52 protein-coding genes and 1 tRNA gene (1 of these 53 running past the window's edge) are annotated in these 56,807 nt (G+C 66.6%); 16 read left to right on the top strand and 37 right to left on the bottom strand.

All coding sequences use genetic code 11. The annotated features are described in order from the left end of the window. The 3 genes from AC1DKQ_RS13080 to AC1DKQ_RS13070 all read left to right on the top strand — a co-directional run. Window positions 1-953, top strand: the 3' portion of a protein-coding gene (locus AC1DKQ_RS13080) for a nicotinate phosphoribosyltransferase (RefSeq protein ID WP_476885630.1). It extends 376 nt beyond the left edge of the window; the window shows 953 of its 1,329 coding nt (coding positions 377-1,329); its start codon lies beyond the left edge, outside the window; it ends in the stop codon at window positions 951-953. After that, entirely contained in the window at window positions 954-1,640 is a 687-nt protein-coding gene (locus AC1DKQ_RS13075) for an isochorismatase family protein (RefSeq protein WP_476885629.1), read from the top strand. It abuts the gene before it with no gap. A 137-nt stretch (window positions 1,641-1,777) separates the two neighbouring features. Beyond that, entirely contained in the window at window positions 1,778-2,125 is a 348-nt protein-coding gene (locus tag AC1DKQ_RS13070) for a hypothetical protein (RefSeq protein ID WP_476885628.1), read from the top strand. Between the two features lie 104 nt (window positions 2,126-2,229). Here the strand turns inward: AC1DKQ_RS13070 and AC1DKQ_RS13065 are convergent, their stop codons facing one another. The 8 genes from AC1DKQ_RS13065 to AC1DKQ_RS13030 form a co-directional block, all read right to left on the bottom strand. After that, on the bottom strand, window positions 2,230-4,017 hold the full coding sequence (locus AC1DKQ_RS13065) for a DEAD/DEAH box helicase (protein WP_476919205.1): 1,788 nt from the start codon (window positions 4,015-4,017) through the stop codon (window positions 2,230-2,232). A 258-nt stretch (window positions 4,018-4,275) separates the two neighbouring features. Then, entirely contained in the window at window positions 4,276-4,593 is a 318-nt protein-coding gene (locus AC1DKQ_RS13060; RefSeq protein WP_377985578.1) for a DUF3039 domain-containing protein, read from the bottom strand. Between the two features lie 60 nt (window positions 4,594-4,653). Continuing rightward, entirely contained in the window at window positions 4,654-5,436 is a 783-nt protein-coding gene (gene nagB, locus AC1DKQ_RS13055; RefSeq protein ID WP_476919204.1) for a glucosamine-6-phosphate deaminase, read from the bottom strand. 59 nt (window positions 5,437-5,495) lie between these two features. Beyond that, window positions 5,496-7,067 (bottom strand): transporter, encoded by a 1,572-nt coding sequence (locus tag AC1DKQ_RS13050; RefSeq protein WP_476919203.1) that lies wholly within the window; start codon window positions 7,065-7,067, stop codon window positions 5,496-5,498. Continuing rightward, entirely contained in the window at window positions 7,049-7,843 is a 795-nt protein-coding gene (locus AC1DKQ_RS13045) for an ABC transporter ATP-binding protein (RefSeq protein ID WP_476919202.1), read from the bottom strand. The genes AC1DKQ_RS13050 and AC1DKQ_RS13045 overlap by 19 nt, the downstream gene beginning before the upstream one ends. Before the next feature lie 90 nt (window positions 7,844-7,933). Beyond that, window positions 7,934-9,034: an NADH:flavin oxidoreductase/NADH oxidase gene (locus tag AC1DKQ_RS13040; protein ID WP_476919201.1), complete on the bottom strand. Its 1,101-nt coding sequence runs from the start codon at window positions 9,032-9,034 to the stop codon at window positions 7,934-7,936. Further along, a complete protein-coding gene (locus AC1DKQ_RS13035) occupies window positions 9,034-10,044 on the bottom strand; it encodes a co-chaperone YbbN (RefSeq protein ID WP_476919200.1) in 1,011 nt (336 codons plus the stop codon). The genes AC1DKQ_RS13040 and AC1DKQ_RS13035 overlap by 1 nt, the downstream gene beginning before the upstream one ends. Before the next feature lie 56 nt (window positions 10,045-10,100). Then, window positions 10,101-12,083: a hypothetical protein gene (locus AC1DKQ_RS13030; RefSeq protein WP_476919199.1), complete on the bottom strand. Its 1,983-nt coding sequence runs from the start codon at window positions 12,081-12,083 to the stop codon at window positions 10,101-10,103. A 310-nt stretch (window positions 12,084-12,393) separates the two neighbouring features. Between AC1DKQ_RS13030 and AC1DKQ_RS13025 the strand changes: the two genes are divergently transcribed. Next, complete coding sequence (locus AC1DKQ_RS13025; RefSeq protein ID WP_476919255.1) at window positions 12,394-13,578, top strand: AI-2E family transporter; 1,185 nt, start codon at window positions 12,394-12,396, stop codon at window positions 13,576-13,578. 3 nt (window positions 13,579-13,581) lie between these two features. Here AC1DKQ_RS13025 and AC1DKQ_RS13020 read toward each other — a convergent pair whose 3' ends face one another. Together AC1DKQ_RS13020 and AC1DKQ_RS13015 are read right to left on the bottom strand one after the other, a co-directional pair. Beyond that, entirely contained in the window at window positions 13,582-14,406 is an 825-nt protein-coding gene (locus AC1DKQ_RS13020; protein ID WP_476885617.1) for an alpha/beta hydrolase, read from the bottom strand. Between the two features lie 10 nt (window positions 14,407-14,416). After that, complete coding sequence (locus AC1DKQ_RS13015) at window positions 14,417-14,788, bottom strand: ATP/GTP-binding protein (protein ID WP_476885616.1); 372 nt, start codon at window positions 14,786-14,788, stop codon at window positions 14,417-14,419. A gap of 146 nt (window positions 14,789-14,934) precedes the next feature. Between AC1DKQ_RS13015 and nucS the strand changes: the two genes are divergently transcribed. Next, window positions 14,935-15,630: an endonuclease NucS gene (nucS, locus tag AC1DKQ_RS13010; RefSeq protein ID WP_476885615.1), complete on the top strand. Its 696-nt coding sequence runs from the start codon at window positions 14,935-14,937 to the stop codon at window positions 15,628-15,630. Between the two features lie 289 nt (window positions 15,631-15,919). Beyond that, window positions 15,920-16,123: a cold-shock protein gene (locus tag AC1DKQ_RS13005; protein WP_011692441.1), complete on the top strand. Its 204-nt coding sequence runs from the start codon at window positions 15,920-15,922 to the stop codon at window positions 16,121-16,123. Between the two features lie 248 nt (window positions 16,124-16,371). On the opposite strand, the gene AC1DKQ_RS13000 is transcribed toward AC1DKQ_RS13005, so the two are convergent. From AC1DKQ_RS13000 to AC1DKQ_RS12935, 14 genes are all read right to left on the bottom strand, one after another. Continuing rightward, window positions 16,372-19,023, bottom strand: a complete 2,652-nt coding sequence (locus AC1DKQ_RS13000; RefSeq protein WP_476919254.1) for a phosphatidylglycerol lysyltransferase domain-containing protein — start codon at window positions 19,021-19,023, stop codon at window positions 16,372-16,374. A gap of 83 nt (window positions 19,024-19,106) precedes the next feature. Beyond that, entirely contained in the window at window positions 19,107-20,495 is a 1,389-nt protein-coding gene (locus AC1DKQ_RS12995; RefSeq protein ID WP_476919198.1) for an alpha/beta hydrolase, read from the bottom strand. A gap of 5 nt (window positions 20,496-20,500) precedes the next feature. Then, window positions 20,501-20,932: a DUF2550 domain-containing protein gene (locus AC1DKQ_RS12990; protein ID WP_476885613.1), complete on the bottom strand. Its 432-nt coding sequence runs from the start codon at window positions 20,930-20,932 to the stop codon at window positions 20,501-20,503. A gap of 10 nt (window positions 20,933-20,942) precedes the next feature. After that, on the bottom strand, window positions 20,943-21,227 hold the full coding sequence (locus tag AC1DKQ_RS12985; protein ID WP_090581408.1) for a F0F1 ATP synthase subunit epsilon: 285 nt from the start codon (window positions 21,225-21,227) through the stop codon (window positions 20,943-20,945). Between the two features lies 1 nt (window position 21,228). After that, window positions 21,229-22,683, bottom strand: coding sequence for a F0F1 ATP synthase subunit beta (gene atpD / locus AC1DKQ_RS12980; RefSeq protein ID WP_476885612.1), 1,455 nt, complete (start codon window positions 22,681-22,683; stop codon window positions 21,229-21,231). 81 nt (window positions 22,684-22,764) lie between these two features. Then, window positions 22,765-23,658 carry a F0F1 ATP synthase subunit gamma gene (locus AC1DKQ_RS12975; RefSeq protein ID WP_476885611.1) on the bottom strand — a complete coding sequence of 298 codons (894 nt, stop codon included), beginning with the start codon at window positions 23,656-23,658 and terminating at the stop codon, window positions 22,765-22,767. Window positions 23,659-23,734: 76 nt separating this feature from the next. Then, complete coding sequence (gene atpA / locus AC1DKQ_RS12970; protein ID WP_370125021.1) at window positions 23,735-25,372, bottom strand: F0F1 ATP synthase subunit alpha; 1,638 nt, start codon at window positions 25,370-25,372, stop codon at window positions 23,735-23,737. Between the two features lie 87 nt (window positions 25,373-25,459). Continuing rightward, the gene (locus AC1DKQ_RS12965) at window positions 25,460-26,284 is read right to left on the bottom strand and encodes a F0F1 ATP synthase subunit delta (protein ID WP_476885610.1); all 825 of its coding nucleotides are present in this window, start codon (window positions 26,282-26,284) and stop codon (window positions 25,460-25,462) included. After that, complete coding sequence (locus tag AC1DKQ_RS12960) at window positions 26,284-26,835, bottom strand: F0F1 ATP synthase subunit B (protein WP_120954420.1); 552 nt, start codon at window positions 26,833-26,835, stop codon at window positions 26,284-26,286. The genes AC1DKQ_RS12965 and AC1DKQ_RS12960 overlap by 1 nt, the downstream gene beginning before the upstream one ends. Before the next feature lie 49 nt (window positions 26,836-26,884). After that, on the bottom strand, window positions 26,885-27,103 hold the full coding sequence (gene atpE, locus AC1DKQ_RS12955) for an ATP synthase F0 subunit C (RefSeq protein WP_091559519.1): 219 nt from the start codon (window positions 27,101-27,103) through the stop codon (window positions 26,885-26,887). A 125-nt stretch (window positions 27,104-27,228) separates the two neighbouring features. After that, entirely contained in the window at window positions 27,229-28,029 is an 801-nt protein-coding gene (gene atpB / locus AC1DKQ_RS12950) for a F0F1 ATP synthase subunit A (RefSeq protein WP_476885608.1), read from the bottom strand. 91 nt (window positions 28,030-28,120) lie between these two features. Further along, window positions 28,121-28,459, bottom strand: a complete 339-nt coding sequence (locus AC1DKQ_RS12945) for a hypothetical protein (RefSeq protein ID WP_476885607.1) — start codon at window positions 28,457-28,459, stop codon at window positions 28,121-28,123. Next, window positions 28,452-28,937: a hypothetical protein gene (locus AC1DKQ_RS12940; protein WP_476919197.1), complete on the bottom strand. Its 486-nt coding sequence runs from the start codon at window positions 28,935-28,937 to the stop codon at window positions 28,452-28,454. The genes AC1DKQ_RS12945 and AC1DKQ_RS12940 overlap by 8 nt, the downstream gene beginning before the upstream one ends. A gap of 141 nt (window positions 28,938-29,078) precedes the next feature. Next, complete coding sequence (locus tag AC1DKQ_RS12935) at window positions 29,079-30,203, bottom strand: MraY family glycosyltransferase (RefSeq protein WP_476919196.1); 1,125 nt, start codon at window positions 30,201-30,203, stop codon at window positions 29,079-29,081. A gap of 305 nt (window positions 30,204-30,508) precedes the next feature. Between AC1DKQ_RS12935 and AC1DKQ_RS12930 the strand changes: the two genes are divergently transcribed. Continuing rightward, complete coding sequence (locus tag AC1DKQ_RS12930; protein WP_476919195.1) at window positions 30,509-31,405, top strand: glycosyltransferase; 897 nt, start codon at window positions 30,509-30,511, stop codon at window positions 31,403-31,405. 48 nt (window positions 31,406-31,453) lie between these two features. On the opposite strand, the gene AC1DKQ_RS12925 is transcribed toward AC1DKQ_RS12930, so the two are convergent. The 10 genes from AC1DKQ_RS12925 to argS form a co-directional block, all read right to left on the bottom strand. Next, a complete protein-coding gene (locus tag AC1DKQ_RS12925) occupies window positions 31,454-32,221 on the bottom strand; it encodes a WecB/TagA/CpsF family glycosyltransferase (protein ID WP_476919194.1) in 768 nt (255 codons plus the stop codon). Then, window positions 32,218-32,982 (bottom strand): L-threonylcarbamoyladenylate synthase, encoded by a 765-nt coding sequence (locus AC1DKQ_RS12920; RefSeq protein ID WP_476919193.1) that lies wholly within the window; start codon window positions 32,980-32,982, stop codon window positions 32,218-32,220. Before AC1DKQ_RS12920 ends, AC1DKQ_RS12925 begins: the two co-directional genes overlap by 4 nt. Further along, window positions 32,979-33,929 (bottom strand): peptide chain release factor N(5)-glutamine methyltransferase, encoded by a 951-nt coding sequence (gene prmC, locus AC1DKQ_RS12915; protein WP_476919192.1) that lies wholly within the window; start codon window positions 33,927-33,929, stop codon window positions 32,979-32,981. The genes AC1DKQ_RS12920 and prmC overlap by 4 nt, the downstream gene beginning before the upstream one ends. A 16-nt stretch (window positions 33,930-33,945) precedes the next feature. Continuing rightward, window positions 33,946-35,019: a peptide chain release factor 1 gene (gene prfA, locus AC1DKQ_RS12910; RefSeq protein WP_476919191.1), complete on the bottom strand. Its 1,074-nt coding sequence runs from the start codon at window positions 35,017-35,019 to the stop codon at window positions 33,946-33,948. A 192-nt stretch (window positions 35,020-35,211) separates the two neighbouring features. Continuing rightward, window positions 35,212-37,386 carry a transcription termination factor Rho gene (rho, locus tag AC1DKQ_RS12905; protein WP_476919190.1) on the bottom strand — a complete coding sequence of 725 codons (2,175 nt, stop codon included), beginning with the start codon at window positions 37,384-37,386 and terminating at the stop codon, window positions 35,212-35,214. A 319-nt stretch (window positions 37,387-37,705) separates the two neighbouring features. Next, complete coding sequence (thrB, locus tag AC1DKQ_RS12900) at window positions 37,706-38,692, bottom strand: homoserine kinase (protein WP_476919189.1); 987 nt, start codon at window positions 38,690-38,692, stop codon at window positions 37,706-37,708. A gap of 2 nt (window positions 38,693-38,694) precedes the next feature. Next, entirely contained in the window at window positions 38,695-39,801 is a 1,107-nt protein-coding gene (gene thrC, locus AC1DKQ_RS12895) for a threonine synthase (RefSeq protein ID WP_476919188.1), read from the bottom strand. Beyond that, complete coding sequence (locus tag AC1DKQ_RS12890; protein WP_476885598.1) at window positions 39,802-41,118, bottom strand: homoserine dehydrogenase; 1,317 nt, start codon at window positions 41,116-41,118, stop codon at window positions 39,802-39,804. It abuts the gene before it with no gap. Further along, a complete protein-coding gene (gene lysA, locus AC1DKQ_RS12885; protein ID WP_476919187.1) occupies window positions 41,119-42,606 on the bottom strand; it encodes a diaminopimelate decarboxylase in 1,488 nt (495 codons plus the stop codon). It abuts the gene before it with no gap. A 5-nt stretch (window positions 42,607-42,611) separates the two neighbouring features. Next, window positions 42,612-44,261 carry an arginine--tRNA ligase gene (argS, locus tag AC1DKQ_RS12880; protein ID WP_476919186.1) on the bottom strand — a complete coding sequence of 550 codons (1,650 nt, stop codon included), beginning with the start codon at window positions 44,259-44,261 and terminating at the stop codon, window positions 42,612-42,614. A 197-nt stretch (window positions 44,262-44,458) separates the two neighbouring features. Here argS and AC1DKQ_RS12875 point away from each other — a divergent pair, with 197 nt between their 5' ends. The 6 genes from AC1DKQ_RS12875 to AC1DKQ_RS12850 all read left to right on the top strand — a co-directional run bounded on the left by AC1DKQ_RS12875 (window position 44,459) and on the right by AC1DKQ_RS12850 (window position 49,240). Further along, entirely contained in the window at window positions 44,459-44,902 is a 444-nt protein-coding gene (locus AC1DKQ_RS12875; protein ID WP_476885595.1) for an FMN-binding protein, read from the top strand. A gap of 21 nt (window positions 44,903-44,923) precedes the next feature. Then, complete coding sequence (locus AC1DKQ_RS12870) at window positions 44,924-45,796, top strand: FAD:protein FMN transferase (protein ID WP_476885594.1); 873 nt, start codon at window positions 44,924-44,926, stop codon at window positions 45,794-45,796. Next, on the top strand, window positions 45,793-47,400 hold the full coding sequence (locus AC1DKQ_RS12865) for an FAD-dependent oxidoreductase (protein WP_476919185.1): 1,608 nt from the start codon (window positions 45,793-45,795) through the stop codon (window positions 47,398-47,400). The genes AC1DKQ_RS12870 and AC1DKQ_RS12865 overlap by 4 nt, the downstream gene beginning before the upstream one ends. A gap of 148 nt (window positions 47,401-47,548) precedes the next feature. After that, a tRNA-Arg gene (locus AC1DKQ_RS12860) sits at window positions 47,549-47,621 on the top strand. A gap of 192 nt (window positions 47,622-47,813) precedes the next feature. Continuing rightward, a complete protein-coding gene (locus AC1DKQ_RS12855) occupies window positions 47,814-48,887 on the top strand; it encodes a M4 family metallopeptidase (protein WP_476919184.1) in 1,074 nt (357 codons plus the stop codon). 59 nt (window positions 48,888-48,946) lie between these two features. Further along, a complete protein-coding gene (locus AC1DKQ_RS12850) occupies window positions 48,947-49,240 on the top strand; it encodes a protealysin inhibitor emfourin (RefSeq protein ID WP_476885591.1) in 294 nt (97 codons plus the stop codon). 36 nt (window positions 49,241-49,276) lie between these two features. On the opposite strand, the gene AC1DKQ_RS12845 is transcribed toward AC1DKQ_RS12850, so the two are convergent. Continuing rightward, on the bottom strand, window positions 49,277-50,242 hold the full coding sequence (locus AC1DKQ_RS12845) for a GlxA family transcriptional regulator (protein ID WP_476885590.1): 966 nt from the start codon (window positions 50,240-50,242) through the stop codon (window positions 49,277-49,279). A 92-nt stretch (window positions 50,243-50,334) separates the two neighbouring features. Between AC1DKQ_RS12845 and AC1DKQ_RS12840 the strand changes: the two genes are divergently transcribed. After that, complete coding sequence (locus AC1DKQ_RS12840) at window positions 50,335-50,502, top strand: hypothetical protein (RefSeq protein WP_377985543.1); 168 nt, start codon at window positions 50,335-50,337, stop codon at window positions 50,500-50,502. 192 nt (window positions 50,503-50,694) lie between these two features. Next, complete coding sequence (gene hrpA, locus AC1DKQ_RS12835; protein ID WP_476919183.1) at window positions 50,695-54,735, top strand: ATP-dependent RNA helicase HrpA; 4,041 nt, start codon at window positions 50,695-50,697, stop codon at window positions 54,733-54,735. 55 nt (window positions 54,736-54,790) lie between these two features. On the opposite strand, the gene AC1DKQ_RS12830 is transcribed toward hrpA, so the two are convergent. Together AC1DKQ_RS12830 and AC1DKQ_RS12825 are read right to left on the bottom strand one after the other, a co-directional pair. After that, window positions 54,791-55,219 carry an HIT family protein gene (locus AC1DKQ_RS12830; RefSeq protein ID WP_476919182.1) on the bottom strand — a complete coding sequence of 143 codons (429 nt, stop codon included), beginning with the start codon at window positions 55,217-55,219 and terminating at the stop codon, window positions 54,791-54,793. Beyond that, complete coding sequence (locus AC1DKQ_RS12825) at window positions 55,216-56,406, bottom strand: NAD(P)-dependent alcohol dehydrogenase (RefSeq protein ID WP_476919181.1); 1,191 nt, start codon at window positions 56,404-56,406, stop codon at window positions 55,216-55,218. The genes AC1DKQ_RS12830 and AC1DKQ_RS12825 overlap by 4 nt, the downstream gene beginning before the upstream one ends. Before the next feature lie 195 nt (window positions 56,407-56,601). Here AC1DKQ_RS12825 and AC1DKQ_RS12820 point away from each other — a divergent pair. After that, window positions 56,602-56,807, top strand: a 206-nt coding sequence (locus tag AC1DKQ_RS12820; protein ID WP_476919180.1) for a hypothetical protein, incomplete at its 3' end; no start/stop codon positions are given.

Raw genomic sequence — 56,807 nt, 5'->3', positions numbered from 1 at the left:
CCTGCATCCTTGAGACGTACCTGCTCTCCGTGCTCAATCACGACTGCGCGATCGCCTCGGCCGCCTCCAGGATGATCTCCGCGGCCGGAACCCGCCCGTGCATCGAGATGGGGTCGCGCCGGACGCACGAGGAATCGGCGGCCGCCGCTGCCCGGGCCGCGGTCATCGCCGGGTTCGACAGCACCTCCAATCTGGAGGCCGGATTGCGCTACGGGCTGAAGACGGTGGGCACGGCCGCCCATTCCTTCACCCTCCTCCATGACAGTGAGCGTGAGGCCTTCGAGGCCCAGATTGCCGCCTTCGGACCGGACACCTCGCTCCTGGTGGATACGTACGACGTCGAAACGGCCGTCCGCACCGCCGTCGACCTCGCCGGCGACAAGCTGGGCGCTGTCCGGCTGGACTCCGGTGACCTCGTGGCCCAGGCCCAGTGGGTGCGGCAACTGCTCGACGAACTCGGGAATGACCGCACCAAGATCGTGGTGACCTCTGACCTCGACGAATTCGCCATCGCGGCGCTGGCGTCCGCCCCGGTGGACTCCTACGGCGTGGGCACCTCGCTCGTGACCGGTTCGGGGGCACCGACGGCGAGCATGGTCTACAAGCTCGTCAGCCGCACCGACGACACCGGAGACTTCATCTCGGTCGCCAAGGCCGCCAAGAACAAAGCCAGCAAGGGCGGCCGGAAGTATGCCCTGCGCAAGCTCAACGAGCGCGGAACCGCCACAGCGGAAATCGTCGGCGTCGGCCACCACCCGGAGGATGACGGCAATGACCGGCCGCTGCTGAAGCAGTTCGTCAAGAACGGCGAGCTCCTGCCCGGGTGGACCGGCCCCGAGGGGGTCCAGCGCGCAAGCCGGCGCCACGCGGAGACCATGCGGGAGCTTCCCGCGGTGGTCAACCGGCTGCAGCGCGGCGAGGCGGCCATCCCCACCATCTACGAGGAGGACTAAATGTCCCGCGCCCTGATCATCGTTGACGTCCAAAACGATTTCTGTGAGGGAGGTGCCCTGCCGGTCGACGGCGGGGCGAACCTCGCCGGGGAAATCAGCGAATATGTTGACGCACACCACGGCCAGTTTGACCACGTCCTGGCCACGCAGGACTGGCACATCGATCCCGGTGCGCATTTCTCGGAGGAACCCGATTTCGTGGACAGCTGGCCGCCGCATTGCGTGGCGGGCACCCGCGGGGCCGAACTGCATCCCGACCTTGACCCCGAACACATCCAGGCGTACTTCCGCAAAGGCCAGTTTGCCGCGGCGTACTCCGGCTTCGAAGGCCTCCTGGCCCCGGAGGACGACGTCCCCACCGGGGACCGCAAACCGGGCGCCATGCCCGTTCCCGGCACCGACACCGATTCCGGCACCGATTCCGACGAAGCCGGGAGTCTTTTCGCTGCCAGTGATTCCGCCGCTGGCGAGGACGCGATCGGACTGGATGACTGGCTGCAGAGCCACGACGTGGAGGACATCGTCGTCGTCGGGATCGCCACGGACTACTGCGTCAAGGCGACCGCCCTGGATGCCGTCCAGGCCGGCTACTCCGTCACAGTGCTGCGCGGTTTGACGGTCGGAATCGCCGACGACCTGGACGACGCCGTGGCCGAAATGGAGCTCGGCGGCGTCGATGTCCTCTGAGCGCCAACACCCCTGCCCGGGGAGCCGGGCGGGCTTAACGGCTGGCGGGAAAAGGCCGCCGCCGCAGTAGACTCGAAATCCTTGCCCTATCGCCAGTCTTGCCATATCGACAGACCCGTAGAACCCCGGAGTACACCATGAAGAAGACCCTGACCGTTCTGATTGCCGCCGGAGCGCTGCTCGGCGCGGCCGGCTGCTCGGCCTCGCCGCAGCTGACCAACGAAGAAACCTGTGCCCGGGTCAAGACCGTGGTCTCCGCCCAGACGGCCACGTCGGACAAGGCCGGCATGACCAGGGTCGCCAACCAGCTGCGGCCCATCAAGGCGGCAGCATCCGAAGACCTGCGGGATCCGCTGCAGTCCATCATCGAATACTTTGACGAGGCGGCCAAGCCCGCCCCGGACGCCGCCAAGCTCGAGGACATGAAGGCCGACTACACCGCGGCAGGCCAGAAGTACGGCCAGGTCTGCGGCACGGGGAAGTAAACAACAGCCCAGTAGCCGAATCGCGAATCAGCGCAAATAAAAAGTGGAGGGACCAGGCCATCGGCCTGGTCCCTCCACTGTTGCCCCCTGCTGAATTCCTCCGGCTACTTCCGGCCGATGAACCAGTCCTGGAGCTTCCGCAGGCGGGTCTGCAGCTGTTCCTCATTGGCCTGCGCGACGGCCGGGCCGCCGCAGACGGTGCGCAGTTTGGTGTGGACGACGCCGTGCGGGGTCCCTGTGCGGGCCGACCAGGCCGCGACGTTCTTCGCCAGCTCCGTGCGCAGGTCCATCAGCATCCGATGGTCCGGCACGGCCGGGGCGGCAGCGGGGACGGCCTCCGCCTGCGGGGAGCGCTTGTTCTTCCGGTTCAACTGATCGTGCTGGCGCTGGCGCAACAAAGTGCCGACCTGGTCGGCGTCCAGCAGGCCGGGGATTCCGAGGAAGTCGAGCTCATCCTCCGAGCCCACCTCGCCGCCGGTGCCGAACTCGCCGCCGTCGAAGAGCACGCGGTCAAAGGACGCCTGGGAGTCGAGGGCCTCGAACTTGCCCTTCATCAGGGAGTCGGAGGCTTTCTCCTCGCGGTTCGCATCGTCCATGAGCGAGTCTTCAGGATTGAAGAGGCCGTCGCTGTCTTCCTTCTCCGGACGGTCCAGGGCGTGGTCGCGTTCGGCCTCCATCGAGTTGGCCAGCGCCATCAGCTGCGGCACCGAGGGCAGGAAGACCGACGCCGTCTCGCCGCGCTTGCGGGCACGCACGAAACGCCCCACGGCCTGGGCGAAGAACAGCGGGGTGGAAGTCGAGGTGGCATAGACGCCGACCGACAGCCGCGGCACGTCCACGCCCTCGGAGACCATCCGGACGGCCACCATCCAGCGCTTCTCGCTGGCGGTGAATTCCTCGATCTTGCTCGAGGCCTTGGCGTCATCGGAGAGGATGACGGTGGGCGATTCGCCGGTGATCTTCTTCAGCTGCCCGGCATAGGCGCGGGCGTCCTCATGGTCGGTGGCAATGACCAGGCCGCCGGCATCCGGGACGCTGCGCCGGACTTCGCTGAGGCGTTTGTCCGCGCCGGCGAGGACGGCGGGGATCCATTCGCCGGCCGGGTTCAGCGCCGTGCGCCAGGCCTGCGAGGTGATGTCCTTCGTGACGGCCGACTCTCCGAGCGAGGCCGCCATCTCGTCCCCGGCGCTGGTGCGCCAGCGCATTTGGCCGGAGTACGCCATGAACATGACCGGGCGGACCACATGGTCGCGCAGCGCCTTGCCGTAGCCGTAGGTGTAATCGGCCTTGGAGCGCCGGATCCCGTCGCGGTCCTCGGCATACTCCACGAACGGAATGGGCGAGGTGTCGGAGCGGAACGGGGTACCGGTCAGGGACAGCCGGCGGGTCGCGGGGTCGAAGGCCTCGCGGAGGCCGTCGCCCCAGGACAGCGCCTCGCCGCCGTGGTGGATTTCGTCGAGGATCACCAGCGTGCGGGCGGCCTCGGTCTTGGCCCGGTGCAGCATGGGCTTGCTCGCCACCTGGGCGTAGGTCACGGCGACGCCGATGAACCCGCGGCCGTGCTGGCCGTCGGCGTTCTTGAAGTTCGGGTCGATCGCGATGCCCACTTTGGCGGCGGCGTCGGCCCACTGGCGCTTCAGGTGGTCGGTGGGCGCCACGATGGTCACGCGGTTGACCACACCGGAATCGATGAGCATGGACGCCACGCGGAGGGCGAACGTGGTTTTACCTGCGCCGGGGGTTGCGACCGCAAGGAAATCCTTGGGGTGGATGCTGAAGTAGCTGTCCAGCGCCTCCTGCTGCCAGGCGCGCAGCTTGGGGGCGGTGCCCCAGGCAGCCCGCTCGGGATAGGCGGGGGGAAGCGTGGGTCCGCCGAAAAGTGTCTCTGTCATTGAGGCGCCCTCCAACCGAGCATGGCTGCAGCCGGCGGAGAAACCCAAATAAGCACAAAAACACCAATCTATTTCGGATGGACCCGTCGGAACCCCGCACAGGGCGGGCCCGGACAGCATGGACCGGCAAGCAGGGAACAGGGCAAGCAGGAGAACAGGGAACAAGAACTGTGGCGCAGCGGCGCGCCGGCATAGAGAATCGCCGCCAGGGACGGCTCACGGAGCCCCGGTTGTTCCGTTAGCTCCCGTTACATGACGTTACTTGTCGCCGGAGCCCTTGCCGCCGTCGTTCCCGGGGCGCAGGCCCTCGTAGACTTCCTTGCATTCAGGGCAGACGGGGAACTTCTGCGGATCCCGGCCCGGGGTCCAGACCTTGCCGCAGAGCGCGATGACCGGGTCACCGGTCAGCGCGGATTCCATGATCTTTTCCTTGCGCACGTAGTGCGAGAAGCGCTCCCGGTCACCGGGCTCAACTTCCTGGCGCAGTTCCTCGCGCTCGATCGTGGCCGTAGACGTACCGGCTCCGGAGAGCTCGCGCATCGGATCGTTTTCGAGAGGATCGGTCATGCTAGTCATGACACCCATCTTAGCCGTTGGAAGTCCCCTGCCGGACCTGCGCGATGCCGGGGCCGGAGCTTAAAGCCCCTGCCAGGCAGGTTTGTGGTCGTAGCTGTGGCGGTAGTAGTCAGCCAGCCGCAGCGACGATGCCGCCGCCTCGTCCAGGAGGATGGTGGCGTGCGGGTGCAGCTGGAGCACGGAGGCCGCGCAGATGGCGGCGACGGGGCCCTCGGCAAGATCCCGGACGGCTTGGGCCTTTTGCGCACCGGTCGCGGCCAGGATGACGTGGCGGGCATCCAGGATGGTGCCCAAGCCCTGGGTCAGGACATGGTGCGGCACGGCAGCCAGGCTGTCGAAAAACCGTGCGTTGTCCCGGCGTGTCTGCTCGATCAGGGTCTTGATCCGGGTCCGGGACGCCAGCGACGAGCCCGGTTCGTTGAACCCGATGTGGCCGTCCGTGCCGACGCCGAGGAGCTGCAGGTCCACTCCCCCCGCGTCGCGGATGGCTTCTTCATAGTCCTGGCAGGCTGCCGGGATGTCCGCCGCGGCGCCGTCGGGCACGTGGACGTTGGCCGGGCTGATGTTCACGCGTACGGTGAATTCGCGCGCGACCACCTCGCGGTAGGACCCCGGGTGCCCGGCGGGCAGTCCCACGTACTCATCCAGGGCAAAGGCGCGTACCTGGCTGAAATCCAGGCCGTCGCGCTGGTGCCGCAGGGCCAGCTCGGCGTATATCGGCAACGGCGAGGAACCGGTCGCCAGGCCCAGCACGGCGTCGGGCTTGCGGCGAAGAAGGGCCTCCACCGCATCCGCTGCAAGCGACGCGACCTGCTTGCCGCCGGGAAGGATGACAACTTCCATGATCCTGCCTTTACTGGCCTACCTGGTGTTTGAGTCTGCGCACTCCCAGCATGCACCCGTCAGCGGTTGACGGCCAGTTGCGCCAGCAGCTCCGGGCCCCGCCGGTCCAGCCACGCACCGCCGGCCCGGACGCCGGTGGCGAAAAGCGCGAGGCCCAGCACGGGTCCGAGGACCAAGGTGATCCAGCCCGGCACGGCGCTGCCGGTGATGAACTGCGCGGCCACGAGAGCCACCTCAGGCGCCACGAGGACCATGAGCACGGCCATGCCGCCGAACTGAACGGCGAGGGTCTGGGCCACGTTGCCTGGCGGTTTCTTGAATGGGCTGTCGCCCGGCAGCGGGACACTCACGGTGTAGCGCGCCGAGATCACCGAGGCCAGGCCCAGGCCGGTGAAGAGGACGCCGAGGGAGAGGCCGAGGATCGCGGGCAGCTTGTCCCAGTCGCCGGTGAAGAAGAAGGGTCCGACGCTGAAGATGAGCACCACGGGCAGTGCGAAGCTCAGGCACGCCAGTGCCCGGCCCAGCCGGTCATCGGCCCCGCGCACACCGGTGGCCACGTGCAGGGCGAACGCGGTGCTGTCGTAGGAGACGTCCGTGGAGATCGACCAGGCTAACAGGAAGGCCGTCAGCGGCCCCACAAACTGGAACGGACCATGGAACCCGCTCTGGCTGCCCTGGAAGAGCATCAGCACGGGCAGGAGCGGAACCACCACCAGAGCCCCGGCGTAGCGGGGATCACGCAGCCAGTAGTACAGGGACCTCGCGACGACGGCGGCGGCCGGCGTCGCCGGGAGGAGCCTGAACAGGCCCGCGCCGCCGGTGCGCCGCTTGGATGTCCCGGCGTAGGGCGGGGTCACCAGGGCACGCTGCAGCAGGACCTTCCATGCCAGGGCCAGGCCCGCCAGTGTGGCCACGGCGATGAGGAATTTCACACCAGCAGCCGCGTAGTTTCCGGCGGCGAGCTCGCCGCCAAGCGCGAAGGCCGCCCCGGCCGGCGTCCAGGACAGCGTCCGGGCCAGAACGGTCAGGAAATCGCCCGAACCCGCGATCCCCCTCGCGATGCCCGCCACGATGGGGCCCGTGAGCACGAGCGGGATGAGGAAGGCGACGGAGCTGATGTCCTTGAAGCGCCGGGAGCTGGCCAGTCCGGCCGTGGCCGTGGTCACCACCTTGGAGAGCACGACACAGCTCAGAACGCCCAGCACGGCACCCACCAAAGCGCCAGCCGCGGCCGGCAGGCTGCGGGACCAGGTGCCTACCGTGGCGAGTGCAACCAGCGAGGTTGCGATGCCCGGAATGCCGATCAGGCCGCCCAGCGCCAGCCCTGTCAGCAGCTGCGGCATAGGCACGGCGAAGGTGGTGAAGCGGGCAGGGTCCAGAGTCATGTCCGCGGCGGAGACCGCGACGGGGATGATGGCCCAGCCCAGGAGCGCCGTTGCGCCGCCCAGGACCACCACGGTCTGGGCGAGTTCGATCTCCTGGCCGCGCAGGACGATCAGCCCGGCCACCAAAACACCCACGATTCCCAATGCATACAGGGCGCCGATCCCGAGGCCCACCAGCTGCCAGGGGCTGCGCCGGACACTGTTGCGCAGCAGGGTCAGCTTGAGCCTCAGAAGGTGCGCAACCATTCCAGCCCTTCCGTGTGGTTCCGGCCGCCCACAAGCTGCACGAAGCGGTCCTCGAGGCTGACCCCGGCGCGGACTTCCTCCACAGTGCCGGCGGCGAGGACACGGCCGCCGGCGACGACGGCGACGTGGTCGCACATGCGCTGGACCAGGTCCATGACGTGGCTGGAGACGATAACCGTTCCGCCCGAGGCAACATAGCGGTCCAGGATGTCGCGGATGTTCGCCGCGGAGATGGGATCCACCGATTCGAACGGCTCGTCGAGGACCAGGAGACGTGGGGCGTGGATCAGCGCCGAGGCCAGCGCGATCTTCTTCGTCATGCCGGCGGAGTAGTCCACCACCAGCGTGCCGGCGTCGTTGCCCAGGTCCAGCGCCGCGAGCAGTTCCGCCACCCGTGACGCCACCATCGCCCGGTCCATCCCACGCAGCAGGCCGGCGTAGGTCACCAGCTGCTCACCGCTCAGGCGGTCGAACAGCCGGACGCCGTCGGGCAGTATTCCCATCAGCTTCTTGGCCTCCAGCGGATGCTGCCAGACGTCGACGCCGTGGACCAGCGCGGTCCCGAAATCGGGGCGCAACAGGCCCGTCGCCATGGACAGCGTGGTGGTCTTGCCGGCGCCGTTGGGGCCCACCACCCCGTAAAAGGATCCGGCCGGAACGTCCAGGCTGATGCCGTCGACGGCGATCTTGCCGCCGAAGCGCTTGGCGAGGCCAAGCAGGGACAGGGCAGGAACCGGCGAGGACGGGCCGGGCGGGACCGGGGGCTGGAATGTCATGACGCCAGACTAACGCTCCGCCGGCGCGAAAAGGATCGTCCGCAAGGCGTAGGTTTTCACCCGGGGGAACCGGCCCCGCGACCTGGCGTTTTAGAACATGTGCCGGGGTATGGCGCGTTCGTACTGCGGCGGCCACGCAATGTCATGGCCGAGCTCGAACGCGGCCCGCAGCCACCAGTGCGGGTCCCGCAGGGCGGCCCGGGCTATGAAGACGCCGTCGGCCTGCCCGGTGGCCACCGCGTGCTCGGCCTGCCCGGCCGAGGTAAGGAGTCCCACAGTGCCGGTCCTGACTCCGGCTTCGCGCCGGATCCGGGCGGAGAACCCGGTCTGGTAGCCGGGGCCCACTGGAATCTGCTGGTGGGCAACGGCCCCGCCGCTGGAAACGTCCACCAGGTCCACGCCGCGCTCCGCGGCGGCACTGGCCATCCGGACCGAAGCCTCGGCCTCGATTCCGCCCGGCGCCCAGTCCGAGGCCGAGATCCGCAGCAACAGGGGCATGGAGTCCGGGATGACGGCGCGGACTGCGTCCACCACAGCAAGCGTCAGCCTGTTCCGGCCTGCCTCGTCCCCGCCCCAGCGATCCGTGCGGTCGTTGACCAGCGGGCTCTGGAACTGGTGCAGGAGGTAGCCGTGGGCGCCATGGATTTCGATCGTGTCGAAACCGACGTCGACGGCCCGCACGGCGGCCGCCGCGAAGTCGGCGATCACGCCGTCGATCTGCTCTTCAGTCAAGGCCGACGGCGGCGCGTAGCCGTCGAACGCGCTGGTGCCGGGGCCCACGGTGTCCCAGCCGCCGTCGGACGCCGGCACGCTGCCCTTCTTGCCCGAGAACGGCCAGTAGGAGGACGCCTTCCGGCCGGCGTGCGCCAGCTGGGTGCCGATCTTGGTCTCCGCGGTGCCGTGCCGGTGAACGAAGGAGGTGATGCGTTCCCAGGCCGCGGCCTGGTGGTCGTTGTAGAGGCCGGCGTCCCGGGGGCTGATTCTGCCCGCGGAGTTCACTGAGTTGGCCTCGGTGAGGATGAGGGCAGCGCCCCCGGCGGCAAAGGAGCCCAGGTGCATGAGGTGCCAGTCGGTGGGCACGCCCTCGCCCGTCCCGGGCTCGCAGCTGTACTGGCACATCGGCGATACCCAGCCGCGGTGCTGCAGCCGCAGGGACCTCAGGTCCAGCGGCGCGAAGAGTGCCGATCCCATTAGAACAGCACCCGGGCCAGTCCCTGGCGGGCCTTGGCGACCCGCGGGTCACCGGTGCCGACGACGTCGAAAAGTTCCAGCAGCCGGACCCGGGCGGTCTCACGTTCGGGGCCGAAATTCCGGCCAATGAACGTCACGATCCTGCCGAGGCCGTCCTCGATGTGGCCGCCGGCGATGTCCAGGTCCGCAACTCCAAGCTGGGCCTCCAGGTTGTCCGGCTGGTCGGCTGCGAGCCGGCGAAGGTCATCTGCCTCCGGCCCCGAGAAGGCCTGCAGGCGCGCCATGAGTTCCACCTGGGCCAGACCGGCCTTCGCCTCTGCGTCGGCGGGCATCTCGTTCAGGGCCTGCCGGTAGGCGGCAGCGGCGGCCTCGTAGTCGCCGGTCTCGATCGCGTCGAACGCTGCCTGATGCAGCGGCGGCAGCGGCGGAGCCTCAGGTTCCCCGCTGCCGGGTCCGCCGGCGCCAATCTGTCCGGTCACGCCGTTGGCGGCCGCGACCTTGAGGAGTTCGTCGAACAGGCTGCGTACCTGCTGTTCGTCCGCGCTGCCCTGGAAGAGCGGAACGGGCTGGCCCTTGACGACGGCGACGGCGGTCGGCACGGCCTGGACCTGGAAGGCCTGGGCAAGTTCCGGGAAGACGTCGATGTCGGCGGCCCCCAGGACCAGCCGGCCGTCATAGCTCTCGACGATGCCTTCGAGGACCTCCACCAACTGGCCGGAGCCGGGCGAGTAGGAGGCCCAGAGGGCGATCACCACGGGCACCTGGGCCGAGAGCTCCACGAGCTCCTGGAAGTTGCCTTCGGTCACGTCCACGCGCAGCGGCCGGCCGGAGTGGCCGGCGGCACCGGCTAACGGTGCGGGGGCTGCGGCAGAACCGGTCGGACCGGTGGCCGCCGGACCCGGCGCTGCCGGTGCCGGCCGCTGTTTCAAGGCGGAGAGATCGACGGCGCCGCGCAGGTTCAGCGGGCTGGCGGCAACTGGCGGGACCGGGCGGGAAGCTGGCGTAGTCATAGCTCCACTCTAGCCATTGAAGTCCCGCCCGGCGCCACCGTCCCCGCCGGTGAAGGCTACTTGAAGGCAGCCCCGACCAGGCCGCGGGTGGCGGCCACGAGCTTCATTGGATCCTTGGAACCGGCCGGCGGAACATAGACCGCCACGGACTCGGCGAAGTTCAGCACCATGCCGGTGCTGGTCTCCTTTCCGCCGGCCAGGGCCGCAGCGTCGTCGCCGATCGTGAGCTTGTCCCCGGCAGCCTTCGGGGTGCCGTCGAAGGAGAAGTTCAGGCGGCCCAGCACCAGTGCCCCGCCGTCGGCGGTGCGGAACACGACTGTGTTCTCGGGGGCCACCTTGTGCGTGAAGGCGAAGGCGCCGTTGACACCTGACTTGACGACGTCGGCCTGGTAGGCGAGTGTGTCCGCGATGTACGGGGAGGACTGGCCCTCGACGAGCTTGTCCTTGAAGGCGGAGGTGGCCGTGGTCAGGCGGTCACCCAGTCCGGCGAGGGCTTCGTCGCCGCTGTACAGCAGTCCGCTCTTGTCCGCGGACGCCATGGTCTCCGTGCCGGCCCGCCCGATCGCCGGGAAGGTGGCGCCGGGCTGCAGCGGTGTGCTGCTGACCAGCTTGTAGTTTTCCCGCGGGGAGGCCTGGGTCAGGGTCAGCAGCTGCGGTACGACGTTGCCGTCGCCCTGGGTGACGGCCATGACGGAGCGGGGCCAGCTGCGCTTGTTGGTTACAACAGTGGTCAGCAGCTTCGTGGAACGGACAGGCATGCGGGCCTCGTAAGAGCCGACCTGCGAGCGGATCTTGTAGTTCTGGGTGCGCACCTCGAGCTCGGACTTGGCCACGCGCGGCGCCAGCTTGGCGGCGTCCTTGGCGGCGTCCCCGGCATCGACGGCACCCGCAACCTGTTCCAGGACGCGGCGGAACTGGGCGTCCAGCAGCACCGGCGCATCGCCGGCCTGGTCCTGGTCCGCAGTGGAACTGCCCGGGGTCGCGTTGCTGGAGGCCGGCGCAGGGGTCGCCGGGGCACTGGACACTGGGGCACTGGACACCGGAGCACTGGGCGACGGCGCGGGTGTCTGGCTGGCCTGGGCGGCCACTGATGTTCCGGCGACGGCGGTGGCCGTCAGCAGGGCCACCACGATGCCGGAACGGCGCGCCGTGCCGATGCCCTTCTTCTGCACTGCTGTTGGTCTCCCCGGCTTCTGCACTGCTGTTGATTTCTCCGGCGCTGTTTTCTCCGGTGTGGCCGGCTGGGGTGCTGTTTCGGGTGCTGCAGTGCCGGGTACGGCAGGCTGCTGCGTGCTTGCCGTCGAACCCTGTCCCGCGCGTCGTGCCGCGGCCTTGGCCTGCGCGCGGCGGGCGAATGCGCTGCCGCCCCCGTCGTCGCCGCTGCCGCCGTCGCCGTTGCCGCCGTCGTCTGTCCCATTGCCGGACCGGTTGCCTGACTTCGGCTTCAGGACCAGCAGCGCCCCGCCCGCGATGATCAGCAGGGCGCCGAGCACCATGAACGGAATGGCCCAGGGCGTGGACGTGTCGTTCGGGAACGTGATCGTGATGGAGCTGGGGGCGGGCTTGGTGCCGTCCGTCGCCAGGAGGAGGGACCAGTCGCCGTCGGCCGGCGCGTTCCACGAGTAGTTCATTTCACCGCTGGCGTTCTCGGTGCTGACCCAAAGGTCGGATCCGGCGGGCGAGGGCGCGGTGGCATCGCCGTCGGTATGCGTCAGCTGCAACGCCTTGCCGTCCTCCGAGACGCCGGTGACAGTGTTGTGTGCCGTCTTGCCCACCCACGCGTCGACGTCGTCCGGCCGCCCGGCGGCCAGCAGGAAGGCACCGTCGCCCTTGACTTGGATGTTCACGGTCCCAGGGTGCAGCGTCCTCAGCTTCTCGTCGAAGACGGTCAGCGGCGCGGCAGTACCGGTCGGCGCCGTGGCCGTAATCGTCTCCGGGGGAGCCCAGAACGTCTTCTGGCCAATTCCGGCCAGCAGGGTCAGGAGGCCGAGCAGCACCAGGGCGACTGCAGTCTTGAAACGCAAAATACTACCAATCATCAGCGGACAGTTAGCTTCAATAGTAACCATTTTGTTACCCGCGAGTCAGATCGGCGGCCCGGCGCACCCCCGCCCGCGGCTCTCTGGCCGGGTCCCCGCCCTTGAGCTGACAAGCCTGCTGATAGTGTTTGCGGTGATCATCACACCCGCGCCACACCAGTGGCGCCGCACGGAAATAAGGGCATTCAACGCAGTGACTGAACATACGGATTCGTCCGCCGCCGGACAAGAAGAAGCCCAGGAATCCGGCAGCCAGGAACGCGGCCCCGAAGAAACCGCCGCCCCCCGGCCCGCAACCTCCCGTCCCCGGATCGCCGTCGCGAATGTCCTTGTGTCCGCGGCCCGCCGCCTGCGTCAGCCCCTGCCCGGAGCGCAGCCGCGAATCCGCTTCGAGATGCCGCCGGAGCATGAGGCCGAGCCCGGCTCCGAGGCGCCCTTCGGCAGCCCCGGTCCACGGATGTCCGCCCAGCACCCCCTTTACATGGGCTTCATGGGCACGGTCGGCGTCGGCATCGCCCTCCTGGTCTACTGGATCGGTTCGAACACGACGCAGCTGCTCTTGTGGATCGTCACGGCACTCTTCATCACCTTGGGGCTGGACCCCGTGGTGCGCTGGCTCGAACACCGGAATGTCCCCCGCGCCGCCGGCATCCTCCTGTCCGTCTCCACCCTGGCGGTTGCCGTCGCCGCATTTTTCGCCACCCTGATCCCCACGATCGTGCAGCAGGTGACGCAAATCGTGCAGCAGGCGCCCAAATGGGTCCAGGAGTTCATCGACTCGGAGTTCTTCCGGAGCGTAGACAGCCAATTCGGCATCCGGGACCGCATCAGCCAGGAGCTGGAGAAGTTCGTCAACAACCCGGAGGCCATGGGCGGCATCTTCGGCGGTGTTGTCGGCTTCGGCACCACCCTGGCAAACGGGCTCTTTGGCGCGCTGATCGTGCTGGTCCTGAGCCTGTACTTCCTGGCAGCCCTTCCCGCCATGAAGAAGTGGGGCTACCGGCTGGCGCCCCGCTCGCGCCGGGCCCGGGTTGAAGCCCTGTCCGAGGAAATCACCGGTTCGGTGGGCAACTACGTCATCGGCCAAGCCGCCGTCGCAGTGCTGAACGCCACCTTCGCCTTCATCGTAATGTCGATCATCGGAGTGCCGTTCGCCACGCTGCTGGCGTTCGTGGTGGCGCTGCTGGCGTTCATCCCCCTGGTGGGCGGCATGATTGCCGGGTTCCTGGTGACGATCGTTGCACTGACTGCCGGCTGGCAGACGGCGGTTGTCTTTGCCATCTGCTATTTCGCCTACCTCCAGTTCGAGGCCTACTTCATCTCACCGCGGATCATGCAGAAGGCCGTGGCGGTGCCCGGGGCCGTCGCCGTCATCTCGGTGATCGCCGGCGGCAGCCTGCTCGGCGTGCTCGGCGCCCTGATCGCCATCCCCACGGCGGCAGCGATCCTGCTGCTGGTCAAGGAAATCTTCATCGCGCGCCAGGACAGCCGCTAGCAGTCAGTGCGCCGTGGCGACCGGCCCGGCCCATTCCTGCGGCAGCACAGTTCCGGCATTCCCTGATCCGGCATTCCCTGGTCCGGCATTGCCGGGGATGACCTCGTCCACAATTTCGTTGAGCACGCGTCCGGCGTACTTCTCCCCCACCCACAGGTGCTTGGCGCCGTCGACCCCCAACACCTGGGCCTGCGGCACAAGCGCGAACCTCGCGGCCGCAGCCACCGGCTGCAGGTAGTCGTCATGTTCGGGGACCAGCACCTTCAACGGCTTGCCCGCCTGCGCCCATTCCTTCAGGTGCACGTCCGTGGCCCGGTGCAGCGGAGGCGAGAGCAGGATAGCCCCTTCGATCTCGGACGCGACGGGCTCGGCCGCGCCGTACATGAGGGCCAGCTCGGTGCCGAAGGACCAGCCCACCAGCCACCGGTTCGGCAGGCCCCGGTCCACGGCGAACTGCACCGCGGCCTCGACGTCCATACGCTCGCCGATGCCTTCCTCGAAGGCTCCCCCGCTGGTCCCCCGCGGCGATGACGTACCGCGCGTGTTGAAGCGCAGCACGGCGATTCCGGCAAGGGCCGGCAGCCGGTAGGAGGCCTTGCGGTAAACATGCGAGTCCATGAAGCCACCGTGCGTCGGCAGCGGGTGCAGGGTGATGAGTGTTGCCTTGATCTCGCCGGATTCCGGGACGGCGAGCTCGCCCACCAGCCGGTGTCCGTCCGAGGTGCGGAGTTCGACGTTCTCGCGGTGGGCCGGAAGGACGGTGGACGCACGGATGGCGGTTGGCGCAGACGGCTGGGTGAAGACGTACGACGCGGGATCAAAGGTCATGCTGACCAGCTTAGCGATAGCGGTAGCTCCGCGAGGTCCAGCAGTTGGTATGCCAGTGGCGCCGCTCGGCGAGGCCCGCCGCGGCACCAAAGAGGTGGTCCTCGGACCAGACCACCAGGTGGGCGATCCCCGGCAGCACGGCGGTGGAGCAGCCCGGGCAGATGTAGGTCTTCTCGGCACGGCTCGCGGTGATCGGTCGGACCATCCACTCGCCGTCCGGCGCGCTTTCCCGGCGGGCGAAACCTGAGCGGGCGCGCTCCAGATCGAGCTCCGGAGCCGGGCCGTGCTTGGCTCCGGTGGCTTTGCTCTTTCCGGGCGCTGCGCTCTTGCCAGAGCCTGTCTTGGCAGAACTTGCGCGGCGGGGGCGGTTGGAACGGGGCATGCCTCCATTCTGCCCCAGCCCCGCTGCCACGCATTGCGGCACCGCCGGCGCCGCAGGCCAAGCCCCGCCGGACAGCCCCCCGGCCCGGCGCGGACCCCAGCCCGCGGCCACCCTGGCACCCGGGCGCAGGCGGTAGAGTGGACCGGGTGCGTTTAGTCATAGCCCGCTGCTCCGTTGATTACGTCGGCCGCCTCAAAGCCCACCTCCCGCTGGCCACCAGGCTCCTTCTGGTCAAGGCCGATGGCTCGGTCCTGGTCCATTCAGACGGCGGATCCTACAAACCGCTGAACTGGATGAGCCCTCCGGCGTCCTTGCGCGTCTCCACCCCGGATGAGATCGACGTCGAGGTCGGCGTCGTCGAGCAGTGGACCGTCCAGTCGGCCAAGACCGATGACCGGCTCATTATCAATATTCATGAGCAGCTGCACGACACGTCCCACGAACTGGGCCAGGACCCCGGCCTGATCAAGGACGGCGTCGAGGCGGACCTCCAGCGGCTCTTGGCCGCACAGATCGAACTGCTCGGCAACGGCTTCTCGCTGATCCGCCGCGAGTATTTCACCGCGATCGGCCCCGTGGATATCCTGGCCCGGGACGCTGACGGCGCCACTGTGGCCATTGAGCTCAAGCGGCGCGGCGACATCGACGGCGTCGAGCAACTCACCCGGTACTTGGAACTGCTGAATCGGGACCCGCTGCTGGCTCCGGTCCGGGGAATCTTCGCGGCCCAGCAGATCAAGCCACAGGCCAAGGTTCTCGCTAAGGACCGCGGAATTGACTGCGTAACCCTGGACTATGACGCCATGCGCGGCGTTGACGACAGCGAATCCAGGCTCTTCTAAAGCCTGCTGCGGCAGCCTTTCGGCGTTGGCGATTCGCGTTGGGCGGTTCTTTGCACAAAATTTATGCATTTCTTCCGTTCGCCCGTTGACCTGACGCAAGTGTCATGAAATTCTTATACAAGTCTTTGTGTAGGTGTTATTCATGCTCGCAAGACATGTTGCGAGCGTGGAGCTCCTGCAGCCGCGGTCCGGGAATCCGGAACCGATGCCAAAGGTTCTTCTCGCAGAGTGACCAAGTTTGGTGCGAAGTGTGCCGAACTTATTCAAGATCCACAACGAGGAGAAACAAATGGCACAGGGAACCGTCAAGTGGTTCAACGCAGAAAAGGGCTTCGGCTTCATCACCCCGGATGACTCCGATGGCGATGTCTTCGTTCACTACTCCGAGATCCAGACCGGTGGCTTCAAGACCCTCGACGAGAACCAGCGTGTTCAGTTCGAGATCGGCCAGGGCGCCAAGGGTCCCCAGGCTACCGGCGTAACGCTGGTCTAGTCTCCCGTTTGGAAGTGCTTTAGGGCATTTCCGGCACCAGGAATGATCCCCGGCAATTGTGCCGGGGATCATTTTTTGTGCATTGTTGGGCGCAGTGATTCGGTCCTCCCCTTTTGGGCACGCCTCATTGGTCAAGAGCATTGTTCCTCCGAATTGCCCAGCCCGAATGCGTTTGCGGCAGAGCCCGGAGCCGCGCCAGGGATGCGCGTCAATAACCCCGCCACACAATACCCCGGCGGACCTGCCGGCTAACGCACCAGGGTGCGCAACAGGCGTGCGCTCTGCCGGACGGACAACCCGGGAAGATACGCGCGGCTCAGGGCCCGGCCCATCGCGGGCAATTGCAACGGATCCTGATAGTAAAGGTAAAGCGTGCGGTAGTCGGGCTTAAAGCGCGATTTGAACGTTGCCAGCGAGCGGAACCCGTAGACAGGTTCCAGGGCCCTGCCCACCACGTCCAGGATCCCAGCCAGACCCTCCGGCCCGGCATCGCGGTCCCCGGCAGCCTTTGCCGCAGGATCTCCAGCTGCGTCTGCGGAGGTTTCGCCGGCATCGCGGTCTCCAGCTGCGTCTGCGGAATTTTCGCCGGCAGCGTCCCCGGAAGTCTCGCGGGCAGCGGCCCTGGCGTGAGCGTCCCCGGTGTCACTGAGACCGGCTGCGTCGACTCCGGCGCGGTCCTTTGCCAGCGGCGAGCCGGAAAGGGAGATCACTGCGACCGTGCGCTTGAGCTCCAGCACCGCGGAGGCAATGAGGAACTCCATGACGCCGGGGAAGGCGTCTCCGCGCCGGCGCATGAAGTCCAGCGTCCAGCTCACCAGCTGTCCGTCCTCGTACACCGGCAGCCAGCTCGTGACACCCTGCACGCGTCCGTCGGCGTCCACCGCCAGGCAGCACAGCACCTCGTCGTCGTCGAGCTCGTCGATGGTGCCGAGCGTGAAACCCATCTCCGGCACGTGCTTTTGCGCCGCCCATTCCTCGGGGACCTCGCTCAGCTGTGCGCGCAGCGGGGCCGGGAATTCGCTGTAGCGCCCCCATACCGCGCGGACGCCGGTTTTCGCGGCACGGTTCAGGGCCGTGCGGACGTTCTGCCATTCCTTGCCCTTGAACTCGAGTTCGCGCACCGCGAGCCTGGTTTCCTGAGCCACTGCCACCCGGCGGAACCCGCGGCCCTGGAGCATCGGCCAGAGGCCGGCGGTGCAGGAGTAGAAACACGGGATCAGGGCATGCTCGGCGCAGTAGCGCATGAAACCCGCTGCGGTTTCCTCGTGGAGGGCGGCAGGTCCGAAGGGCCCCGCCAGCGTCAGGGCCACGTTGCCGTGCTGCTGATAGGCCAGCCCGCCGCGCCGGTCCGGCGTGAACCAGAATTTGTTCGGTTCCCAGAGCGCCATCCAGGACAGCGAGTCTCCGCCTTGGCGGATGAGGTCACGGGCCGTGTCCCGGTCACCGGAGCCGACGTCGGTGCTGTTCAGGCCGGTACCGTGCTGCCGGCGCCGCAGGACCAGCCAAACCGCCGCCAGGGCCACTCCCCAAAAGATGATGCCGGCGTAGGCGAACAGAAAGGACTCGACGGCGTACCGGTTCTGGAAGAGCCGGCTGTAGGCGCCGGGAATGGGCAGCGGCAGGTACTGCCGGGCGAGTTCCGCCGCGAGGCCCAGCACTCCCCCGTCGCGGTCCATCCCGCCGGCCGCCAGCCAAGCCACCGCGTAGGCGCCGGCGAGCCCCAGCCACGTGCCGCCGACCACAACGCCAAGGATCAGCCGGGCCCGCGGTGCCGTCTCCACCCGGAATTGCCGGCGGTTGAGCCAGAGCAGCACAACGAGCAGCAGCGGAACGGCCACCAGCGGAAGGACGTGGACAAAGCCGGAGCCCATCACGGCCGTGTGCGGCCGGTTGGGGTAGTGCGGAATGCGGGCGAACAGGGCGAGGTAGACGGCGGCCAGGGCTGTCACGGCGAGCTGGACTATGATGGCGATCCGCAGGGCCAGGCGGCGGCCCTGGCGCATGCCGTCCGCGCAGATCAGCAGCAGAACCACCGGGACGACGGCCAGCGCCAGGCCCAGTGGACCGGCGAATCCGGCCCGGCCGGCCTCCAGGCAGCTGACGTCAACCGTTCCGCCGCAGTTTTCCTCCAGCTGGCTCAGCGTGGGCAGCGGGTTCAGTACGATGTCGCGCAACAAGGCCAGGGGCCCGGTGGGGCTGCTGACAGCGGCTGTGAGGATCGGTCCGACCGCGAAAATCGCGACAGTGAGCGCCAGCAGGTTCCGCGTTTCGCGTCCCGTTGAACGGTGGCGGTGCAGCGTCCCCCGGTCGTCCTGGATCCACCAGCCCGCGGCCAGGCCCGTGAGGGCACCGGCGAGTCCCACTACGGTCTCCGGATGCCCGACGTAGAGCACCAGCAGCAAGGATGCGGAGACGACGGCGGTCCGGAGCCGTCGCTGCCAGAGCGTGGGAAGTAGTCCGCTGGCGGCCAGGGCCACGGCCAGGACGGCTGCATAGGGGCCGATCAGCCGCGCGTTGACCATGAGGCCGAGCCAGCCGTCGCCAATATACCGGGCCAACTGGGTGATCAGCAGGAACACGGTCACAGCGGCGAACTGGCCCGCAAAGAAGAACACGGCCGTCCGCAGCGTCCCCAGATGCCGTTCAGCGAGGCCCAGGAGCACGAGGATCATCAGCGATGCGGCGAGGTAGGCCAGCAGGTTGGTGGCGAAGAACTGTGAGGTGAACAGGGACCACCAGTGTCCCGCCCGCAGCCCCGGCGCACTGACGGAGGCAATGGGCAGCAGGGCCTTGGGCGGTCCGGACAGGAAGCTGCCCGTGACGGCCCCGACGATCAGGAAGGTCGCGAGGACCGCCAGGGTGAAGGGTACGGCACGGAAGTGCGCCAGTGTACGCCGCATGCCCTGCCGCCAGACGCCCAGCCGCGGCGGGCCCCCCGGCCCGGGCCCGGCCGCGGTCCGTGCGGCGTCGGTGTTGGCCCGGCTCATGGGACGATCCCCCAGCGCCGGGCCAGGAAGTCCAGGCCGCCGGGCAGGCCGTTGGATGCCGTATCCCATGAGTGCCCCGCGTTGGCAATCCGGCGTGTTTCTACCGTGAACCCGGCGCGGTGTGCCGCCTCGGAGAGCACCTCCATGTGGCTGATGAATTCCGGGTCATGGTCCCCGGCGGCGAAGTACATGCTTTGGCCGCCGAAGCGGTTTTCCGCCATGACGCGGAGCGGGGTCAGCCGGTCGAAGGCGGCGACGTCGGCGCCGTCGGCGCCGAAGGAGGCTTCGATGGTCTTGGCGCGCTCCTTTGCGAGGGCCGGCTCATCCTCGCTGGAGAAGGCCAGCGCTGCGCTGTAGATGTCGGGATGCCTCGTCGCCATCTGCACGGCGCACGTGCCGCCGAATGAGAAGCCGCCCGCGGCCCACTGCCCCGGGTCAGGGTCGACGTCGAGCGTGCGGTTGATCCAGTCCGGCACGTCGCGCGCCAGGAAGGTGTCCACCTGGGCGATCCGGCTGTCCAGGCACAACGTGTTTCCGGACGGCGAGCCGTTGGGATCGACCACCACCACCACAGGCGCCACCCCGGCGTGCTGGGCTGCGAACCCGTCCAGCCGGCTCCGGAGCGCGCCGCCGGTCAGCCAGTCGGCGGGGCTGCCCGGCTGGCCGGAAAAGAGGACAAGTACCGGCAGCGCCGGCCGCGGGGAACTCTGGTAGGCGGGCGGGAGGTAAACGTAGGCGTCCCGGCTCTGGAAGCCGGAGACTGTGCCGGGGATGACCGCCTTGCGGATGACGCCGTCGGGAAGCTTGGCGGGTGCCCGCCATTGGGCGAGCCCGGTGGCGGCAGGGCCGCCGACCGTGCGCGTCAGGCCAGCCCCGAGCGGCTGGATCCGGGCCACTGCCGTTCCGGTGAGATCGCCGACGGTGTGGTTCAGGCCGAAGTAGATATTGATCTGGACGGCGGAAAGCGCGAGGACGGCCAGGAGCGCGGCCGTGGTTGCGGCGCTTGAGCGCCAACGTCTGGGGTGGCTGCGGCCGCGGCCCCAGAGACCGAACAGGCGCAGGAGCCACAGGAGCACGGCGGCGACGGCGGCAAGGGACCACGCGAGGTTCTCGCCAGGCAGTTCGGCGGGGAAGACCGTGATCACGTAGATCAGGAACCAGTGCCCGGCCGCGACGAGAGCGGCGGCGAGCAGGGTTACGGCGGCCGCGACGAGGGCCGCACTGGCGAGGCGGCGCGGTCCGGTTTCCCGAAAAGCCGTGTTGCGAAAAACCGAGTGCCGAAGTCCGGTGTGCCAGAGGAGGTAGGCCAGGCCGGCTGCACCGGCGGCCCACGCGAGCCACACCACCGGGCCGTCGATCAGGCGGAGGCTGTCAAGGTAGTTCACCGGGGCTAGCGCCAGGTGCCGACGCCGATGACCGGTCCGGCCTCAAGCCAGGACGACAACCCCGTGTAGGCATCGAAGCGCATCGCGAGAAGGACCGGCTGCCCCTCGTAGCGGAGCTCCACGATCACAGCGTCGGGCTGGACCTTGAGGAGCTCCGATTCGGTAGGCTTGCGCCGGCCAAGCAGCTCCAGCGAGCTGCGCCGGAAGGAGTGTTTGGGCCGGACGCTGAGTGAGACCAGGCGGAACCACTCGAGGTCGTTGTCCTGATAACGACAAACCCCCATCTGCCAGCTTTTTCCAGCCGTGCAGATGGAGGCGTCCACCGTGCCGAGGGCGCGCCGCAGATTGAAGCGGCGCACCCCCATGAGGCACAGTGCAAATACCAGCAACGCAAACGCAGTTGCCAGGACGATGAACGGCAAACCAATATCGTTCATCAAGGTCGTGCTAGCGGATCCCCGCAGTAGCGGCTTCGCCCATTTGGGCGTTGTCAGCAACAATGACCACTCTGTTGTTGTCAACGGAGAAGAATCCCCCGTCGACGGCTACAGAGATGCGGTCACCGGATACCGGCTCGATTGCCAGCTCACCTTCGGCCAGAATCGCCAGCAGGGGCGAGTGGCCGGGCAGGATTCCGATTTCACCATCGCTGGTGCGGGCCTTGACCATCTTGGCCGCTCCGGACCACACGAAGTGATCCGCTGCGACAATCTCAACCTCAAGCTCAGCCATATTACTTGGTCTGTTCCTGGATCTTGGCCCACTGGCGCTCGACGTCGTCCAGGCCGCCGACGTTGAAGAACGCCTGCTCTGCAACGTGGTCAAGGTCGCCGTCGCAGATCGCGGTGAAGCCTTCAACAGTGTCCTTGATGGTCACGGTGGAGCCCTCGACGCCGGTGAACTGCTTGGCGGTGTAGGTGTTCTGCGAGAGGAACTGCTGGATGCGGCGTGCACGCGACACGACGATCTTGTCTTCTTCAGAGAGCTCATCAACGCCGAGGATGGCGATGATGTCCTGAAGTTCCTTGTTCTTCTGCAGGATCTGCTTGACGCGGACGGCCGTGTTGTAGTGGGCCTGTCCGATGTACTGCGGATCCAGGATGCGGGAGGTCGACGTCAGCGGGTCAACGGCCGGGTACAGACCACGGGAAGCGATTTCACGGGAAAGTTCCGTGGTCGCGTCGAGGTGTGCGAAGGTCGTGGCCGGAGCCGGGTCGGTGTAGTCATCTGCGGGAACGTAGATGGCCTGCATCGAGGTGATGGAGTGGCCCTTGGTGGACGTGATGCGCTCCTGGAGGAGACCCATCTCGTCAGCCAGGTTGGGCTGGTAGCCCACGGCCGACGGCATGCGGCCGAGGAGGGTGGAAACCTCGGAGCCTGCCTGGGTGAAGCGGAAGATGTTGTCGATGAAGAGCAGCACGTCCTGGTTCTGCACATCGCGGAAGTACTCCGCCATGGTCAGGGCGGACAGTGCCACACGCAGACGCGTTCCCGGCGGCTCATCCATCTGGCCGAACACAAGGGCGGTGTCCTTGAGGACGCCGGCCTCTTCCATTTCGACCCAGAGGTCGTTGCCTTCACGCGTACGCTCGCCGACACCAGCGAACACCGAGGTGCCACCGAAGTTGCGGGCAACGCGGGTGATCATTTCCTGGATCAGCACGGTCTTGCCGACGCCGGCACCACCGAACAGGCCGATCTTGCCACCCTTGATGTACGGGGTGAGGAGGTCGATCACCTTGATGCCGGTCTCCAGCATCTCGGTGGAGCCTTCCAGGGTCGCGAAGGCAGGAGCCTTGCGGTGGATCGGCCAGTAATCGGAAGCCTGGATCTCGGACTCGTCGACATCCAGGGGCTTGCCCAGGACGTTGAAGATGTGACCCTTGACGCCGTCGCCGACGGGGACAGTGATGGGGCCGCCGGTGTCCACAACGTTGGTACCGCGGACAAGTCCGTCGGTGGCCTGGAGGGAGATGGCGCGGATGAGGTTGTCACCCAGGTGCAGGGCAACCTCGAACGTGATGGTTCGGGTCTCACCGTTGAGAGTGATCTCGGTGGTGAGTGCGTTGTAAATCGAGGGGATTGCGTCAGCCGGGAATTCGACGTCGACAACCGGGCCAATAACACGTGCAATACGGCCGGTAGCACCGGACGTTGCGGCTACGTGTTCGGTAGCAGTGGCAGTCATCTCTCTCACTTCACTCAGTAGATGGCGTGGGGTTAAGTTTATTCTTTGGTGCAGGTACAGCTGGATCCGGGCTCGTGCCGGCTAGGACGCGGACAACGCGTCGGCACCGGCAACGATTTCGGAAAGCTCCTGCGTAATTTCAGCCTGGCGGGCAGTGTTGCGCAGACGCGTGTACTTCTTGATGAGATCCGTCGCGTTGTCGCCGGCGGACTTCATCGCGCGCTGGCGGGCTGCGAGCTCGGAAGCTGCTGCCTGCAACATGGCGGCGAAGATACGTGATTCGATGTAGCGCGGCAGCAGGGCATCGAGAACCTGCTCCGTTTCCGGCTCGAATTCGTAGAGGGGAAGCAGGTCCGATTCGGACGCGGCTTTCTCTTCGACAACCTCGAGCGGCAGCAGACGAACGACCGTCGGCTCCTGGGTCACCATCGACTTGAAACGGGTGTAGACGACGTGGATTTCGTCGACGCCGCCCTCTTCGTAGGCGGTAGCGAATTCAGCCAGCAATGCTTCGCTGACTTCCCGCGCGGTCGCAAACTCCGGTGCATCCGTGTTGCCGGTCCATACGCGATCGTATTCACGGTTCCGGAAGTCGAAGTACGCCTGCGCCTTGCGGCCAACCAGGAACGTCTTGACTTCCTTGCCTTCCGCGTGGAGCAGCTCATTGAGGCCTTCGGCCTGCTTGAGGACACTCGCCGAGTAGGACCCTGCGAGGCCACGGTCCGACGTGATGACCAGGACGGCGGCCCGGCGGATCTGCGCCGGCTCGGTGACCAGGGGGTGGTCAATTTCGCTCTGGCTTGCGACAGCAGAAACGGCACGCGTGATCGCGTTCGCGTAAGGCAGTGAAGCTGCTACGCGTGCGCGGGCCTTGCCGATGCGCGAGGTAGCGATCAGTTCCATCGCCTTGAAGATCTTGCGCATCGACGTCGTCGAGCTGATCTTCTGGCGGTAGACCCGGATCTGGGCTCCCATACTTATCCTTTCCTAAGATCCCGATGGCCGGGACTGCCGGAACCCGTGCGGGTCCCGGCAGTCCCTGCCAGCGAAACTAGCGCTTCTGCTTGACGATTTTTTCCTGGTCGACCTGATCCTCGCCGATGGGGGCGTGCTCCTCGTGCCCCGCACCGACCAGGAGGTTGTCTCCCTCGCCGAAGAAGCCCTTCTTGAAGTCCACGATTGCGGTCTTCAGTGCTTCAGCGGTGTCATCGTCCATGACGTTGGTCTGGGCCAGCGTCGTCAGGATGGAGGACTTGTGCTTGAGGTGCTCCAGGAACTCGGTCTCGAAGCGGTTGATGTCCTCAACCGGAACCTCGTCGAGGTGGCCGTTGGTGCCGGCCCAGATGGAGACAACCTGGTTCTCGACCGGGAACGGCGAGTACTGGCCCTGCTTGAGCAGTTCCATCAGGCGTGCACCACGGGTCAGCTGCTGGCGCGATGCGGCGTCGAGGTCCGAGGCAAACATGGCGAAGGCCTGCATGTCGCGGTACTGGGCCAGTTCCAGCTTCAAGGTACCGGAGACCTTCTTCATGGACTTGACCTGGGCGGCGCCACCAACACGGGAGACGGACACGCCGACGTCCACAGCGGGGCGCTGGTTAGCGTTGAAGAGGTCCGACTGCAGGAAGATCTGGCCATCGGTGATGGAGATCACGTTGGTCGGGATGTAGGCGGACACGTCGTTCGCCTTGGTCTCGATCAGCGGCAGCCCGGTCATCGAGCCTGCACCGAGCTCGTCGGAGAGCTTGGCACAACGCTCCAGCAGACGGGAGTGCAAGTAGAAGACGTCGCCCGGGTAGGCTTCGCGTCCCGGCGGGCGGCGGAGCAGCAGTGACACTGCACGGTAGGCCTCGGCCTGCTTGGACAGGTCATCGAACACGATGAGGACGTGCTTGCCGCCGTACATCCAGTGCTGGCCGATAGCCGAGCCGGCGTACGGAGCCAGGTACTTGAAGCCTGCGGGGTCGGACGCGGGGGAAGCCACGATCGTGGTGTATTCCAGCGCGCCGTTGTCCTCGAGGGTCTGGCGGACGGCTGCGATCGTGGATGCCTTCTGGCCGATCGCCACGTAGATGCAGCGCACCTGCTTCTTCACGTCGCCGGAAGCCCAGTTGGCCTTCTGGTTGATGATCGTGTCGATGGCAATGGCGGACTTGCCGGTCTGGCGGTCACCGATGATCAGCTGACGCTGGCCGCGGCCGATCGGGATCATGGCGTCGATAGCCTTGAGTCCGGTCTGCATCGGCTCGTGAACCGACTTACGCTGGGTCACGCCGGGTGCCTGGAGTTCCAGCGCACGGGTGGTCTCGGCCTTGATCTCGCCGAGGTCATCGATGGGCTGGCCCAGCGGGTCAACCACACGGCCGAGGAAGGCGTCGCCAACCGGCACGGACAGAACCTGTCCGGTGCGGTGGACTTCCTGGCCTTCTTCGATTCCGGTGAAGTCACCGAGGACGATCACACCGATCTCGCGGACGTCAAGGTTCTGGGCCAGGCCCAGGGTGCCGTCTTCGAAGCGAAGCAGCTCGTTCGCCATGACCGAGGGAAGGCCCTCAACACGGGCGATGCCGTCACCTGCGGTTGTTACACGGCCGACCTCTACGCGCTCTGCGTTTCCGGGTTCGTAGGACGCCGCGAACTCGTTCAACGCATTACGGACGTCGTCGGCGTTGATGGTCAATTCGGCCATCTGCAGTCCCTGCTCTCCTGTTTTCGTGATCATCGTTGCTCACGATGACCGGGGTTTCTTGTCGTTAGGTTGTGCTTGTCCGGCTTGCTAAGCAAGCTGACGCTGGAGCTGGCCCAGGCGACCGGCAACCGAAGCGTCAACCACTTCGTCACCTACCTGGATCCGGATGCCACCGATCAATGCCGGGTCAACGTTCATATTGATCTTGAGATCGCGACCGTAAAGGGCGTTCAGCCCGGTCTGCAAGCGGCTGGTCTGCGTCTCCGTCAGCGGACGGGTGACGTTGACCGTTGCAATCCAGCGCTGCTGGCGCTTGGCGGCAAGCTCGGCGAAACGGCGAACCAGCCTGGTGACCTTGAGCCCGCGCGGAGCCGTGACGGCCTGCCCGATCAGGACTTTCGCTTCCTCGCTCGCACCAGGTACGAGCTTGTAGGCGAGGGTCACCTTGGCGGCCGGGCTGGCCTGCGGCTCGGACAGAGCACGCTGAACCTCGTGGCTGGACTCAACGGCCTGGTTGAAGGAGAACAGATCGTTCTCCAGCGATTCCAGCCCGGTGAGCCCGGAGGCAGAGACGGCCGACTTGTTCTCGGCAACAGCGATGACCACCGAAGCGGCAAGAGTCTCGAGTGCATCGCCGATATCCCGTGCGGATGCCCAGCGGGAGCCGGCCAGTCCGGAGGCGATCTCAACAGCTTCAGCGGAAACTTTCCCGCTGAAGAGCTGCTTGACCAGCGCCGACTTTTCGTCACCGCTGCGGGACGGGTCCGTCAGGGCGCGGCGCAAGCCGGCTGAACTGTCCACCGTTCCCAGGATTCCGAAGAGTTCCTTTGCCAACTGCAGCGACGCGGAGGGAAGCTTGGCTTCCAAGGCCGCCAGCGCAGCGGCCAGCGATTCGCTCGATACACCTGCCATTACTTAGCTACACCCGCGTTCTGGTTCTCCAGATCTGCCAGGAAGCGGTCCACCACTCGGGCCGACCGTGCATCGTCGCTCAGTGCCTCGCCGACAATGCGGCTCGCCAGCGTCGTGGCCAGCGTGCCGACCTCCGCGCGAAGCGACACAACGGCCGCCTGACGCTCGGATTCGATCTGCGTGTGGGCCTGTGCGGTGATGCGGGCAGACTCGGCAGCCGCCTTCTCCTTCAGCTCTGCAAGGATCTGGGCACCTTCGGCGCGTGCTTCCTCACGGATGCGGTTGGCTTCGGTCCGGGCTTCCGTGAGCTGCTGCTTGTACTCTTCGAGTGCTGCGGAGGCCTCGGCCTGGGCCTTTTCGGCCTTGGCGATGCCACCCTCGATGGCCTCGGCCCGCTCCGCGAAGGTCTTCTCGAACATTGGGACAACGTACTTGACCACAATGAACAGGAGAAGAGCAAAGCCGGCAAAGACGACAAGCATCTCCCAAGGATTGGGAACGAGGGGGTTAGTACCGCCTTCGGTGGCGGCTGAGATGATCGCTTGATTCATATTTCACCCGTCCTTATCTACTCGGTTCTGGATTTTCGGTTTGTTCTGTTTACTTGAGAACGAACGCGAAGACCAGGCCAAGGATGGCGAGGGCTTCAGTCAACGCGAGGCCGAGGAATGCGATCGGCTGCAGGACGCGCTGGGCTTCCGGCTGACGTGCAACACCGTTGATGTAAGCGGCGAACACGAGACCCACACCGATACCACCGCCGATGGCGGAGAGGCCGTAGCCGACGAGGTTGATGGAGCCGTTGATGGAGCCTTCCATTTTTCTTCCTTTCAAGATGCCACCCATGTGGCAGGTTGTTTGGGTTGCTTCATCCCCGTGAGGGGAAGTTTATGTTGTGCCTGCTGGCGTTGCGCCTGCTGGCGCTGTGCCTGCTGGCGCTGTGCCTAGTGGCTGTCGGCGTGCAGCGCGCCTTCGATGTAGATCGCGGTCAGCAGCGTGAAGACGTAGGCCTGCAGCACCATGATCAGCGCTTCGAGCATGTACATGGCGATGGCGCCGCCAAGGACGAGTACGGACGCGCCCTTGAGGAAGACGTTCTCCTGCATTACCAGGAATTCGATACCCGCACCGGAGATCATGATGATCAAGTGGCCGGCCAGCATGGTGGCGAACAGACGGAGGCTGTGCGTGACCGGGCGGACCAGGAAGTTGGAGATGATCTCAATCGGAACGACGATCGGGAGAATGTAGAACGGCACACCAGACGGAACCGTGGCCAGCTTGAAGTACTTCAGGCCGCTCTTCCTGACGCCGACGGCGATCCAGGTGATGTACACGATCGCGGCGAGCACGTAGGCCCCGCCGACGTGCGAGAAGGTCGGAAGCTGGATCACGGGGATTGCACCGTAGATGTTGTTCACGAGGATGAAGAAGAAGAGCGTGAACAGCAGCGGGACATACTTCATGAAGTCCCGGCCGCCGATGATGTCCTTGGCGATGCTGTTGCGGACGAAGCTATAGGCGGCCTCGCCTGCGAACTGCAGCTTGCCGGGAACGAGCTGCTGCTTCCGCGCAGCGATCACAAAGAATGTACCGATAATGACAACCGACAGGATTACCAGCAGCATCTGCTTCGAAAATCCTTCGGCCGCACCCCAGGGGATGATAGCCGGCAGGTGAAGTTCTTCAATTCCAGGAGGCGTGAAGGTTCCTGAATCTTGGGCCGGGAGCGCAAGCGCGTTCAACGCGTTTCCTCTCTGCAGTGTCCATCATTGGGCGTTGGGCGGGGACCGGCGACATTGGTGCCCGCCTCTCCCCCTGTGAAATTATTTGGCATTACTGTTCCTCGTCCTTGGACGGGCCACGTGCAGCATTGCCGTCATCAGTTGAAGTTCGGTTACTGGTGAGGCCGTGCATATGAGAAAGATAGAACCCTCCCGCAGCTCCAAGCAGAGCGCCTGCGAGCACAATCCAGCGGGTTCCCCACAGATTATCCAGTCCCCACCCTATCAAACTCCAGACGATGATTCCGCCAACAATGTAGCTAAAGACGGCGATTCCGGCGTTGTATCCGCCGTCCCTGCCATCCGTCGATACACCGGGGGCACCGGCTGTAGTTTTAGGTGTTTTGGCTGGCTTGTTTTTTGGTGTGCGTCCGTCTTTGCGGCTAAACATCGGTGCCGTCTTTTCGGGTTTCGGGGTCGTTGTAAATCTGGAGCCTCGCCTTGCTGAAACCGTAAATTTCGGCTGCCTGCCAGGACACCACTGTCACGACGGCGCCGATCAGGAACCAGCGGCCGTGCAGCCAGGCCGGTGCGCCGATGACGAAGAGGACCACGGCAAAGCCGACAACCTTCACGAAGTACGTCGCGACGAAAAGTCCAATCGCGCCGGAGGGGTTGCTGCGGCCGACGAAGTGGCCCACCGCAAGGCTGATGGCGAAGAACACCATGACCAGCGCTCCCCCGAAGAGGGCGGACCAGAGCCCCACGGCGCCGTTGAACATGAAGGCAGCTATGCCGGTCAGCACCAGGGCGGTGGCGGAGGCTGCGGAGCTCATGGCCAGCAGTCTGAGCCAGAGGGATTTCGTGGGGCCGGAGACGCCAACGGGTCCGTTGCCGGAAGCGGGTCCCGGTTCGGCGTTGGAGGTCATGAGATCCCAATCGTCGCTGGCGTAGTGCTGGTCAAGGTGGGCGGCGAAGCACCGCCCCTGAATTCTACATTAGATAGAAATTATTCGTTAAAGCGCGTCGGAGCAGGCTCCTCCGGCATGCCGGACGGCGTACTTCCGGAGCTATTCGGGGGTGCGGGCCATCTGTCGCGGCCCCCGCTGGCGCAGGTATGGCCAGGCAGTCACCACTGCCATGATTGCCGCGGCAGCCAGATCGACGGCGAGGACTATATGCCAGGGGAAGATCGCGAAGGCCAATCCGCCAAAGGCCAGGATGCAGGTCCACAGGTACATCAGCACGACGGCGCCGCGGTGCGAGTATCCGATGTCCAGGAGTTTGTGGTGCAGGTGCCCGCGGTCCGCCGACCATGGCGAACGGCCCAGCGCGGTCCGCCGCACAACCGCCAGGCACAGGTCCAGCAGCGGCAGGAACAGTACTGCGAACGGCAACAGGATAGGGATAACGGTGGGAATGCCGTTGGCCCGGTCGTAGAGGCCGGAGCTGATTTGGCCGGTGGAGACGACGCCGGCCGAGGCCATCAGCAGGCCGATCAGCATAGCCCCGGAATCGCCCATGAAGATCTTCGAGGGAAACCAGTTGTGCGGCAGGAAGCCAACGCAACTGCCGACCACGACGGCGGTCAGGAGGGTAGCGAGATCCGAGCGGTCCAGCAGGACGGCCGTCCGGTGGACCCAGTAGGCCGTGAGGAAGAACGCCGCTCCCCCGATGATCGCCACGCCCGCGGCGAGGCCGTCGAGCCCATCAATGAAGTTGAACGCATTCATCGTGGTCACGATCAGCCCGGCGGTCAGCACGATGCTTACGGCCTCATTCTGAATGACGAACGGCTCAGGGACGAACGGGATAACCGTCATCCGGACACCCCAAGTGGCCACGACCAGCGCGGCGGCGCTTTGGCCGATCAGCTTGACCCACCACCGAAGATCCAACAGATCGTCCGCCACACCGACCAGGACGATCACGGCGGCCCCGGCCAGGATTCCCCACGGCGCCGTGTTGTTCCGAAAGATGTCCTGGACGAAGAACGAATTGCTCGCCATGACCAATGCCACCAGGACTCCGGCGAAGATGCCCAGGCCGCCGAGCCGGGAGATCGGGGTGGAATGCATGTCGCGGCTGCGGATCGGGGAATACAACTTCATCTTGTTGCCCACAAGCCGGGCACCCCAGGTGGCCGAGTACGTCACGATTGCTGCCGTCAGCATCATGAGCAGGTACATGATCACGGGAAGACCACCAACCAAGTACCGTCAGTGCGCTCAGCGCAGGCACCACACGCCGGCACGTTCCGCTGCAGCGGAGGCACCGGTGAGCTGCGGAAATGGGGTGGATTCAATTGCCGTGGAACTGTCTTTCGAAAAATGAAACTTCTCCGTCGCCGTGCTCAGGGCAGGCAGTGCGTAGTGCCTGACAGGGCTGTATTACAGTGGACTCTAGTCAAGATACTAATGCCAACGGCCACCTGTCTTCGCGTCACACGGCCCTCTGCCGGCGGGAAATTCACTGACGGTCGTGCTGAAAGGACCCCGCGATGATTCCCTCGGTTGCAGTCGCTGCCGTGACGTTTGACCGTCCCCGGGAGCTGGCGGTCCTGATGGACGCCATCAACAACCAGACCGCTCCGGTGCAGTCCATTTGCCTCGTCGACAGCGGCACCGTGCCATCGAAAGATGTTGCCGAGCGGCACGCCAACGTGGACTATGTCCGGTCCGAGGCGAACCTCGGCGGCGCCGGCGGTTTCTCGCTGGCCATCCTCAAGGCCGTGGCCAGCGGGGCTGACTGGATCTGGATGATGGATGACGACGCCGAGCCGTCCGATCCCGAATGCCTTGCCACGCTGCTGCGCGAGGCGCAGGAACGCGGCCTGGACGCTGTGGTCCCGCTCGTGGTGGCCCCGGGCCATCCCGACCAGCTGTCCTTTTTCTTCCGGCTCAACGGCAAGGTCACGCATGAGCGTGCGGAGGTGGAAAAGGTCGGGTTCCTGCCGGACAACGGACACTTCTTCAACGGCGCCCTGATCCGCTCCGATGTCTTCTTCAAGGTCGGCCTGCCTGACATGCGCCTGTTCATCCGCGGCGACGAGGTGGACTTCACGCTGAGGCTCAGGAAAGCCGGGATCAAGTTCGGGACGGTCACCACCGCTGCCATCACGCATCCGCACGCCTTTGCCGAAACCAAGCACGTCTTCGGCGCGCGGTGGCACGTGATCGTTCCGGATTCCGCCTTCAAGCGCTACTTCTACTACCGGAACCGCGGCTACATGATCCGCCGGCATTTCCGGGTGAAGTCGTTCATCGCGGATGTGGGCGGCTACCTCGGCTACTTCCTGCGCAGTGGCGACTTCCGCGGGCTCGCTCACTGGTTCCGCGCCTTTTCCGCCGGACTTCGCGGCAAGGGCTTCGGTCCGCTGGAGGACCGGAAGTTCTAACCGTCCGGGCCGCAGGCATCAGGGTTGCCGGCCCTAGGGCTGCCGGCGTTAGGGCTGCCGGCGCAGCCGGCGGCGGAGCAGCAGCCCCAGCAGCACCCATGGCTCGCCGAACACCCGGTAGGCCACCCGCTGCGGGTGGAGCATGAGCCGCCAGGCCCACTCGAGTCCGAGCCGCCCGATCCAGCGCGGCGCCAACTTCTGCACCCCGGCAATCTGTTCGATGGCGCCGCCAACGGCGCAGTAGATGGCCGGCGGGAGCACGGCAAGCCGGCGCGCCAAGACCTGTTCCTGCAGCGGCATCCCGAGGCCCAGGAGCACAAGCTGCGGGCGCAACCGGTTAAGCCATTCGACCGCGGCAACCTCAACGTCCTCGTTCCAGCCTTCGCCGGGCATGCCGTCAACCCGCGCCCCGGGGACGATCTCCCGAAGCCTGGCCACGGCACCTGCGTTGGCCACGGCACCCGCGCCGATGACCGCGATACGCTCCAGGCCGGCCACATTACCCAGTGCGGGAATCCAGTCGGTCGACCCCAGCCGGTAGTCCATCACAGGTGCCCGGCCGTCATCCTCTTCGCCGGTCTTGGCCCAGAGCCAGAGCACCGGCGCGCCGTCGATCAGCACCACGTCGCTGCGCTCGTAGAAGGACCGGAAGGCCGGATCGGAGTGCAGCAGCGTCACGCTGTGCAGGTTGTGCCCCACCATGATCCGGGTCCGGCCCTCGGCCACGTACTTGCTGAGGACCGCTGTCAGCTCGGAGACCGTCACGGGGGTCGCATCGACGTCGAGGAAGGGGACGGGCTGGCGCTCCAGCGTCATGCGGTGCCGGGCTCAGGCGCAGCGTCGCCGTCCGGAGCAGCATCCACGGGCTCAGACACAGCGACGCCGTCCGGAGCAGCATCCACGGCGTCCGGGGCGTTGCCGTCGACATCCAGCAAGCCGGGAACCACGGCGCGCAGGCGCTCGAGGCTGATGGCCCCCTGCCGGACGACGCGCAACGGCAGGGCCGTGGCGTCGACAATGGTCGAAGCGAGTGCCTCGGCACCCTCGGCGGGCCGGAGTCCGCCCTCCAGGTAGACCTCCACGGATTCCGCCAGCTGGGCCTCGGCGTCGGCGGCGGTCTGGGCGGCAGCATGCCCGGTACGGTTCGCGGAGGACACAGCGAGGGGCCCGGTGAGCGTCAGCAAGTCCTGGGCGATCTCGTCCGCCGGGATCCGCAGTGCCACGGTCCCCTTGGTCTCGCCGAGGTCCCAGTCCAGTGACGGCTGGGCGTGCAGGATCAGGGTCAGGCCGCCGGGCCAGAACGCCTCGGCCAGCCGCCGCGCCTCTGCCGGGACATCCGTGGCGAGGCCATCGAGGGCGTTCAGCCTAGGGATCAGCACAGGCGGGGGCATCTTCCGGCTCCGGCCCTTGGAAGCGAGCAGGAGGGTAACCGCGAGGGGTGAAAAGGCGTCGGCGGCAATGCCGTAAACGGTGTCCGTAGGGAAGACCACGCACTTGCTCTCCCGGATGGCCCGTTGGGCATGTTCAAGTCCTGCGGCGCGCTGCTCAGCTGCCGTGCAATCGTAGCTAGTCGTCACTGGCCCATTCTTTCATCACTTGTGACACGATTTTCGAAGGCGTCAGGGCTGGCTGTGTCCGCCCCGACAGTGTCAGGATCTGACTGTGTCAGCACAGCGCTGGTGGCACGGTCCTTGCCATTGAGGTCGCGGTGCGTGGTCACCTCGGAGAACACCCCGGTGCGGTTGAGCATCGCGGCGATCCATTCCGACTGGACTTCGGCGTGCTCCATCACGAAGTAGCCGCCCGGAACCAGCAGCCGGGCAGCCGAGGCAGCCGCCGCCGTCGGAAGTTCCATCCCGTCCGCTCCCCCGCCGTAGAGCGCCTCGGGCGGGTCGTGCAGCGCCACTTCGGGTTCGTTCGGGATCGCTTCGGCCGGAATGTAAGGCGGGTTGGAGACGACGACGTCGAAGGTGCCGTTGTGTTCGGCCAGCGCATCGCGCAGGTCGGCGCGGATGAGGTGGACGCCCAGGGGAACCAAGTTTTTCGCCGCCCAGGCGTGCGCGAATTCGCTGTACTCCACCGCATGGACTTCCGCGCCGGGAACCTCGTGCGCGATCGAGCCCGCGATCGCGCCGGATCCGGTGCCAAGGTCCACCACTTTGGGGTGCGCCAACCCGTCCCTGACCTTGAGCCAGTCAAGCACCAGCTGCACCACGGATTCGGTTTCCGGCCGCGGGATAAAAACGCCGGGACCGACGGCGAGTTCGAGGTAGCGGAAGTGCGCCACGCCCGTGATGTGCTGCAGCGGGATCCGCTGCGCCCGCTCCGCAACGAGATCGGCATAGCCCTCCGGCGCCGGCGAGTCGCCGAGCATCAGCGCGCGCAACCGGCCGAGCCCGACGCCAAGCAGGTGCTCGGCCAGGAGCTCGGCGTCCACGCGCGGGCTGGGCACGCCGGCCGCCGCGAGAACCGCTGTCGCCTCACTGACGGCGTCCGCCAGGCTCGGCCCATCGCCTGCTGTCATCACAAGTGACCCGTACCTATTCGCCGATGGCGTCGAGCCGGGACTGCTCGTCCAATTCGATGGCCGACTGGATCACCGGTTCCAGGTCGCCGTTCATGACCTGGTCCAGGTTGTAGGCCTTGTAGCCAGTGCGGTGGTCCGCGATCCGGTTTTCCGGGTAGTTGTAGGTGCGGATGCGCTCGGAGCGGTCCATGGTGCGGATCTGCGACTTGCGCTGCGCCGAGTTTTCGGCGTCGATCAGCTCCTGCTGGTGTGCCAGGATGCGGGCACGCAGCACACGCATGCCGGCCTCACGGTTCTGCAGCTGCGACTTCTCGTTCTGCATGGCGACGACGATCCCCGTGGGCAAGTGGGTGATGCGCACAGCGGAGTCGGTGGTGTTGACCGACTGCCCGCCGGGACCTGAGGAGCGGTAAACGTCGATCTTGAGATCATTCTGGTTGATCTCCAGTTCCTCGGGCTCGTCCACCTCGGGCAGGACCAGCACGCCGGCGGCCGAAGTGTGGATGCGGCCCTGGGATTCGGTGACGGGGACACGCTGCACCCGGTGCACGCCGCCCTCGAACTTGAGGCGGGCGTACACACCCTCGGCCGGATCGTTCGAGTTGCCCTTGACGGCCATTTGGACGTCCTTGTAACCGCCAAGGTCCGACTCCGTCGCGGAGATGATCTCGGTCTTCCAGCCCCGGGATTCCGCGTACCGGTTGTACATCCGCAGGAGGTCCGCGGCGAACAGGGCAGCCTCGTCGCCGCCTTCGCCGCCCTTGACCTCAAGGATCACGTTGCGGGCATCGTCCGGGTCGCGCGGGATCAGCAGCCGGCGCAGCTTTGCCGCCGCCGTCTCCAGCGCAGCCTCCAGCTCGGGTACCTCCGCCGCGAATTCGGGGTCCTCGTCCGCCATTTCCTTGGCAGCCGCCAGGTCATCGCTGATGGCTTCCCAGCGGTGGTAGGCCTCCACAATGCCGTTCAGCTGTGCAGAACGCCGCCCCAACTTACGGGCCAGCCGCTGGTCAGCATAAACAGCAGGATCCCCCAGCTGCGCCTGGATAGAGTCGTGCTCATCCAACAGGCCCTGTACGGACTCAAACATTTTCAAACCTCTTTCGACTCTCTCAAGTCTAGTTACTGCAACGCGGGGTCACTTACCGCCCATCCCGACGGCCCCGATGGGCGCTATGTGACCCCGCGTTGCTTTTGAAGCGGAGGGACCGGTTAACGCAACAACCGCCCGGGAAGCTGGCGGCCCGGGAAGGGCCGCCAACTTTCGGGCGGTTACGCGTCGCTACTTGTCGTTATCGGACTTCGCACCAAGCGTCGTCTTCTGGACCTGCATGAGGAACTCGACGTTGCTCTGGGTCTCCCGGATCTTGTTGGTCAGCAGCTCAAGGCTCTGCTGCGTTTCGAGTCCGGACAGGACGCGGCGCAGCTTCCACATGATCTTGACTTCCTCGGGGGAAAGCAGGTTCTCTTCGCGGCGGGTACCGGACGCGTTGACGTCCACTGCCGGGAAGATGCGCTTGTCCGCGAGCTGGCGGGACAGGCGCAGTTCCATGTTGCCAGTGCCCTTGAACTCTTCGAAGATGACCTCGTCCATCTTGGAACCGGTCTCGACGAGCGCGGTGGCCAGGATGGTCAGCGAGCCGCCGTTTTCGATGTTGCGGGCTGCACCGAAGAAGCGCTTCGGCGGGTACAGCGCGGCGGAGTCCACACCACCGGACAGGATGCGGCCGGAAGCCGGTGCTGCCAGGTTGTAGGCGCGGCCCAGACGGGTCATGGAGTCCAGGAGCACCACAACGTCCATGCCCATTTCCACGAGGCGCTTGGCGCGTTCGATGGAAAGCTCGGCCACGGTGGTGTGGTCATCGGCGGGACGGTCGAAGGTGGAGGCAATGACCTCACCCTTGACGGTGCGCTGCATGTCCGTGACTTCTTCGGGGCGTTCGTCAACCAGCACCATCATGAGGTGGACCTCAGGATTGTTGGTGGTGATGGCGTTGGCGATGGACTGCAGGATGAGCGTCTTGCCGGCCTTCGGCGGCGAAACGATCAGGCCGCGCTGGCCCTTGCCGATCGGGGCCACGAGGTCGATCACGCGGGGACCGATCTTCTTCGGGTCCGTCTCGAGGCGCAGGCGCTCGGAGGGGTACAGCGGGACGAGCTTCGCGAACTCGACGCGGTCCTTGAGCTCTTCCGGCGTCTTGCCGTTCACCGAGGTGACACGGACCAGGGCGTTGAACTTCTGGCGGGCGGACTGCTGGCTGCGGTCCTCGCCTTCGCGGGGTGCACGGATGGCACCGACGCAGGCGTCGCCCTTGCGCAGGTTGTACTTCTTGACCTGGGCGAGCGAGACGTAAACGTCGTTCGGGCCCGGCAGGTAGCCGGAGGTGCGGATGAACGCGTAGTTCTCCAGCACATCGAGGATACCGGCGACCGGCAGGAGGACATCGTCCTCGGTAACCTCGACGTCGTCGACGTCCGGTCCCTGCTGACGCCCGCGGCGGCGGTCATTGCGGTCGCGGAAGCGGTCGTTGCGCGAGGAGTTGTCGCGGCTGTCCTGCTGGCCCTGGCGGTCACCGCGGTCGTTGCGGTCACGCCGGTTGCGGCGGTTCCGGCGGCTTCCGCCGTCAGAATCATCAGTCTCGCGGGTGTTCTCGCGGCTGCCGGCGGTTTCGTCGCGGCCGCCACGGGTGCGGGAGTCGCGGCGCTGGCCGTCTTCGCTGGGCTCGGCCTGGCGCTGTTCACGCTGTTCAGTGCGCTGCTCACGCTGTTCGCGCTGTTCAGTGCGCTGCTCACGCTGTTCAGTGCGCTGCTCACGCTGCTCAGTGCGCTGCTCGGTGGCAGGCTGTTCAGCCTGGACCTCGACGGCGTTCTGGCCAGCGGCTTCGGTGCCCTGGGCTGCGGCTTCGCCGCGGCGGCGGTTACGGGTCCGCGGCTGCCGCGTGCGGTCACCGGATTCCGTACCGGCGGCGGCAGAGCCGGATTCCGCAGTCGCGGACTCCCGGGCGCCGGAGTCGGTGGAAACTGCGGGGGCTTCAACCGCGGCGGCGGGTGCCTCAGCGGCGGGCGCCGTGACGACGCCGTCGCTGCCTGCACGGCGGCTGCGGCCACGGCGGGCGCGGGGGCTTTCCTGGGCCACGTTTTCGCTGGCCACGGCATCGGCGGCGGCGGGCGCCGCTGCCGGGGCAGCTGCGCGGGCAACAGTGCCGTTCTCGCTCGCCTTTTCGGCAGCGCGGGCCGGAGCCTTGCTTACCGGGGTGCCTGCGCGGTGGGCGGAAATGGCCGTGACCAGATCACCCTTGCGCATGCGGGAACCGCCGGAGATGCCCAGCTGGCTGGCGAGGGCCTGGAGCTGGGCGAGCTTGAGGCCTGCAAGGCCGCTGCTCTTGGCGGGTGCTGCCGTTGATTCGGCAGCAGAAGATGTATCCACAGCCGGAGACAGCTCAGTGGTTTCGGTCACGAAGGATCCTTCCCCCTCGACGGCGTCCAGGCTAAGAGCTGGACGCGGTGATTTGATCTGGGCTGCAGTTCAGATCTGCAGCCGGGATTTCGGCCTTGCCGGATGGATTTCGGCCAGCAGGGCCGGATACTGCTTCACCATGCACGATCCGAAAATGAGGAACGGCGGGCTGAGTTTCAGGGGGCAGAACAATTCTGCTGATTCCTGCGTCAGACCGAAAGCAGGTGGCACCGGAAAATATTGCGCAGTGAAAGATGAGAGAGGCTACGTGGCCAACATCGCGGTCTTACAACGGTTACTAACTTTACCGCCTGCGTATTTACCGCCGGTGCACTTCCACTTTAGCACCTTCAACGTCCACGGCCAGCTTCATCACGCGCCAGCCTACTTCCGGCGTGTTGCCCGCGGTGTGGGCGCCGATGAAGTCCACCACCTCGCGGGCTTCCGCCTCTCCGTTGGCCAGCACCAGCACGGTGGGTCCGGCACCGGATACGACGGCGGCGTGCCCTGCCCGGCGCAGCGCGCCGATCAGCTCGGCGCTGGGCCGCATGGCCTGGGCGCGGTAGCTCTGGTGCAGGTAGTCCTCGGTGCCGGGCAGCAGGAATTCCGGGGCGGCGGTCAGGGCATGGATCAGCAGGGCCGCGCGCCCGGAATTCATGGCCGCGGCATGGTGGCCTACCGATGCCGGCAACAGTGCCCGGGCGGCTTCCGTGGAGAGTTCGTAGTCCGGCACGGCAACCACCGGGATCACCGAGGCGGCCACGGACGCGCAGGTGCTGCTGTACTGGTCACTGTCCTGCCATGACAGCGCCAGTCCGCCGAAAATGGCGGGTGCCACGTTGTCCGGGTGGCCTTCCATTTCGCTCGTGAGCTGCAGGATCCAGTCCCGGCCCCGCCGCGAGGCCAGCGGAACCAAGGCATTCGCGGCGCTGACGGCCGCCACCACGGCCGACGCCGACGAACCCAGGCCCCGCCCGTGCGGGTTGACGTTGTCCGCCGTGATCCGCAGGCCTTCGTGCCGGAATCCGAGGCGGTGCAGTGCCTCGGTGAGGGCCCTGACCACCAGGTGCGTCGCATCGCGGGGCAGGGACTCGGCCCCCTCGCCGGTGAGCTCGAATTCAAGTTCACCGCTGGCCAGGGTTTCGACGGTGAGCGTGTCATGCAGCGTGAGCGCCAGGCCGAGGCTGTCGTACCCGGGGCCCAGGTTGGCGCTGGTGGCAGGCACGCGCACGGTGACCAGCTGGCCCGCCGGAACGGCCGGCGAGCCGGCAGCTGATTCGGCCGGGACGGTGAGGGTTGTTTCCAACGTTATTTTTCTTCCAGTCCCAGTGCTGCGGCGACCGTGACGACGTCGTTGGAAACCTTGACCGGCTGCACGTCGCTGCCGTCCTCGGTGCGCAGGGCCCATTGCGGGTCCTTGAGGCCATGACCGGTCACGGTGATCACGATCGTCTTGCCGGCCGGGACTTCCCCGGCCGCGTGCTTTTTGATCAGTCCGGCGACGCCGGCAGCGGAGCCGGGCTCCACGAAGACGCCTTCCCGTGCGGAGAGCCAGCGGTGTGCGGACAGGATTTCCTCGTCCGTGACGGCCTCGATGACGCCGCCGGATTCATCCCGGGCCGCCACGGCGGTGTCCCAGGAGGCGGGGTTGCCGATCCGGATGGCGGTGGCAATGGTGTCGGGCTCGGTGATGGGGTGGCCTGCCACGAAGGGCGCCGCCCCTGCGGCCTGGAAGCCCCACATGACAGGGGTCTTGGTGGACACGGCAGGCAGCGCCCCGGCGGTGGGCGATTCAAATGCCGCGGCGTACTCCTTGTAGCCCTTCCAGTACGCGCTGATGTTGCCGGCGTTGCCCACCGGAAGCACGTGGAAATCGGGGGCGTCGCCGAGTGAATCCACCACTTCGAAGGCACCCGTCTTCTGCCCTTCGATCCGGGCAGGGTTGACGGAGTTGACCAGGAACACCGGGTAGGACTCGCCGAGCTTGCGGGCGATGTCGAGGCAGTCGTCGAAGTTGCCGTCCACCTGGAGCAGGGTGGCTCCGTGCGCGACTGCCTGGCTCAGCTTTCCCATGGAGATCTTGCCCTCGGGAACCAGCACAGCACACTGCAGCCCGGCCGCCGTCGCGTAGGCCGCCGCGGAAGCAGACGTGTTGCCGGTGGAGGCGCAGACCACGGCCTTGGCGCCGGCGGCCACCGCTGCCGTCATGGCCATGGTCATGCCGCGGTCCTTGAAGGAACCTGTCGGGTTCATGCCTTCGACCTTGAGGTACACGGTGCTGCCGGTCAGCTCGGAGAGGTGGCGGGCGTGCACGAGCGGGGTGCCGCCCTCGCCCAGGCTAATCACCTTGGTGGCTTCCGTGACAGGAAGACGATCAGCGTATTCGCGGATGACACCGCGCCATTGGTGAGCCACTTAGACTCCTTCTACCCGGAGTACGGATGTGACGGAATTGATGACGTCCAGGCGCCTGACGGCCTCGACGGTTGCTGCAAGTGCGGCCTCGCGTGCACGGTGTGTCACGATCCGCAGTTCGGCCGACTCCACGTTGGAGTCGGCGTCGCGGTGGATGGTCTGCCGCATGATTTCAATGGACACGCCGTGCTCCGCAAAGAGCTGCGCGATCCGCGCCAGGACGCCGGGCTGGTCCGCGACGTCGAGTCCGATGTAGTAGCTCGTGACGGCCGCGTCGATGGGCAGCGGGGGCACGTGTCCCGTGGTGGTTTCGGTCCGGCCGGGGCCGCCGAGCACAATGCGCCGGGCCGCGGACACGAGGTCGCCCAGCACGGCGGACGCCGTCGGGGTGCCGCCGGCGCCCTGGCCGTAGAACATGAGCTCGCCGGCGTTCTCGGCTTCGATGAAGACGGCGTTGAACGCACCGCGGACGGCAGCGAGGGGGTGTTCGCGCGGCAGCAGCGTGGGGTGGACGCGGACCGAGACGCCGGTTTTGCCGTCCTCGTCATCGAGTTTCTCGGCAATCGCGAGCAGCTTGATGACAAAGCCGGCTTCTTTGGCGGCGGCGATGTCCGCCGCGGTGACCGACGTGATGCCCTCGCAGGAGACGTTTTCCAGGGCGAACCGCGTGTGGAAGGACAGCGACGCAAGTATCGCGGCCTTGGCTGCGGCGTCGTAGCCTTCGATGTCCGCAGTGGGGTCCGCTTCCGCATAGCCCAGGCGCTGGGCCTCGGCCAGCGCATCGGCGAACTGCGCTCCGGTGGAGTCCATCTGGTCGAGGATGAAGTTGGTGGTGCCGTTGACAATCCCGAGCACCCGGGTGATCCGGTCGCCGGAAAGGCTGTCGCGGATGGGCCGCAGGATGGGGATGGCGCCGGCCACGGCCGCCTCGTAGGAGAGCTGCACCCCGGCCTTGTCCGCTTCCTCGTACAGCGTGGGACCGTCCTGGGCCAGAAGCGCCTTGTTGCCGCTGACAACACAGGCTCCGTGGCGCATGGCAGTCAGGATCAGGGTCCGGGCCGGCTCAATCCCGCCCATGAGCTCGATGACGACGTCGGCGTCCTTGACGAGGACTTCGGCGTCAGTGGTGAACAGCTCCTGCGGCAGTTCGACGTCGCGCTCGGCATCGAGGTTGCGCACCGCGATGCCCTGCAGCTCCAGCCGGGCGCCAGTGCGCGCGGCGAGGGCCTCGGCGTCGTCAATGAGAATCCGCGCAACCTGGGCCCCAACGTTGCCACAGCCCAGCAGGGCCACTTTCAGGGTTCGCAATTCAGACATTCAGACTCCCATGTCGCGGTTGAGCAAATCTTCTTCGGTTTCCCCGCGGACAATGAGCCGGGCAGATCCGTCGCTGACAGCGATTACGCCCGGCCGGGCCAGATAGTTGTAGTTGCTTGACAGGGCCCAGCAGTAGGCGCCGGTACCCGGTACAGCAAGCAGATCACCGGCTGCCACGTCCTCGGGCAGATATACATCTCTAACAACTATGTCGCCGCTCTCGCAATGTTTGCCCACCACTCGGGACAGCTGCGGCGCCGCATCGGAGCTCCGCGAGGCGAGAATCGCCGAATAATCCGCGTCGTACAGCACCGGCCGGGGGTTGTCGCTCATCCCGCCGTCCACCGACACATACCGGCGCGGATACGTAACGTCCCCGCCGGGATTCCCGCTGGTGGATGCCCCAGCCGTGGACCCGGCGGCCGGGGAATCCACGCGGACGGTCTTGAGGGTGCCGACCTCATACAGCGTGAAGGTGGTGCTTCCGACGATCGCGCGGCCGGGTTCGATCGAAATCCGGGGGGCGGCAATGTCCAGTTCAGCGCACTTGGAACGGACGACGGCGGCCATCGCCTGCGCGATCTCGGCAGCCGGGCGCGGGGTGTCAACGGGGGTGTAGGCGATGCCGTAGCCGCCGCCGAGGTCAAGTTCTGGCAGCACGATGGAGTACTTCGACTGCATCGCTGCCAGGAAGTCCAGCAGCCGCTCCGCGGCGAGGGCGAAGCCGTCCGGTTCGAAGATCTGGGAGCCGATGTGGCAGTGCAGGCCCAGCAGTTCGATGCTCGCGTGCCCTGTGGCCGCGGCCACGGCTTCCTCTGCGGCGGACAGCCCGGCCTGGTCCGTGGAATCCCCGGCCATGGAGAGCCCGAATTTCTGGTCCTCGTGGGCGGTGGCGATGAATTCGTGGGTGTGGGCGTGCACGCCGGGGGTCAGCCGCAGCATGACTCTGGCGGTGTCACCGCGGTTGGCGGCGATCGCCGCGACGCGTTCGAGCTCGTCGAGGCTGTCCACCACGATCCGGCCCAGCTGCATGTCCAGGGCCCGGTGGATTTCGCCGTCGGACTTGTTGTTTCCATGCAGGGCGACGTCGGCGCCGGGGATGCCGGCGCGGAAGGCGACGGCGAGCTCGCCGCCGGAAGCCGTGTCCAGGCGCAGCCCCTCCTCCTCGACCCAGCGGACCACAGAGGTGCACAGGAAGGACTTGCCGGCATAGTAGACGTCCACTCCCCCGCAAATATCGGCGAAGGCGTCGTTGAACGCGTCGCTGAATGCCCGGGCCCGGGCCCGGAAGTCGGTCTCGCTCAGCACGAACAGCGGTGTGCCGTACTGGCGCTGCAGCTCGCTGACCGTCAGCCCCTCGATGGTGAGCTCGCCGGCGTCGTTCCGTGTGACACCGCCCGCCCACAGCGGTTCGTGGAGGGCGTTGAGGTCGGCAGGGACCTCGAGCCAGTCCGGCGCGAGCGGTGACTGTCCTGATGTTGACGTCATGGCGGTTACATCCGTTCCGGCGCCGAGACGCCCAGCAGTTCCAGACCGTTGGCCAGCACCTGGCTGGTGGCGTCGTTAAGCCACAGCCTGGTGCGGTTGGTGTCCGTGATGGGTTCCTCGCCCAGGGGCGCCACACGGCAGGCGTCGTACCAGCGGTGGTAGGCGCCGGCAATGACTTCGAGGTGGCGGGCCACGCGGTGCGGCTCGCGCAACTCGGCGGCCTTGGCCACGATCGAGGGATAGCTGCCCAGGTGCGAGAGCAGCTCGTTTTCGGTGGGATGTTCCAGCAGTGCGGCGTTGAAGGAGCTGCGCTCCACGCCTGCGGCCACTGCATTGCGGGCGGCACCGCGGGAGCGGGCGTGGGCGTACTGGACGTAGAACACCGGGTTTTCGTTGCTGTGCTTCTTCAACAGGTCCGGGTCCAGCGTCAGCGGCGAATCGGCCGGGAACCGGGCGAGCGAGTACCGGACGGCGTCCTTACCGAGCCAGGAGATGAGGTCCTTGAGCTCGATGATGTTGCCGGCGCGCTTGGACAGCTTGGCGCCGTTAACGGAGACCAGCTGGCCGATCAGGACCTCGATGTTTATCTCGGGGTCATCGCCCGCGGCGGCCGCGATGGCCTTGAGCCGGTTGATGTAGCCGTGGTGGTCGGCGCCGAGGAGGTAGATCTTCTCGGTGTAGCCGCGGTCCTTCTTGGACAGGTAGTAGGCGGCGTCGGCGGCGAAGTACGTCGGCTCACCGTTTGCGCGGACCATCACGCGGTCCTTGTCGTCGCCGAAGTCGGTGGTGCGCAGCCAGACCGCGCCGCCGTCGTCGAAGACGTGGCCCTGTTCGCGCAGGCGGGCGACGGCGTCTTCGATCGCGCCGGCGTCGTGGAGCTCCTGTTCGGAGAAGTAGACATCAAAGTCGACGCCGAACTCGGCCAGCGTCTGCTTGATGTCGTGCATTTGCGCCTTGTACGCGGCGCCCCGGATCACCGGCAGCGCCGCCACTTCGGTGAGTTCGCGAATGTCCGGGTGTTCGGTGAGCACCTCGTGGCCAAGGTCCGCGATGTACTGGCCCGGGTAGCCGCCCTGGGGCACGTCCCGGCCGTGCAGCCGGGCGAACACGGAGTTCGCGAAGACGTTCATCTGGGAACCGGCGTCGTTGATGTAGTACTCGGCGGTGACGTCGGCACCTGAGGCCCGGAGGACGCGGGCGATCGCGTCGCCGAGGGCGGCCCAGCGGGTGTGGCCGATGTGCAGCGGGCCTGTGGGATTGGCCGAGACGAACTCCATGTTGACCACGTGGCCGGCGAGCGCGGTGTTGGTGCCGTAGGTGGCACCTGCCTCGACGATCGCCTTGGCGAGGGTACCGGCGGCAGCAGCGTCCACGGTGATGTTCAGGAAGCCGGGGCCGGCGATGTCCACCGCGGACACGCCGGCGATCGTTTTGAGCCGGGCGCCCAGGACGGACGCGAACTCCCGCGGATTGGTGCCTGCCTTCTTGGCCAGCTGGAGGGCGACGTTGGTGGCCCAGTCCCCGTGGTCCCTGTTCTTCGGGCGCTCCACACGCACCTCATCCGGGATGTCGGCCGCTGAAAGGGCGATGTCACCGGCCGAGACAGCGTCCTTCAGGCAGGCGGAAATGGCGAGGGAGAGTTCTTCTGGGGTCACACTTCTAGCCTACCGGTGGGCCCGTGTGTGGTGGAATCTGGCGCCTGGCATGACGGCTGGGGTCAGGCTCCGGGAAAACCCAAGGTGGTCAATGCCTGCCACCAAGGCTGAACCGTTACCCTGAAATCGACGTCTGCAACCCTGAAATGCCTGCACATTGTTCGCTGTCCGAGTCCCCGCAAAGAATCGAGTCCCGCATGAATACCGCCTTCCGCAAGAGCGTCCTCGTCGGCATTGCCGGCCTCTCCGTCGCCGGAACTGCGGCCGGCTGCGCCCCGTCTGCGCAAGCACCGGCCGCCCAGGGCGCGCCCCCGGCGTCGGAGTCAGCTGCCAGCACCGGTTCCTACAAGGACGGCACATTCAGTGCCGACGGGAACTACAAGTCGCCCAACGGCACCGAGACCGTCGGCGTGGAGCTGACGTTGGCCAGCGGTGCCGTGTCCGACGTGAAGATCACGCAGCACCCGTCGAATCCGAACACCCGCAAATTCCAGGGTGAATTCGCCAGCGGCATCCAGGCCCAGGTGGTCGGCAAGAAGCTCGACGAAATCAACGTTTCCAAAGTGGCGGGATCCTCGCTGACCAGCGGCGGCTTCAACCAGGCCGTGGCGGATATCAAGACACAGGCCCAGGCCCAATAGGCCGGCAGGGACAGAGGAATCGTGCCGCATCCGGGCTGGACGCACTTCAGATTTGACGGGATCGGGACCCGGTGGGAGATTTCCACGCCGTCCCCGCTCTCCGACGAACACCGCCGTGGATTGCTCGCCACGGTGGAGAGGTACGACGCCGCGTGGTCCCGGTTCCGGCCCGACTCGCTCATTGCGGACGCTGCCCGCTCGGTTGGCCGCTTTGAGCTGCCCGCCGAATCAGCCGCCCTGGCCCAGCTGTACGGCACGCTGTACCGGCTCACCGGGGGTGCCATGACCCCGCTCATTGGCGGCAGCCTCGAGCGCCTGGGCTACGACGCTGATTACACCCTGCGCCCGGGCGGTGCGCCGCTTCCAGCTCCGCGCTGGGAGGAAGTGCTGGACTGGCAGGGCACCGCGCTGACAACCACGGCTCCGGTGGTAATCGACGTCGGCGCGGCCGGCAAGGGACAGCTGGCCGATCTGCTTTCCGCCCAACTCCGGGATGTCGGCTGCGCCGAACACTTCATCGACGCCAGCGGGGACCTGCTGAATCCGGGACCGGACCCGGTGGCGGTTGCCCTGGAGCATCCCTACGATCCCACCCGGGCCATCGGCACCGTCCAGCTGGGGGCCGGTGCCCTCTGCGCTTCCGCTGCCAACCGGCGGGCCTGGGGTGACGGGTTCCATCATGTCCTCGACGGCACCACGGGAGCGCCGGTGCGCAGCGTGGTCGCCAGCTGGGCCATGGCCGGGTCCGCTATGGTGGCCGATGCGCTCGCCACCGCATTGTTCTTTGTCGACGGTCCGCGGCTGGAGCAGGAGTTCAGTTTCGCTTGGCTCACGGCCTACTCGGACGGGCACGCGGAATATTCAGCCGATTTTGAAGGGGTCCTGTTCTCATGACTGTCATCACCACCACCGCCCTCGGCTCGAGGCTGGACACCGCCCTGGGCCGGCTCACCATGTACCGGTTGGTGCTGTGGGTCCTGGCCGTTTTGGCCGGCTACAGCCTGCTGCTCAACGTGCTGGGCTGGCTGACGTTCGGACTGCCGGAAATGCTGGCCCACCTTGCCTTGTGCCTTGGCCTGACGTACGCCTCCAGCCAGGGCCTCGCCGCGCTGTTCCACGTGCGGCCGCACACGGAATCCTCGCTCATCACCGGCCTGCTGCTGTACTTCCTTTTCTGGCCCAGCCAGCTGACCCAAGGACTCCAGGTGGCGGAAATCGCCGGCGTCGCCCTGGCCTGCGTGCTGGCCTCGGCCTCGAAGTATGCGCTGGCCTGGCGCGGCCGCCACATCTTCAATCCGGCCGCGGCGGGCGCCTTCCTGGCCGGGCTGACCGGGCTCAACATTGCCACCTGGTGGGCGGCCACGCCGGCGATGCTCTGGCTGGTGCTGCCGGGGGTACTGCTGGTGCTCTACCGGACCGGGAAGTTCGCTATGGCAGCCGTCTACACCGTGGTGGCCGTGTCCATTGTGGCCGCGGACCTGCTCCAGGCCGGACTGGAACTTCCCGAGGCGCTGTGGCAGACCTTCGCGCAGCGCCCGGTGCTGTTCTTTGTAGGGTTCATGCTCACTGAACCTCTCACCTTGCCGCCGCGGCGCTGGCAGCAACTGGCGCTGGCCGCCGTCGTCGGGGTGCTGTTCGCGGTCCCCTACAACCTGGGCTTCGTGGCCAACTCCCCCGAGCTGGCGCTGCTCGTGGGCAACGTGCTCGCCTTCGCCGTTGGGCAGCGCGGCGGGGTCCGGCTCCAGTTCGTCGCCAGCCGCCCGCTGACGCCGACGACGACGGAATTCAGCTTCCGTCCGGAGCGGCCGGTGCGCTTCATTCCCGGACAGTCCCTGGAGCTGCACCTGCCGCCGGACACAGCACGCGGGAACCGCACCCGCAAGGGTGACGGGAAGGGAATCCGGCGCGTGTTCAGCCTGACCAGCGCGCCCGGCGCTCCCCTGCTGAGAATCGGGGTGGGGACGGCAGAGCCGGTGTCATCAGCCAAGCGCTCGCTCCTGGCCCTTGCCCCGGGAGACGAAATCAGCTCCACCACGATCAACGGCGACTTCCTCCTGCCCCGTAACCCGGCCACCCCCGTGCTGCTCATCGCGGCCGGGATCGGCATCACCCCCTACATAGCCCAACTGGCCGCGGCGCCGGCCGGAAGCTCGGCCGCGGATTCCGCGGGGGCCTCTGCCGGGGACCGCGACCTTCACCGCGATGTTGTCCTGCTGTACCTGGCAAAGAATGCCGCCGAACTGGGCTACGCCGAGGAGCTGCAGCGCTCCGGTGCGCGAATCCTGGCCCGGCTTGCCGACGGATCGGTGCCGCCGGACTTCATGGAGGACGCCGGCTCACGAAGGATTGACGCGGAGGCGATTAGGGAGCTGGTGCCGGACATCGGCGGCCGGGAAGTCTTCGTCTCCGGCTCGCCCGCCAGCGTGCGTTCGCTGCGGGCCGCGGCACGGGGCGCGGGTGCCCTCCGGATCCATGCGGATTCCTTCACCGGCTACTGAGCGGGCGGGCCATGCTGCAAGACGCGTTGACCCCCAGTCGTCTCCACTTGACTCTACAAATGGGTGGCTTTTTCCATGGTTTTCCATTGGAGGCCACCTTCCTGCTAAGCTCTAGGACGTCCCGCTGGTAACGGCAGGAACCCTGGATGCCCTCGTAGCTCAGGGGATAGAGCGTCTGCCTCCGGAGCAGAAGGTCGTTGGTTCGATTCCAATCGAGGGCACAAAATATCGGCATCACCGGGAAAACCCCGCTGTCTCAGTGAGACGGCGGGGTTTTTTGTCCAGTGAATCCCGACGAAAGAACGCGGAAACCCAGCGACTTTACCCCTGCCGATTGTCGGTGCCCCCTCGTAGGCTGTGTTCATCGGTAGCGGGCTACCCTGCCCGGTCCGAAGCGTGAAGGGGGTCTCACCATGTTCGTTCCAACTCCGTACTGCTCCATCGTTCCACCATATTTGCTCCGCCGGTTGGCCGCTCAGCAAAAGCCGGAACTCTCCAAGGCCGCCCGCGCGGCAAAGGAAGCCCTGCAACACGTCCCAAGCTTCCAGGCCTCCCGCGCAGTACCCGGGCCCGGCAGGCATCCGGGGATACGGGAGCTGAAGCCGTCCGCGCCGGAGCGGACGGTCTATGACGCCAAGTCCGCCGAACAGCTGCCCGGCAGCGTGGTCCGCAAAGAAGGCGAACCGCCCACCGGCGATCCTGCCGCCGATGAGGCCTACGACGGGCTGGGGCACACCCACCGCCTCTATGCGGAAGCCTTCGGACGGAATTCGATCGACGGCAAAGGCCTCCACCTTGATGCGACGGTGCACTACGGCCGCCTGTACGACAACGCGTTCTGGGACGGCCAGCAAATGGTCTTCGGCGACGGTGACGGCCAGGTCTTCGAGCGTTTCACGAAATCCCTGAGCGTGATCGGCCACGAACTCACTCACGGCGTGACCCAGTACTCCGCGGGGCTGGTCTACCGCAACCAGGCCGGTGCCCTGAACGAATCAATATCCGACGTCTTCGGTGCCCTCGTTGAGCAGTATGTCCGGAAGCAGTCGACGGCGGAAGCCAGCTGGCTGATCGGCGAAGGCCTCTTCACGGACCAGGTGCAGGGCGCCGCTTTGCGTTCCATGAAGGCACCCGGCACGGCCTACGACGACGACGTGCTCGGCAAGGACCCTCAGCCGGATTCGATGGACGGCTACGTGCGCACCAGCGCTGACAACGGCGGCGTGCACATCAACTCCGGAATCCCCAACCGCGCCTTCTGCCTGGTTGCCACGGCCCTCGGCGGCAATGCCTGGGACGCGCCGGCACAGATCTGGTACGAGACGTTGACGGGCGGAAAGCTCTCCCCCACAGCCACGTTCGGCGCCTTCGCCAAGGCCACGGCTGCCTCCGCCAAGGAGCTTTTTGGGGACGATTCCAAGGAACATGACGCAGTGCGCTCCGCGTGGGAAACTGTGAAAGTAAAGTTCCCGGGGGCCCGACGATAAGCCAAGCCCCCGCAAATCGAGTCCATTTGAGACCCGAGTCCGATGAAGATTCGAGTGCGATGAAAATCACTGTTCAGCGCAGTGGCGGCGTGGCCGGAATGAAGAGGACGTGGACCGTCCAGCCCGAGCCACCGGAGGACACCGACCGGTGGCAGCCACTGATCGAAGCCTGCCCGTGGGACGACGTCGCCGGGATCAGCGGGACAGCCGGCCAGCCGGACCGGTTCATCTACAGCATCCGGGCCGATCAACGCCGCGCGGTCCTGCCGGAGCGCGCGCTGACTGGTCCGTGGCGCGACCTCGTAGAATGCGCCCGGGCCGCGGCGGAGGGGTCGGCCCCAAGTTTTGGCTAGACGTTTCCTATACCGCCTGCCTGTCTGCGGCGCCCATCATGCCGTGGCCAGGTGCCCCCGGAACGTGCGCCGGTAGGACTGGGGGCTGGTGTCCAGCGCTTTGGCAAAGTGGTGCCTCAACAGGACCGAATGCCCGAATCCGGATTCCCTTGCGATTTCGTCGATATTGAGCTCCGTGCTCTCCAGCAGCTCCTGGGCGCGCAGCACCCGCTGGGAATTGAGCCAGGCCGCCGGGGTGGCACCCGTTTCCGCGCGGAAGCGCCGTGCGAACGTCCGCGGCGACATATGGACGCGGGCCGCCAGTTCGTTGACCGCGTGTTCCTCGTCCAAGTGCCGGACCATCCACTGCAGCAGCTGCTCCATGGGCTCCGAGCCGCACGTCGGAATGGGCCGGTCGATGTATTGGGCCTGGCCGCCGTCCCGGTGCGGCGGGACCACCATGTCCCGGGCGATGGCGGCGGCCACCTTGGCGCCGAACTCAACGCGGACCAGGTGCAGGCAGGCATCGATCCCTGCGGCGGTGCCGGCACTGGTAATGATCCGGCCGTCTTCGACGTAGAGGACGTTTTCATCCACCAGGACAGCGGGGTACCGGGTGGCCAGTTCCTGGGAGTAGTGCCAGTGCGTGGTGCAGCGGCGGCCATCGAGCAGGCCCGCCCGAGCCAGGGCGAAGGCCCCGGAACAAATGGACATCACCCACGCACCGCGGGCGTGGGCGGCCCGCAGCGCCTCCAGGACGGCTTCGGGAACGTCCTCGTCCCGGCCGTATGGCGCCATCACCACCAGGTCTGCGTCCGCAGTCGCTTCCAGTCCGAGACCAACGTGCATGGAGAGGCCGGATTTGAGCGGGACGTCGCCCGGCTCCGGGGCGCAGACGCGGAAATCGAATGCGGGCACGCCGCTTCCGCGTTCCGAGCGGTCGATGCCGAAGACCTCGAAGGCGGTCGCGAACTCGAAGATCGAGAAGTTGGGAACCACGATCATTGCCACTGATTTGATCATGACTCCATCCTGACAGAACAGTGGCAGAAATTATAGCTTTTTGGTCATTTCTGCCACTTCTTTATGGTCCCGGACCAGAGAACCATGGAGGTATGGAACTCCTCGGAATCGCCCTCATCATCCTGGTTCTTGCCGGCGTCACCGCCACCATCGCCGCCCTCCGCAAGGATGGCCTCGGCCACACCCCGCCCGTCCGCTCGGAAGAATACTGGATGGCCCGGGACCTGCCGAGCATCAACTACACGATGCGGAACATCTAAGTCCGCGCACGTTTTGTCCACCCGCCCATCGGGCCCGGTCATCCAGCCGGGCCCTCAACATGCGCCGGGGCTGAGAGGCGCAGCTGAACAACAGGACAAGACTCCAGAATCACAACCGGACCCGAGAACAGGACTGCACAGCCGCCGTCGCCACACCAGTAGACAGTCCACCCCAGTAGACTGTCTCCAGCCATGACATTCCATATTTCCTACCCCGCCGAGCTACCGGTTTCCGAGCGCCGCGAAGATCTGATGGCCGCCATCGCGGCCAACCAGGTGACCATCATCGCCGGCGAGACCGGCTCGGGTAAGACAACCCAGATCCCCAAGATGTGCCTGGAGCTCGGCTTGGGCGAGAACGGGCTGATCGGCCACACCCAGCCCCGCCGGCTCGCGGCCCGCACCGTGGCCGAGCGCATCGCGGAGGAACTCGGCGTCGAGATCGGCCAGGAAGTGGGCTTCCAGGTCCGCTTCACCGGCCAGGTCAGCCGGTCCACCAAGGTCAAGCTCATGACCGACGGCATCCTGCTGGCGGAAATCCAGCGGGACAGGCTGCTGCGCAAGTACAACGCCATCATCATCGACGAGGCCCACGAGCGCAGCCTCAACATCGACTTCATCCTCGGGTACCTCAAGCGGATCCTGCCGCAGCGCCCGGACCTGAAGATCATCATCACCTCGGCCACCATCGATCCGGAGCGCTTCGCCAAGCACTTCGGCACCGAGGAGGAGCCCTCCCCCATCATCGAGGTCTCGGGCCGGACATTCCCGGTGGAGATCCGCTACCGCCCGCTCTCCCAGCCCGCCGGCGGCACCGGTCCCGAAGAAGGAGCTGGGGAAGGCGCAGCCTCGGACGACGAACTCGAGGAGGACCGCGACCCGCTCGATGCCGTGTGTGACGCCGTCGACGAACTCGCGCTGGAAGCCCCCGGCGACGTCCTGATTTTCTTCTCCGGCGAGCGCGAAATCCGCGACGCGGCGGAGGCCCTCAACGCCCGCATCCGGTCCAACCGGCGCCTGGCCGGCACCGAGGTCCTTCCCCTCTTCGCCCGGCTGAGCCTGCAGGAGCAGCACAAGGTCTTCCACCCCGGCAGCAAACGCCGGATTGTGCTGGCCACCAACGTCGCCGAAACCTCGCTGACGGTCCCCGGCATCAAGTACGTCATCGACACCGGCACGGCGCGGATCTCGCGCTACTCGCACCGCACCAAGGTCCAGCGCCTGCCGATTGAGCGTGTCTCCCAGGCCTCGGCCAACCAGCGCTCGGGCCGTTGCGGCCGGGTCTCCGACGGCATCGCGATCCGGCTGTACTCCGAGGAGGACTTCGAGTCGCGGCCGCTGTTCACGGACCCGGAGATCCTGCGCACCAACCTCGCGGCAGTCATCCTGCAGATGACCGCCATGGGCGTGGCCCGCGGACCGAAGGATGTGGAGAACTTCCCCTTCGTCGAGCCGCCGGATTCGCGCGCCATCAACGACGGCGTCAGCCTCCTGCGCGAGCTCGGCGCCCTCAGCGCCGCCCGGCCCCAGGAGCCGGCGGACGACGGCGACGGCCGCCGGCCTGCCGGCGCTGCCGCCGGAAGAAACGGCGGCGGGCTCACCGCCGTCGGGCAGCAGCTGGCCCAGCTGCCGGTGGACCCCAGGCTCGGCCGGATGATCGTGGAGTCCGGCAAGCGCGGCTGCGTCCGCGAGGTCATGATCCTGGCCGCGGCGCTGACCATCCAGGACCCGCGCGAGCGCCCAACCGACAAACAACAGCTCGCCGCGGAGAAGCACGCCCGGTTCCGGGACGAGAACTCGGACTTCACCGGCTACCTGAACCTGTGGAACTACCTGCAGGAGAAGCAGCAGGAACTGTCCTCCACGGCGTTCCGCCGGCTCTGCCGCAACGAGTTCATCAACTATCTGCGGGTCCGGGAGTGGCAGGACCTGTTCGCCCAGCTCCGCCAGCTCGCCCGGCCGCTGGGCATCAGCCTGGACAACAAACGGCTCACCGATCCGGTCGGCAACCACGAGGGCATCCACATGAGCCTGCTCTCGGGGCTGCTGAGCCACATCGGCATCCTCGACGAACGCAAGCGCGAATACGTCGGTGCCCGGGGCACCCGCTTCGCGATCTTCCCCGGCTCGGCGCTGTTCAAGAAGTCCCCCACGTTCGTGATGGCCGCCGAGCTGGTCGAGACCAGCCGGCTCTGGGCCAGGGTGGCGGCGAAGTTCGATCCGCTCTGGGCCGAGCAGGTGGCACCGCACCTGGTCAAGCGCAGCTACAGCGAACCACACTGGTCCAAGAAGATGGGCTCGGTGATGGCCCATGAAAAGGTCACGCTCTACGGGGTGCCGATCATTCCCAGCCGGCGGGTCAACTACGGACGGGTGGATCCCGAGCTGTCCCGGGAGCTGTTTATCCGGCACGCCCTGGTCGAGGGCGACTGGCAAACCCACCACAAGTTCTTCCACCGCAACCGTGCCCTGCTCCAGGAAGTCGAGGAACTCGAGGCGCGGATGCGCCGCCGCGACATCCTGGTCGACGACGAGACCCTCTTCGAGTTCTACGACGCCCGGATCGGCGCGGACGTCGTATCAGAGCGGCACTTCGACAAGTGGTGGAAGGACGCGCGGCAGCAGGATCCCACGCTGCTCGACTTCGACCAGTCCCTGCTGATCAGCGAGGACGCCGCGGCACTGGACGACTCGGCCTACCCCAAGACCCTGCTGCACAAGGGCTTCGAGCTGCCGCTGAGCTACGAGTTCCACCCCGTGGCTCCCGGTTCACCACCGAATCCTTCGGACGGGGTGACCGCCGAGGTCCCGGTGCTGTTCCTGAACCAGCTGGACGACGCCGCGTTCCGCTGGCTGATTCCCGGGCAGCGGGTGGAACTGGTGACAGCGCTCATCAAATCTCTGCCCAAGCAGATCCGCAAGAACTTCGTTCCCGCCCCTGATGTGGCCCGTCAGGCAGTCGCGGCGCTGGAAGCGGACTTCGATCCCGCCACGGACGAGCTCGAACCGTCGCTGGAACTGGTGCTGCGCCGGATCCGCGGACAGGTCATCCCGCCAGGGTCCTGGAACTGGGACGCCGTACCTGCGCATTTGCGGGTCAGCTTCCGGGTGGTGGATTCCCGCGGCAAGTTGCTTGATGAGGGCAAGGACCTCACCGCGCTGCAGGAGCGGCTGGCCCCGGCAACCCGCCGTGCCATCGCGGAATCCCTCGGCGCCACACCGGGCACCACGGCACCGGCCCAAGGGAAGTCCGGCCTGAAGGGGCAGGACACAGGAAATGGAAAAGACGCCCGGACCTCACACGCCGGCACGTCGCCGTCGGCCGCCCTGGCGGCTGCCACAGCCGCGGCCCCGGGCGGGTTCACGGAAAAGTCCGGGCTCACGGACTGGACCTTCGGAACCGTTCAGCGCCAGGTCCAGGGCATCGTTGGCGGTCACACCGTCACCGGCTACCCGGCCTTGGTGGACGAGGGAAAGTCCGTGGCGCTGCGGCTGTTCCAGACGCCGTCGGAACAGCAGGAAGCCATGCGCGGCGGTGTCATCAGGCTCCTGGCCCTGAAAGTGCCGCCGCCGGACCGGTACGTCCTGGAGCACTTGAGCAACACCGAGAAGCTGACGTTCAGCCAGAACCCGCACGGTTCCGTGACGGCGCTCATCGCTGACTGTGCCCTGGCCGCCATCGACAAGCTCACCCCGGCCGCACTGCCGTGGGACGAGGCATCGTTCAAGGCGCTGTACGAGAACGTCCGGGCGGAGCTGATCGACACCGTCTTCACTGTCACCGCCGTCGTCGAACGCATCCTGGCCAGCACCCGCCGGATCGAAAAGCAGCTCAAGGCCACCACCAGCCTGGCGCTGATCAGCGCGCTCAACGACGTCAAGATCCAGCTCGAACAGCTGGTGTATCCGGGGTTCGTGGCACGCACGGGCTACGCCCAGCTCAGCCAGCTGCCCCGCTACCTCACGGCGATCGAAAAACGCCTCGAGAAGCTTCCGGGCAACGTCCAGCGGGACGCCCAGCACATGGCCGCTGTCCAGGCCCTCGAGGACGACTACGACGACGCCGTTTCCGCGCTGCTGCCCGGGCGGCGGGCCGGTGCGGAGTTAACCCACGTGCGCTGGATGATCGAGGAACTGCGGGTGAGCCTCTTCGCCGTCGAACTCGGGACCGCCTATTCGGTGTCCGAGAAGCGCATCCGGGCGGCGCTTAACAAAGTACTGGCGCCGGCGTAGACCCTTTGGGGAATGCTGCGCCGGCGCCAGTACTTGGCGACGTGATTGCTTGCTTCTAGGCCTTCGGAACGTGCTCCGCGTGGCCGGCCGTGCGGAGGCCCTCGCGGAGCTTCTCCGCGTTGGCGTCCAGCCTGGCCGGATCCGGGTGGTGGTCCGCCGAGCCGAAATCAAAATCCGCCATCGAGTTGGAGGGCCATACGTGCACGTGCATGTGGTTGATTTCGTAGCCGGCCACGATCAGCCCTGCCCGGGCGGCGTCGAACACGTCCACCTGGACTGCACCGATCTTGCGGGCAACCTCCATGACCCGGCTCAGCACCTCCGGCGAGGCGTCCGTCCAGCGGTCCACTTCCTCGGTGGGCACCACCAGGGTGTGTCCGTCGGCCAGCGGGCCCATGGTCAGGAACGCCACCACGTGGTCCTCGCGCCAGACAAAGCGGCCCGGGATCTCGCCGTTGATGATTTTGGTGAAGAGAGTGCTCATGCGTCCGCCTTTTCTGCCGGGGACCCCAGGGTACTGACGTCCAGGACAAAACGGTACTTCACGTCGCCCGCCACCATGCGGTCGTAGGCTTCGTTGAGCTGGTCTGCCCCGACCACCTCGACGTCGGACACCACGCCGTGCTCGGCGCAGAAGTCCAGCATCTCCTGGGTCTCGGCGATGCCGCCAATCAGCGAACCCGCGTAGGCGATCCGGCGCCGGATCAGCGCCCCCGGGTTGACGGGCGGCATCGGATCGGCGGGCAGGCCCAGCTGGAACAGCGCGCCGTCCAGGCGCAGCGTGCGGAAGAAGGGGTTGAGGTCGTGCGGCGCGGCGACGGTGTCGATGATGACGTCGATGCTGCGGTTCGCGGCTTCCATGGCGGCGGGGTCGGTGGAGAGGATGACGTCGTCGGCACCCAGCTCGCGGGCCGCGGCGAACTTGCTCTCCGACGTCGTGAAGACCTTCACCTCGGCGCCCATGGCCTTGGCAATCTTGACGGCCATATGGCCGAGGCCGCCCAGCCCGACGACGCCGACGACGTCGCCTTCCTCGACCTCGAAGTGGTTCAGGGGCGAATACGTGGTGATGCCTGCGCACAGCAGGGGCGCGACGGCGGCGGGGTCCAGGATTTCCGGAACCCGCAGGACATAGTTGCGGTCCACCACGATGGACGTGGCGTACCCGCCCTGGGTGATGGCGCCGTCGTTGCGCGCATCCTTGGCCCCGTAGGTTCCCACCAGAGCGTTTTCGCAATACTGCTCGAGGCCGTCCAGGCAGCTGTCGCATTCGCGGCAGGAATCCACCATGCAGCCCACGCCAACGCGTTCACCGATCGTGAAGTCGTCGACGTCGGCACCGAGCCGGGAGACCCGGCCGACAATCTCGTGGCCCGGGATCAACGGGTACGTGTCGCCGCCCCATTCACCCCGGGTGGCGTGGACGTCCGAGTGGCAGAGTCCGCAGAATTCGATGGCGATCTCGACGTCGTCCGCCTTCGGTGCCCGGCGGGAGACGGTCAAGGAAACAAGGCCGCTATCCGGCGCGGTGGCACCGTATGCGGCGGCCAGGGTGGGGCCGGCGGTCTGCGCGGCGCTGCCCGCGGCGGTGCTCGCTGCCGTGCTCGCGTCGCTGTCCGGATCCGGCAGCGGCTTGGCAAGGGGCGGGGGTACGGGACGTCCAGGTGTCATACGTTGACGCTACCCCCGGTTCTGGCAGGTATTCCACTTTTGGTGCGGCTCGCCGCGCTGCCGGGCCAGAATCGATGCGGGGATTCCGGTGTCACAGTGGGTTGCCGCTACCGCTGACATGGCCGCCCACAAGGCCTTTTTCCTCCTCCTCTGGTTGTGCCTTTTAATGTCAGACCCCCGGACTTAAGTTCAACTATGGACGGCAACCAGGGGCCCGACGTGGCTCCATCAGTAGCAGGGCGGGCTGGCGACGAATTCCGGGACCTGCTCGCGTTCTGCGCCCGCACGCTCCGGGACTTTCGTCAGGCCGAGGATCGAGCCGGAATCATCGAACAGTACCGGCAGCTCGACGAGTTGAAGTCTGCGATCGACACCTTGCTGATGCTCCTTCGGCTCGACGT

It is taken from the genome of Arthrobacter sp. 05L421, from assembly GCF_056397785.1.
The sequence above is the reverse complement of the archived record's forward strand: the minus strand, read 5'-3'. Positions and strand labels throughout refer to the sequence as shown.

Coding starts and splice junctions, on each gene's coding strand:
- AC1DKQ_RS13075 (WP_476885629.1), top strand. CDS start 954: ATGTCCCGCGCCCTGATCATCGTTGACGTCCAAAACGATTTCTGTGAG.
- AC1DKQ_RS13070 (WP_476885628.1), top strand. CDS start 1,778: ATGAAGAAGACCCTGACCGTTCTGATTGCCGCCGGAGCGCTGCTCGGC.
- AC1DKQ_RS13065 (WP_476919205.1), bottom strand. CDS start 4,017: ATGACAGAGACACTTTTCGGCGGACCCACGCTTCCCCCCGCCTATCCC.
- AC1DKQ_RS13060 (WP_377985578.1), bottom strand. CDS start 4,593: ATGACTAGCATGACCGATCCTCTCGAAAACGATCCGATGCGCGAGCTC.
- nagB (WP_476919204.1), bottom strand. CDS start 5,436: ATGGAAGTTGTCATCCTTCCCGGCGGCAAGCAGGTCGCGTCGCTTGCA.
- AC1DKQ_RS13050 (WP_476919203.1), bottom strand. CDS start 7,067: ATGGTTGCGCACCTTCTGAGGCTCAAGCTGACCCTGCTGCGCAACAGT.
- AC1DKQ_RS13045 (WP_476919202.1), bottom strand. CDS start 7,843: ATGACATTCCAGCCCCCGGTCCCGCCCGGCCCGTCCTCGCCGGTTCCT.
- AC1DKQ_RS13040 (WP_476919201.1), bottom strand. CDS start 9,034: ATGGGATCGGCACTCTTCGCGCCGCTGGACCTGAGGTCCCTGCGGCTG.
- AC1DKQ_RS13035 (WP_476919200.1), bottom strand. CDS start 10,044: ATGACTACGCCAGCTTCCCGCCCGGTCCCGCCAGTTGCCGCCAGCCCG.
- AC1DKQ_RS13030 (WP_476919199.1), bottom strand. CDS start 12,083: ATGATTGGTAGTATTTTGCGTTTCAAGACTGCAGTCGCCCTGGTGCTG.
- AC1DKQ_RS13020 (WP_476885617.1), bottom strand. CDS start 14,406: ATGACCTTTGATCCCGCGTCGTACGTCTTCACCCAGCCGTCTGCGCCA.
- AC1DKQ_RS13015 (WP_476885616.1), bottom strand. CDS start 14,788: ATGCCCCGTTCCAACCGCCCCCGCCGCGCAAGTTCTGCCAAGACAGGC.
- AC1DKQ_RS13005 (WP_011692441.1), top strand. CDS start 15,920: ATGGCACAGGGAACCGTCAAGTGGTTCAACGCAGAAAAGGGCTTCGGC.
- AC1DKQ_RS13000 (WP_476919254.1), bottom strand. CDS start 19,023: ATGCGGCGTACACTGGCGCACTTCCGTGCCGTACCCTTCACCCTGGCG.
- AC1DKQ_RS12990 (WP_476885613.1), bottom strand. CDS start 20,932: ATGAACGATATTGGTTTGCCGTTCATCGTCCTGGCAACTGCGTTTGCG.
- AC1DKQ_RS12985 (WP_090581408.1), bottom strand. CDS start 21,227: ATGGCTGAGCTTGAGGTTGAGATTGTCGCAGCGGATCACTTCGTGTGG.
- atpD (WP_476885612.1), bottom strand. CDS start 22,683: ATGACTGCCACTGCTACCGAACACGTAGCCGCAACGTCCGGTGCTACC.
- AC1DKQ_RS12975 (WP_476885611.1), bottom strand. CDS start 23,658: ATGGGAGCCCAGATCCGGGTCTACCGCCAGAAGATCAGCTCGACGACG.
- atpA (WP_370125021.1), bottom strand. CDS start 25,372: ATGGCCGAATTGACCATCAACGCCGACGACGTCCGTAATGCGTTGAAC.
- AC1DKQ_RS12965 (WP_476885610.1), bottom strand. CDS start 26,284: ATGGCAGGTGTATCGAGCGAATCGCTGGCCGCTGCGCTGGCGGCCTTG.
- AC1DKQ_RS12960 (WP_120954420.1), bottom strand. CDS start 26,835: ATGAATCAAGCGATCATCTCAGCCGCCACCGAAGGCGGTACTAACCCC.
- atpE (WP_091559519.1), bottom strand. CDS start 27,103: ATGGAAGGCTCCATCAACGGCTCCATCAACCTCGTCGGCTACGGCCTC.
- AC1DKQ_RS12945 (WP_476885607.1), bottom strand. CDS start 28,459: ATGTTTAGCCGCAAAGACGGACGCACACCAAAAAACAAGCCAGCCAAA.
- AC1DKQ_RS12940 (WP_476919197.1), bottom strand. CDS start 28,937: ATGACCTCCAACGCCGAACCGGGACCCGCTTCCGGCAACGGACCCGTT.
- AC1DKQ_RS12930 (WP_476919195.1), top strand. CDS start 30,509: ATGATTCCCTCGGTTGCAGTCGCTGCCGTGACGTTTGACCGTCCCCGG.
- AC1DKQ_RS12925 (WP_476919194.1), bottom strand. CDS start 32,221: ATGACGCTGGAGCGCCAGCCCGTCCCCTTCCTCGACGTCGATGCGACC.
- prmC (WP_476919192.1), bottom strand. CDS start 33,929: ATGACAGCAGGCGATGGGCCGAGCCTGGCGGACGCCGTCAGTGAGGCG.
- prfA (WP_476919191.1), bottom strand. CDS start 35,019: ATGTTTGAGTCCGTACAGGGCCTGTTGGATGAGCACGACTCTATCCAG.
- AC1DKQ_RS12890 (WP_476885598.1), bottom strand. CDS start 41,118: ATGTCTGAATTGCGAACCCTGAAAGTGGCCCTGCTGGGCTGTGGCAAC.
- lysA (WP_476919187.1), bottom strand. CDS start 42,606: ATGACGTCAACATCAGGACAGTCACCGCTCGCGCCGGACTGGCTCGAG.
- AC1DKQ_RS12875 (WP_476885595.1), top strand. CDS start 44,459: ATGAATACCGCCTTCCGCAAGAGCGTCCTCGTCGGCATTGCCGGCCTC.
- AC1DKQ_RS12865 (WP_476919185.1), top strand. CDS start 45,793: ATGACTGTCATCACCACCACCGCCCTCGGCTCGAGGCTGGACACCGCC.
- AC1DKQ_RS12855 (WP_476919184.1), top strand. CDS start 47,814: ATGTTCGTTCCAACTCCGTACTGCTCCATCGTTCCACCATATTTGCTC.
- AC1DKQ_RS12850 (WP_476885591.1), top strand. CDS start 48,947: ATGAAAATCACTGTTCAGCGCAGTGGCGGCGTGGCCGGAATGAAGAGG.
- AC1DKQ_RS12845 (WP_476885590.1), bottom strand. CDS start 50,242: ATGATCAAATCAGTGGCAATGATCGTGGTTCCCAACTTCTCGATCTTC.
- AC1DKQ_RS12840 (WP_377985543.1), top strand. CDS start 50,335: ATGGAACTCCTCGGAATCGCCCTCATCATCCTGGTTCTTGCCGGCGTC.
- hrpA (WP_476919183.1), top strand. CDS start 50,695: ATGACATTCCATATTTCCTACCCCGCCGAGCTACCGGTTTCCGAGCGC.
- AC1DKQ_RS12830 (WP_476919182.1), bottom strand. CDS start 55,219: ATGAGCACTCTCTTCACCAAAATCATCAACGGCGAGATCCCGGGCCGC.
- AC1DKQ_RS12825 (WP_476919181.1), bottom strand. CDS start 56,406: ATGACACCTGGACGTCCCGTACCCCCGCCCCTTGCCAAGCCGCTGCCG.